This is a genomic window from Sphingomonas sp. Sph1(2015) (genome assembly GCF_001970915.1).
Taxonomy (GTDB): domain Bacteria; phylum Pseudomonadota; class Alphaproteobacteria; order Sphingomonadales; family Sphingomonadaceae; genus Sphingomonas; species Sphingomonas parapaucimobilis.
Genome location: NZ_MQUI01000018.1, coordinates 1 through 55,772, shown reverse-complemented (window position 1 = coordinate 55,772; position 55,772 = coordinate 1). Strand labels below are relative to the sequence as shown.

51 protein-coding genes and 2 pseudogenes (1 of these 53 running past the window's edge) are annotated in these 55,772 nt (G+C 65.4%); 25 read left to right on the top strand and 28 right to left on the bottom strand.

The window, feature by feature from the left end; all coding sequences use genetic code 11:
- The 3 genes in view from pdxA to BSZ14_RS09500 are tightly spaced (at most 57 nt apart) and all read right to left on the bottom strand, a layout consistent with a single transcriptional unit that may run on beyond the window.
- On the bottom strand, positions 1-98 hold the 5' end (the start) of the coding sequence (pdxA, locus tag BSZ14_RS09510) for a 4-hydroxythreonine-4-phosphate dehydrogenase PdxA (RefSeq protein WP_076710726.1). 898 nt of this gene lie to the left of the window's left edge; the window shows 98 of its 996 coding nt (coding positions 1-98); it begins with the start codon at positions 96-98; its stop codon lies off the left edge, out of view.
- Position 99: 1 nt separating this feature from the next.
- Complete coding sequence (locus BSZ14_RS09505) at positions 100-1,482, bottom strand: peptidylprolyl isomerase (protein WP_198930489.1); 1,383 nt, start codon at positions 1,480-1,482, stop codon at positions 100-102.
- A gap of 57 nt (positions 1,483-1,539) precedes the next feature.
- Positions 1,540-3,768, bottom strand: coding sequence for an LPS-assembly protein LptD (locus tag BSZ14_RS09500; protein ID WP_198930488.1), 2,229 nt, complete (start codon positions 3,766-3,768; stop codon positions 1,540-1,542).
- Between the two features lie 181 nt (positions 3,769-3,949).
- On the opposite strand from BSZ14_RS09500, the gene BSZ14_RS09495 reads away from it, so the two are divergent.
- The 4 genes from BSZ14_RS09495 to BSZ14_RS09480 all read left to right on the top strand — a co-directional run bounded on the left by BSZ14_RS09495 (position 3,950) and on the right by BSZ14_RS09480 (position 7,037).
- Positions 3,950-5,416, top strand: a complete 1,467-nt coding sequence (locus BSZ14_RS09495; RefSeq protein ID WP_042482359.1) for a leucyl aminopeptidase — start codon at positions 3,950-3,952, stop codon at positions 5,414-5,416.
- Positions 5,417-5,436: 20 nt separating this feature from the next.
- Entirely contained in the window at positions 5,437-5,877 is a 441-nt protein-coding gene (locus BSZ14_RS09490) for a DNA polymerase III subunit chi (RefSeq protein ID WP_076710724.1), read from the top strand.
- Positions 5,878-6,096: 219 nt separating this feature from the next.
- A complete protein-coding gene (ndk, locus tag BSZ14_RS09485) occupies positions 6,097-6,519 on the top strand; it encodes a nucleoside-diphosphate kinase (protein ID WP_042482585.1) in 423 nt (140 codons plus the stop codon).
- Positions 6,519-7,037 carry a GNAT family N-acetyltransferase gene (locus tag BSZ14_RS09480; RefSeq protein WP_076710723.1) on the top strand — a complete coding sequence of 173 codons (519 nt, stop codon included), beginning with the start codon at positions 6,519-6,521 and terminating at the stop codon, positions 7,035-7,037. Before ndk ends, BSZ14_RS09480 begins: the two co-directional genes overlap by 1 nt.
- A 53-nt stretch (positions 7,038-7,090) precedes the next feature.
- Here the strand turns inward: BSZ14_RS09480 and BSZ14_RS09475 are convergent, their stop codons facing one another.
- From BSZ14_RS09475 to purM, 4 genes are read right to left on the bottom strand one after another with little or no spacing between them, the layout of a single operon-like run.
- Entirely contained in the window at positions 7,091-7,690 is a 600-nt protein-coding gene (locus BSZ14_RS09475) for a hypothetical protein (protein ID WP_076710722.1), read from the bottom strand.
- Positions 7,687-7,974 (bottom strand): hypothetical protein, encoded by a 288-nt coding sequence (locus tag BSZ14_RS09470; RefSeq protein ID WP_076710721.1) that lies wholly within the window; start codon positions 7,972-7,974, stop codon positions 7,687-7,689. Before BSZ14_RS09470 ends, BSZ14_RS09475 begins: the two co-directional genes overlap by 4 nt.
- On the bottom strand, positions 7,971-8,564 hold the full coding sequence (purN, locus tag BSZ14_RS09465) for a phosphoribosylglycinamide formyltransferase (RefSeq protein WP_076710720.1): 594 nt from the start codon (positions 8,562-8,564) through the stop codon (positions 7,971-7,973). The genes BSZ14_RS09470 and purN overlap by 4 nt, the downstream gene beginning before the upstream one ends.
- On the bottom strand, positions 8,554-9,687 hold the full coding sequence (purM, locus tag BSZ14_RS09460) for a phosphoribosylformylglycinamidine cyclo-ligase (protein ID WP_076710719.1): 1,134 nt from the start codon (positions 9,685-9,687) through the stop codon (positions 8,554-8,556). The genes purN and purM overlap by 11 nt, the downstream gene beginning before the upstream one ends.
- Before the next feature lie 59 nt (positions 9,688-9,746).
- Here purM and BSZ14_RS09455 point away from each other — a divergent pair, with 59 nt between their 5' ends.
- Genes BSZ14_RS09455 through BSZ14_RS09440 form a run of 4 tightly spaced genes read left to right on the top strand, consistent with a single transcriptional unit; the run spans position 9,747 to position 15,284 of the window.
- Positions 9,747-11,006: a hypothetical protein gene (locus tag BSZ14_RS09455; RefSeq protein WP_076710718.1), complete on the top strand. Its 1,260-nt coding sequence runs from the start codon at positions 9,747-9,749 to the stop codon at positions 11,004-11,006.
- Positions 11,003-11,611 carry an HdaA/DnaA family protein gene (locus BSZ14_RS09450; protein ID WP_042482335.1) on the top strand — a complete coding sequence of 203 codons (609 nt, stop codon included), beginning with the start codon at positions 11,003-11,005 and terminating at the stop codon, positions 11,609-11,611. Before BSZ14_RS09455 ends, BSZ14_RS09450 begins: the two co-directional genes overlap by 4 nt.
- A gap of 17 nt (positions 11,612-11,628) precedes the next feature.
- Entirely contained in the window at positions 11,629-13,794 is a 2,166-nt protein-coding gene (locus tag BSZ14_RS09445; protein WP_042482332.1) for an RNA degradosome polyphosphate kinase, read from the top strand.
- A gap of 17 nt (positions 13,795-13,811) precedes the next feature.
- Complete coding sequence (locus BSZ14_RS09440) at positions 13,812-15,284, top strand: Ppx/GppA family phosphatase (RefSeq protein WP_076710717.1); 1,473 nt, start codon at positions 13,812-13,814, stop codon at positions 15,282-15,284.
- Here the strand turns inward: BSZ14_RS09440 and BSZ14_RS09435 are convergent.
- Entirely contained in the window at positions 15,271-15,558 is a 288-nt protein-coding gene (locus BSZ14_RS09435) for an I78 family peptidase inhibitor (RefSeq protein WP_042482326.1), read from the bottom strand. The two genes, BSZ14_RS09440 and BSZ14_RS09435, sit on opposite strands and share 14 nt — an antisense overlap.
- On the bottom strand, positions 15,555-16,733 hold the full coding sequence (gene rnd, locus BSZ14_RS09430) for a ribonuclease D (protein WP_042482323.1): 1,179 nt from the start codon (positions 16,731-16,733) through the stop codon (positions 15,555-15,557). The genes BSZ14_RS09435 and rnd overlap by 4 nt, the downstream gene beginning before the upstream one ends.
- Before the next feature lie 138 nt (positions 16,734-16,871).
- Here rnd and aspS point away from each other — a divergent pair, with 138 nt between their 5' ends.
- Positions 16,872-18,683 (top strand): aspartate--tRNA ligase, encoded by a 1,812-nt coding sequence (aspS, locus tag BSZ14_RS09425; RefSeq protein WP_042482582.1) that lies wholly within the window; start codon positions 16,872-16,874, stop codon positions 18,681-18,683.
- Between the two features lie 90 nt (positions 18,684-18,773).
- Here aspS and BSZ14_RS09420 read toward each other — a convergent pair whose 3' ends face one another.
- Entirely contained in the window at positions 18,774-19,430 is a 657-nt protein-coding gene (locus BSZ14_RS09420; RefSeq protein ID WP_076710716.1) for a carbonic anhydrase, read from the bottom strand.
- A gap of 152 nt (positions 19,431-19,582) precedes the next feature.
- Here BSZ14_RS09420 and lipA point away from each other — a divergent pair, with 152 nt between their 5' ends.
- Both lipA and BSZ14_RS09410 read left to right on the top strand, forming a co-directional pair.
- Positions 19,583-20,506: a lipoyl synthase gene (lipA, locus tag BSZ14_RS09415; RefSeq protein ID WP_076710736.1), complete on the top strand. Its 924-nt coding sequence runs from the start codon at positions 19,583-19,585 to the stop codon at positions 20,504-20,506.
- Positions 20,506-20,964 (top strand): type II toxin-antitoxin system RatA family toxin, encoded by a 459-nt coding sequence (locus BSZ14_RS09410; RefSeq protein ID WP_042482319.1) that lies wholly within the window; start codon positions 20,506-20,508, stop codon positions 20,962-20,964. Before lipA ends, BSZ14_RS09410 begins: the two co-directional genes overlap by 1 nt.
- Here BSZ14_RS09410 and BSZ14_RS09405 read toward each other — a convergent pair.
- Genes BSZ14_RS09405 through BSZ14_RS09395 form a run of 3 tightly spaced genes read right to left on the bottom strand, consistent with a single transcriptional unit; the run spans position 20,925 to position 23,109 of the window.
- A complete protein-coding gene (locus BSZ14_RS09405) occupies positions 20,925-21,425 on the bottom strand; it encodes a CinA family protein (protein WP_076710715.1) in 501 nt (166 codons plus the stop codon). The genes BSZ14_RS09410 and BSZ14_RS09405 overlap by 40 nt on opposite strands.
- A complete protein-coding gene (locus BSZ14_RS09400) occupies positions 21,425-21,952 on the bottom strand; it encodes a hypothetical protein (RefSeq protein ID WP_076710714.1) in 528 nt (175 codons plus the stop codon). Before BSZ14_RS09400 ends, BSZ14_RS09405 begins: the two co-directional genes overlap by 1 nt.
- Complete coding sequence (locus BSZ14_RS09395) at positions 21,949-23,109, bottom strand: bifunctional 2-C-methyl-D-erythritol 4-phosphate cytidylyltransferase/2-C-methyl-D-erythritol 2,4-cyclodiphosphate synthase (protein WP_076710713.1); 1,161 nt, start codon at positions 23,107-23,109, stop codon at positions 21,949-21,951. Before BSZ14_RS09395 ends, BSZ14_RS09400 begins: the two co-directional genes overlap by 4 nt.
- Positions 23,110-23,201: 92 nt before the next feature.
- Between BSZ14_RS09395 and dusB the strand changes: the two genes are divergently transcribed.
- The 7 genes from dusB (at position 23,202) to hflX (ending at position 32,311) form a co-directional block, all read left to right on the top strand.
- Positions 23,202-24,203 (top strand): tRNA dihydrouridine synthase DusB, encoded by a 1,002-nt coding sequence (gene dusB / locus BSZ14_RS09390; protein ID WP_076710735.1) that lies wholly within the window; start codon positions 23,202-23,204, stop codon positions 24,201-24,203.
- Positions 24,187-25,254, top strand: a complete 1,068-nt coding sequence (locus BSZ14_RS09385; RefSeq protein WP_076710712.1) for a two-component system sensor histidine kinase NtrB — start codon at positions 24,187-24,189, stop codon at positions 25,252-25,254. Before dusB ends, BSZ14_RS09385 begins: the two co-directional genes overlap by 17 nt.
- Positions 25,255-25,264: 10 nt before the next feature.
- Positions 25,265-26,719 carry a nitrogen regulation protein NR(I) gene (gene ntrC / locus BSZ14_RS09380; RefSeq protein WP_076710711.1) on the top strand — a complete coding sequence of 485 codons (1,455 nt, stop codon included), beginning with the start codon at positions 25,265-25,267 and terminating at the stop codon, positions 26,717-26,719.
- A gap of 64 nt (positions 26,720-26,783) precedes the next feature.
- Positions 26,784-29,018, top strand: a complete 2,235-nt coding sequence (locus tag BSZ14_RS09375) for a sensor histidine kinase NtrY-like (RefSeq protein WP_241823705.1) — start codon at positions 26,784-26,786, stop codon at positions 29,016-29,018.
- A gap of 7 nt (positions 29,019-29,025) precedes the next feature.
- Positions 29,026-30,402: a nitrogen assimilation response regulator NtrX gene (gene ntrX / locus BSZ14_RS09370; RefSeq protein ID WP_042482302.1), complete on the top strand. Its 1,377-nt coding sequence runs from the start codon at positions 29,026-29,028 to the stop codon at positions 30,400-30,402.
- Between the two features lie 17 nt (positions 30,403-30,419).
- Positions 30,420-31,022 carry an RNA chaperone Hfq gene (gene hfq / locus BSZ14_RS09365; protein ID WP_274533653.1) on the top strand — a complete coding sequence of 201 codons (603 nt, stop codon included), beginning with the start codon at positions 30,420-30,422 and terminating at the stop codon, positions 31,020-31,022.
- A complete protein-coding gene (gene hflX, locus BSZ14_RS09360; RefSeq protein WP_076710708.1) occupies positions 31,019-32,311 on the top strand; it encodes a GTPase HflX in 1,293 nt (430 codons plus the stop codon). The genes hfq and hflX overlap by 4 nt, the downstream gene beginning before the upstream one ends.
- Here the strand turns inward: hflX and mazG are convergent.
- Positions 32,292-33,065 (bottom strand): nucleoside triphosphate pyrophosphohydrolase, encoded by a 774-nt coding sequence (gene mazG, locus BSZ14_RS09355; RefSeq protein ID WP_076710707.1) that lies wholly within the window; start codon positions 33,063-33,065, stop codon positions 32,292-32,294. The genes hflX and mazG overlap by 20 nt on opposite strands.
- A gap of 65 nt (positions 33,066-33,130) precedes the next feature.
- On the opposite strand from mazG, the gene BSZ14_RS20175 reads away from it, so the two are divergent.
- Positions 33,131-33,253, top strand: coding sequence for a hypothetical protein (locus tag BSZ14_RS20175; protein WP_274533656.1), 123 nt, complete (start codon positions 33,131-33,133; stop codon positions 33,251-33,253).
- 59 nt (positions 33,254-33,312) lie between these two features.
- Here BSZ14_RS20175 and BSZ14_RS09350 read toward each other — a convergent pair.
- A pseudogene (locus BSZ14_RS09350) lies at positions 33,313-34,040 on the bottom strand (efflux RND transporter permease subunit); the annotation flags it as partial.
- A gap of 163 nt (positions 34,041-34,203) precedes the next feature.
- Here BSZ14_RS09350 and BSZ14_RS09345 point away from each other — a divergent pair.
- Together BSZ14_RS09345 and BSZ14_RS19925 are read left to right on the top strand one after the other, a co-directional pair.
- Entirely contained in the window at positions 34,204-36,570 is a 2,367-nt protein-coding gene (locus tag BSZ14_RS09345) for a membrane-bound PQQ-dependent dehydrogenase, glucose/quinate/shikimate family (protein ID WP_076710706.1), read from the top strand.
- Between the two features lie 199 nt (positions 36,571-36,769).
- On the top strand, positions 36,770-36,979 hold the full coding sequence (locus tag BSZ14_RS19925; protein ID WP_139330399.1) for a hypothetical protein: 210 nt from the start codon (positions 36,770-36,772) through the stop codon (positions 36,977-36,979).
- A gap of 430 nt (positions 36,980-37,409) precedes the next feature.
- Here the strand turns inward: BSZ14_RS19925 and BSZ14_RS09335 are convergent.
- The 4 genes and pseudogenes from BSZ14_RS09335 to BSZ14_RS09320 form a co-directional block, all read right to left on the bottom strand.
- A pseudogene (locus BSZ14_RS09335) lies at positions 37,410-37,652 on the bottom strand (arsenical resistance protein ArsH); the annotation flags it as partial.
- Complete coding sequence (locus BSZ14_RS09330) at positions 37,652-38,938, bottom strand: arsenic transporter (protein ID WP_076710705.1); 1,287 nt, start codon at positions 38,936-38,938, stop codon at positions 37,652-37,654. The gene BSZ14_RS09330 and the pseudogene BSZ14_RS09335, both read right to left, overlap by 1 nt.
- Positions 38,938-39,366 carry an arsenate reductase (glutaredoxin) gene (gene arsC / locus BSZ14_RS09325; protein WP_076710704.1) on the bottom strand — a complete coding sequence of 143 codons (429 nt, stop codon included), beginning with the start codon at positions 39,364-39,366 and terminating at the stop codon, positions 38,938-38,940. Before arsC ends, BSZ14_RS09330 begins: the two co-directional genes overlap by 1 nt.
- 11 nt (positions 39,367-39,377) lie before the next feature.
- Positions 39,378-39,710, bottom strand: a complete 333-nt coding sequence (locus tag BSZ14_RS09320) for an ArsR/SmtB family transcription factor (protein ID WP_076710703.1) — start codon at positions 39,708-39,710, stop codon at positions 39,378-39,380.
- Between the two features lie 155 nt (positions 39,711-39,865).
- Here BSZ14_RS09320 and BSZ14_RS09315 point away from each other — a divergent pair, with 155 nt between their 5' ends.
- Together BSZ14_RS09315 and BSZ14_RS09310 are read left to right on the top strand one after the other, a co-directional pair.
- Positions 39,866-40,162, top strand: a complete 297-nt coding sequence (locus BSZ14_RS09315) for a hypothetical protein (RefSeq protein WP_139330397.1) — start codon at positions 39,866-39,868, stop codon at positions 40,160-40,162.
- A 166-nt stretch (positions 40,163-40,328) separates the two neighbouring features.
- A complete protein-coding gene (locus BSZ14_RS09310) occupies positions 40,329-41,135 on the top strand; it encodes a hypothetical protein (RefSeq protein ID WP_139330395.1) in 807 nt (268 codons plus the stop codon).
- Positions 41,136-41,186: 51 nt separating this feature from the next.
- Here BSZ14_RS09310 and BSZ14_RS19305 read toward each other — a convergent pair whose 3' ends face one another.
- From BSZ14_RS19305 to BSZ14_RS09270, 8 genes are all read right to left on the bottom strand, one after another.
- Positions 41,187-41,654, bottom strand: a complete 468-nt coding sequence (locus tag BSZ14_RS19305; protein WP_139330393.1) for a hypothetical protein — start codon at positions 41,652-41,654, stop codon at positions 41,187-41,189.
- A gap of 129 nt (positions 41,655-41,783) precedes the next feature.
- Positions 41,784-42,404: a hypothetical protein gene (locus tag BSZ14_RS09300; RefSeq protein WP_076710699.1), complete on the bottom strand. Its 621-nt coding sequence runs from the start codon at positions 42,402-42,404 to the stop codon at positions 41,784-41,786.
- 142 nt (positions 42,405-42,546) lie between these two features.
- The gene (locus BSZ14_RS09295) at positions 42,547-43,425 is read right to left on the bottom strand and encodes a hypothetical protein (protein WP_076710698.1); all 879 of its coding nucleotides are present in this window, start codon (positions 43,423-43,425) and stop codon (positions 42,547-42,549) included.
- Between the two features lie 58 nt (positions 43,426-43,483).
- The gene (locus BSZ14_RS09290) at positions 43,484-44,020 is read right to left on the bottom strand and encodes a hypothetical protein (RefSeq protein ID WP_076710697.1); all 537 of its coding nucleotides are present in this window, start codon (positions 44,018-44,020) and stop codon (positions 43,484-43,486) included.
- 90 nt (positions 44,021-44,110) lie between these two features.
- Positions 44,111-45,046 (bottom strand): AAA family ATPase, encoded by a 936-nt coding sequence (locus tag BSZ14_RS09285; RefSeq protein ID WP_076710696.1) that lies wholly within the window; start codon positions 45,044-45,046, stop codon positions 44,111-44,113.
- Entirely contained in the window at positions 45,046-45,660 is a 615-nt protein-coding gene (locus BSZ14_RS09280) for a hypothetical protein (protein ID WP_076710695.1), read from the bottom strand. The genes BSZ14_RS09285 and BSZ14_RS09280 overlap by 1 nt, the downstream gene beginning before the upstream one ends.
- An 84-nt stretch (positions 45,661-45,744) precedes the next feature.
- Positions 45,745-46,560 (bottom strand): hypothetical protein, encoded by an 816-nt coding sequence (locus tag BSZ14_RS09275; RefSeq protein ID WP_076710694.1) that lies wholly within the window; start codon positions 46,558-46,560, stop codon positions 45,745-45,747.
- Between the two features lie 47 nt (positions 46,561-46,607).
- Positions 46,608-47,243, bottom strand: a complete 636-nt coding sequence (locus BSZ14_RS09270; protein WP_076710693.1) for a hypothetical protein — start codon at positions 47,241-47,243, stop codon at positions 46,608-46,610.
- Positions 47,244-48,653: 1,410 nt separating this feature from the next.
- On the opposite strand from BSZ14_RS09270, the gene BSZ14_RS09260 reads away from it, so the two are divergent.
- Both BSZ14_RS09260 and BSZ14_RS09255 read left to right on the top strand, forming a co-directional pair.
- Positions 48,654-50,726 carry a S8 family serine peptidase gene (locus tag BSZ14_RS09260; RefSeq protein WP_241823704.1) on the top strand — a complete coding sequence of 691 codons (2,073 nt, stop codon included), beginning with the start codon at positions 48,654-48,656 and terminating at the stop codon, positions 50,724-50,726.
- A 23-nt stretch (positions 50,727-50,749) separates the two neighbouring features.
- Positions 50,750-51,328 carry a hypothetical protein gene (locus BSZ14_RS09255; RefSeq protein WP_076710691.1) on the top strand — a complete coding sequence of 193 codons (579 nt, stop codon included), beginning with the start codon at positions 50,750-50,752 and terminating at the stop codon, positions 51,326-51,328.
- 204 nt (positions 51,329-51,532) lie between these two features.
- Here the strand turns inward: BSZ14_RS09255 and BSZ14_RS09250 are convergent, their stop codons facing one another.
- On the bottom strand, positions 51,533-55,438 hold the full coding sequence (locus tag BSZ14_RS09250) for an ATP-binding protein (protein WP_076710690.1): 3,906 nt from the start codon (positions 55,436-55,438) through the stop codon (positions 51,533-51,535).
- Positions 55,439-55,772 lie beyond the last annotated feature (334 nt).

The following is a 55,772-nucleotide window of genomic DNA, read 5'->3' as shown; positions in this document are numbered from 1 at the left end:
GGCAGCCCCGCCTCCCGGCGCGCGGCCCAGGCCTTGGCGATGATCTCCGGCCCGATCCCGGCCGGGTCGCCCATAGAGATCGCGAGCGGCCGGATCATCTTAGCGATATTCGATCACCGCGTCGCGACGAAGGTCGCGCATCTTCTGGTTCGCGCGCAGGTTCACCCGCTGCTGCTCGACCTGATTCTGGATCTGGTCGTTGGTCGGCAGGTTGCCCGAACGCGGCTCCTCGCGGCCGCACAGGACCAGCGAGCGGACGCCCTGTTCCGGCGACCCGAAGGGCGGCGTCGCCTCACCGACCTGCAGCTTCAACAGGATTTCCTGGAGCGGGGCGGGCAACTGGCGGATCGTCACCTGATCGTTATCGACCACCTCGGCCTTCAGCGCGGTCGCGACACGCTGCACGTCGCCGCAGCCGCGGATCGCCTGCGTCGCCTTGGCGAACTCGGCCGCGCGGGCGCTGGCCTGCGCCTGGGTGGTGCCCGCCGGGAACTTGACCGTCAGCTGCTTGAGCGACAGGCGCGAATCGCGCGGGTCGGCGGTCAGGACCTGGCGCTTGTCGGTCAGGTACAGGATCGAGAAGCCGCCCGGGATCTGGATCGGCCCGGCAACCTGGCCGACCTGCATCTGCCCCACGGCGGCCTGAAGCTCGGGCGGCAGCTGCGCCGCGCGGACCCAGCCCAGATCGCCGTTCACCGCCCGGGTCGATGCCTCGGAGAAGCTGCGCGCGAAATATTCGAAAGGCTGCTGGCCCTTCTGGATTTCGCCGATGATCTGGCGGGCATTGTTGAACACCTGCTGCCCGGTCGCCTCGTTGGCGGAGAGGAAGATCTCCTTGAGATTATATTCCTCGGTGCCCTTGGCCGCTTCCAGGCGGGTGCGGATCGCGTTCACCTCCTCGTCGCCCACATTGACGAACGGCTCGACCCGTTTGCGCAGATAGCGGCTCCAGGCCAGCTCGCCCTCGATCTGGCGGCGCATCGATTTCTCGGACGAGCCGACCTGCCGCAGGAAGGTGTTCATTTCGGCTGGCGTCTTGCCGAACTGCTTGGAGAAACGGGCATAGGCCTGGTTGATCTCGTCGGCGGTGACGGTGACCTCGGCGGTCTTGGCCTCCTGGATCTGCAACGTCTCGTCGATCAACTGACGCAGGATCTGCATGCGCAGACGGTCACGATCCTCGGCCGACAGGTTGGTCACGTTGTTCAGCGCCATGGCCAGTGCCATGCGCTGGTCGATGTCGGTCTGGGTCAGCACCGTGTCGTTGACGATCGCGGTCGGCTTGCGGACATTGGGGTCCAGCTTGCCGAAAAGCTGCAGGTTCGAGGGGATGTTTAGCCCGCCGGTGTCCGGTACGGCCTGATCCGGAACGGTCTGCGCCAGCGCGCCGGTCGCCAGTGCGACCAGCATCAGCGTTGCGCCCGCGCGGATGCCGCGGCCCTTGGTACGAATGTCGTGCTTCACCGTGTCTGTGATCCTCATCGCGCCTGATGGGGCGCGTAACCGTCGCGATATGGGTCGACCATGCTGAATACCGGCTTAGCGGCCGAGATTGGTGAAGGCCAGAGTCAACAGAAAGCTGTTGCCCGCCCGCGCGTCACCCGTCTGCACATAGTCGCGCCGCCAGGTGAAGCCGAGCCGCAGGCAGTCATCCTCATATTGTACGCCAATCCGGTGCCGAATCGGATCGAACCCGTTCGACAGCGACAGCGCATCCTCCGACCGGTCGGTCAGGTCGATGACCGTGGAGCCAAAAGCCGACCAGAAACGGGCGAACTGCACCCGGCCCGCCAGCCGGACTTCCTCGCGATCCTGCAAATCCTCGATCGAGGTGAAGATGTTCCGCTTCAGCCGCAGATAACCGACCTGCCCGTAGGTGGTGCGTGATCCGACCGTCGCGTCGATCTCGTTCCGGCGCACCGCGAAGCTGTCCTTGTCGAGCCGGAAACGGTGGGTCAGCGAGACGAAGTCCCGGAAGCGCATTTCCGTCCGCCCGACGATATCCGACCACCGGTCCGACAGGCCGGTGCCCGGATAGAGGATCGTCGGCCGGTCGTTCAGGCGGAAGCTCTGCCCGACGAGCGTGTCGAAGGTGAAGCCCGGCAGGGTCAGCGCCCATTGCGCGCCGTAGGTGATGCGCGTCGAATCCTCGAACCGGTCGTAACCGGGGAAGCGGTTCAGCGCGAAGAGGTTGGAATCCTCCAGATCGACCGAGCGGGCGTCCTCGTTGGGGATCTCGATATTCTTGATCTTGGGGCTGGCGACGATCTGGACACGCGGGGTGAAGCGCTGGCTGCCGCCCCAGAGTTCGCCGACAAACGGCCATTTGACGTCCACCGCCAGCGCGCCGATGCCGCGCCCCTGGAACCCGGCCAGCCCCTGATAGACCAGGGGCGTGGAGGCGATGTTGTTGGCATTATAGGCGTCGGCCCGGCCATAGGCGGTGAAGGTCACTTCCTGACCCCAGTTGGTCAGGCGGCGAAGGTCCCAGCGCATGCTGGCAAAGGCGCGCTGCGTATCCTGACCCGCCGTCCGGCTGATGGCCAGGGTGTTGAGCTGCACCTCGAACTTGCCGCCGAGCAGCCCGTCGTCGAACCGGCGACGATAGTCCAGCTCGGGCAGCGCGATAGGCTGCTGACCCTGCGGATCGTTGACCCGAAGCGTTTCGACATACCATCCGGTCAGCGAGAAATAGCTGTTGGCGTCGATATGCTCCAGGCTGGCGGTGGTGCGCAGCCGGTCGTCGCGGGAAATGTCATAGCGACGCAGAAAGGTGCGATCGGTGGTGATCCGCATCGAGCCCGACAGGCTCCATTCCGGCGAGAACTGGTAGCGGCCGACCGCATCCAGATAGCCACGGAACGCCTGGCTGGTATCGGTGGGGTTCAGCGTGTTCAGGTCGTCGCTGCGACGGCTGGCCGTGCCATAGCCGGTGATACGGAACGCACCCTTGGTGGTCAGCGCCTCATATTGCGCTTCCAGCATCGGCAGCACCGCGGTGAAGACGTGCGGTGTGACGGTCAGGCCCTTGTTGGGGGCGAGGCGCCAGTAATAGGGCACCGCGATCTCGACCCCGTTCACCCGGTCCAGCCGGATGTCGGGTGTCAGGAACCCGCTGTCGCCGCCCGAGCCGACGGGGGCGGACAGGCGCGGCAGCGGAATGGTCGGCAGGCCGAACAGGTTGAGCTTGGCCCCGTTGAAATAGACACGCTCGCGATCGGGGCGATAGGTGACGCGGATGGCGGTGATCTTCCAGGACGGCTCCTTGGGGCAGCCCTCCGACGTCTCGACCGCGCACGGCGTATAGGCGGCGCGTTCCAGATTGACCGTGCCGTCCTGCTGGCGGGTGCCGCGAACGGCGGCCAAGCGGCCACCCTGTTCGAGGACGACCAGCATATTGTCGACCACGCCGTCCTTCAGCGAATCGGTCAGCTCGATCTGGTCGCCATAAGCGATATCGCCCTGCGGATTGGTGACGGCGATATTGCCGGTCGCCAGCACCTTTCCGGTCTTGCGGTTCCACGTCACCTTGTCGGCGCGCAGCCGCTCGCCCTCGCGAAGCATCCGGACTTCGCCGGTCGCCGTCACGATATCGGCGTTGATATCATATTCCAGCTGGTCGGCGCTGAAGCGGACCTGATCGGGATTGGCCGGGGCCGGGCCTTCGCTGGGCGGCGGCGAGACGGGGCGATCCTGAAGATCCTGCGCGACGGCAGGCATGGCCACACACAGGGCGAAGGGCAGGGCGCTGCCGGTCAGAAGCGTCATTCTGCGCACGATGATAGCTGTTCCGTCCTTGCCGACACGATGATGAAGCCTCCCCCGGCAGGGCGACGCCTTGAAAGGCCTGCCTATCGCATCACCGGCGGCTTGCTGCAATCGCGCGCTTGCCACGACGGTCCAAGAGCCTAGATGATAGCAACTGTTACCAGTTCAGCAGAGGGTTTCCATGCAGATCGCCTTTACCTCCACCGTCGAAGCCGGTGACGTGCTCGTCCTTCCCTTTCCGAAGGATGCGGTCGATACCGGCCGGATCGAAGGGGAGGGTGCGGCCGCGCTCGCCAAGGCGGCCGTCGACGCCGCGCGCTTCAAGGGAGAGGCCGGTTCGATCGTCGAGCTGTTCGCCACCATCGGTGGCGCAGCCCGCCGTGTCCTGCTGCTCGGTGTGGGCGAAGGCAAGGAAGCCGATTGGCGCAAGGCTGGCGGCGCGGTGACCGCCAGGTTGTTGACCAATGCCTCCTCGGTCTCGGTCGATCTGAATGGGCTTCCGACCAAGCCTGCCGCCGATGCGGTGGCGAGCTTTGCCGGTGCCGCTGTACAGCGCGGCTGGCGGCATGACGTGTACCGCACCAAGCTGCCCGAAACCTCGAAGCCGATGCTGACCCGTATCGCCATCGTCGGCGCGGGTGACGAGGCCGAGGCGGCCTATGCGCGTATCCACGCGGTCAATGGCGGGCTGGAGCTGACCCGCACGCTGGTGTCCGAGCCGCCGAACAAGCTCTACCCGGAAAGCTTTGTCGAGCGCGTCCTGAACGATGTCGAGGGGCTGGGCCTGGAAGTCACCGTACTGGACGAGGCGCAGATGCGCGACTTGGGCATGGGCGCGCTGCTGGGCGTCAGCCAGGGTTCGGTGCGCGAAGGGCGGCTGCTGGTCCTGAAGTGGAATGGCGGCGCGGCCGATGCCGAAACGCTGGCGCTGGTCGGCAAGGGCGTGACCTTCGACACCGGCGGCATCTCGATCAAGCCCGCCGCGGGCATGGAAGACATGAAGTGGGACATGGGCGGCGCTGGCGCGGTTGCGGGTGCGATGAAGGCGATCGCGGCGCGCAAGGCGAAGGCCAATGTCGTCGGCGTCATGGGCCTGGTCGAGAACATGCCCGACGGCAATGCGCAGCGGCCTGGTGACGTCGTCACGTCCATGTCGGGCCAGACGATCGAGGTCATCAATACCGACGCGGAAGGCCGCCTGGTCCTGTGCGATGCACTGACCTGGGTCCAGAAGACGCATTCGCCCTCGACCATCGTCGACCTCGCCACCCTGACCGGCGCGATGATCATCAGCCTCGGCAGCGAGCATGGCGGCCTGTTCGCCAATGACGACACGCTGGCCGAATCGCTGCTGGCGGCGGGCACCGCGACCGGCGAGAAGCTGTGGCGCTTCCCCCTGGCCGATGCGTATGACAAGCTGATCGACAGCCAGATTGCGGACATGAAGAATGTCGGCCCGCGCGGCGCGGGTTCGATCACCGCGGCTCAGTTCCTAAAGCGCTACATCAACGAGGGCGTCGCCTGGGCGCATCTGGATATCGCGGGCATGGTCTGGTCCGACAAGCCGGGCGTCAACCACGACAAGGGCGCGACCGGTTACGGCGTTCGCCTGCTCGACCAGTTCGTCGCGGACCGGTTCGAGGCGTAAGGCAGATAAGGGGCGGCGCGATGCAGGTCGATTTCTATCATCTGACGATCGCGCCGCTCGACCGTCTGCTTCCCGTCATCGCCGAGCGCGTGACGGCAGGGGGCGGACGGTTGCTGATCGTCAGCGGTGACGCGGACCAGCGCGCCGCACTCGACCGGCAGCTCTGGATGATACCGGCGGACGGCTTCCTTCCTCACGCCCAGGCGGGCGAGGGCGACGATGCCGCCCAGCCGGTGCTGATCGCGGGCGAAGTCCAGCCGACGAACGGCGCACGTCATATCGCGTTGGCGGATGGCGTATGGCGTGACGAAGCGCTGAGTTTCGACCGGGCATTTCACTTCTTCGACGGCGACCGTATCGGCGAGGCTCGTGCCGCGTGGCGGGCGCTGGCCGACCGCGAAGGGGTTGAGCGGCGCTACTGGAAGCAGAACGACCAGGGCCGCTGGGAACAGGCGGCCTGAATCCTCCCCGGTACGGGGAGGGGGACCAGCAAAGCTGGTGGAGGGGGTTAGCCGTTAAGGATGTTCTGTACGGAAGCCCCCCTCCGTCAGACCTTCGGTCTGCCACCTCCCCGTGCCGGGGAGGATCGGATCACCATCAGACATTGCAATACTGGCCGCCCCCGACTAGGGCGGCGCCACTTCCAGCCAACTCATTTATTCAGGAGCTGCGTGACCATCATGGCCGCGAACCGTACCTTTTCGATCATCAAGCCCGACGCGACCCGCCGCAACCTGACCGGCGCCGTCACCAAGATGCTGGAGGAAGCCGGCCTGCGCGTCGTCGCCTCGAAGCGCATCCAGATGACCCGCGAGCAGGCCGAGGGCTTCTACGCGGTCCACAAGGAGCGCCCCTTCTTCAACGATCTGGTCGAGTTCATGATCTCGGGTCCGGTCGTCGTGCAGGTGCTCGAGGGTGAGAACGCGATGCAGCGCAACCGCGACATCATGGGCGCGACCAACCCGGCGAACGCCGAACCGGGCACGATCCGCAAGGAACTGGCCGAGTCGATCGAAGCCAACACCGTCCACGGTTCGGACTCGGACGAGAATGCCGCGATCGAGATCGCGTACTTCTTCAAGCCGGAAGAAATCGTCGGCTGATGGAATGGCGGCTGCGACGGGCAGGGCCGGGCGATGCGCCTGCGCTGTCGCTCGTCGCGGCCGCCACCTTCCTCGAGACGTTTGCCGGGACCATCGCCGGTCCCGACATGGTGCGCCACTGCACCCTCAACAGCTCGCCCGCCAAGTTCGACGCCTGGATCGCCGATCCGGCCTGCGTGGCGACACTGGCAGAGCATCCCGACGGCGCGGCGCCGGTCGGCTATACGTTGCTCACCCCGCCCGATCTGCCGGTCGAGACCGATGCGCGGGATATCGAGCTTCGCCGTATCTACACCCTGTCCCTGACGAACAGCTCCGGCCTGGGCCACAGGCTGATGGCCCGGGCGATTGACGATGCGCGCGCTTTGGGCCGCCGCCGTATGCTGCTCGGGGTACTTGGCATCAACGAGCGCGCCCGTGCGTTTTATGAGCGCGAAGGCTTCGCCCTTGCAGGGACGCGGCAATTCCGGGTCGGCGACACCGTCTTCGACGACGTCGTCTATGCGCGGGATATCTGAAAGCCGACGGGCTTTGCATTCCCCCCCCTTAAAGGGGGGGGATTGGGATGCTTCTATCCGCGCCGTGCTGTCCAGGCGGCGTCGAGTTTGGCGGTGGTGCCGTTCCGGTCACGCAGCCGCAATCCCTCCAGTCGCAGCGTCCGGCCGCGCAGCAGGCGGCCATGGGTGCTCCAGATGATGTCGTAGAGCCCGGTGACGGTCCGTGCGGTATCGCCATCCCAATAGCGGACGGTGATCAGCGCTGGCAGCCGTCCCTCGCGCGTATCCGCCTTGCCGTCCGTCAGTGCGAGCAACGGTCCGGCGATCGGCTCGGCCTCGATGGCGGGATCACCGACCGGGGCCTGACGGCCGATACCCGACGCCTTGGGAAAGTCGATCGCGACATCCTGAAGATCGTGATTCGGATCGCGCAGCAGCAGGCGGCGTCCGTCCCCCTCGACCGTGGCGGTCAGGTCGAGCCGGGCGCGTTCCTGCCGCTGGGCAGTGGCGGAGGCCGCCTTGTCCTCGGCGTCGCTGCGCCGCTGCGACCAGTTGAGGTACAGCGTCAGCGCGGCCACCATCAGCCCGGCAACCGCCACGAACTCGGCCAGCGTCAACAGGCGCCGCCGCGACTTGGCGCGCTCGGCGGCCTCTTCGCTCGCCGGTCCGCTCATCGCCCGCCCGCCTCCAGCAACTCGGTCGGCGCGACCAGTTCCCAGCTGCGCGCGATCCGGTCCTCGACCAGCGTCCAGTCGCTATCGGTGTCGAGCGTCACCTCGGTCCAATGCGGTTCCTGTCCTTCATCCGCGATGCAAAGATGGATGGCCGACGACGTGCGGCTCACCCGGAGGAAGGGCGCACCCTCGACCAGAAAGCGGGTTTCGCCATCGCCAGCCTGTTCGGTCGTGCCGGGCAGCAGCAGGGCGATGTCGCGGATGCGGGACGGGAAATCGGTCATCGACGCACGAACTCCGTGAGTATTTGCGGGTACAATCGATGCTCCTCAACGAGCACGCGCGCCGCAAGTGCCGCTGCGTCGTCGCCGGGCAGGATCGGAACCTCCGCCTGGCCGAGCACTTCGCCGTCATCCAGCGCCTCGGTCACGACATGCACCGAGCAGCCCGCCTTGGCATCGCCCGCCGCAATGGCGCGCTCATGCGTGTCGAGGCCCTTGTAGAGCGGCAGCAGCGAGGGATGGATGTTGAGGATGCGTCCCTGCCAGCGCGATACGAAATCGCCCGACAGCAGCCGCATATAGCCTGCCAGTGCGATAACCTCGACATCCGCATCGCGCAGCGCCTGGTCGATCGCGGCTTCGTAGGCGGGCTTGCCGATCCCCTTGGGCGACAGGGCGAAGGTGGCGATCCCCTGGTCCTGCGCCCAGGCCAGCCCGGCTGCCTCCGGCTTGTCGGAGGCGACCAGGGCAACGGCATAGGCGGCGTCCGCCATTTTGGACGCCGCCACCAGCGACTGCATGTTGGAGCCGCGGCCGGAAATCAGGATGCCGACCTTGACCAGCCCATCCTTAACCCGCCCGTCAGCCGACATGGGTCGCGGTCCAGTCCGCCTTGGCGCTCCAGGTCCCGGCCGAACCCTTGACGGTGCAGCCTCGCTCACCCGCTTCGACCCGGCCGATGGTGACGACCGTCTCGCCTTCGGCGCGCAGCGTTTCGGCCAGTGCTTCGGCTTGGTCGGCCGCGACGATCACCGCCATGCCGACCCCGCAGTTGAAGGTGCGCGCCATTTCCTCCGGCTCGATGCCGCCCTGCGCCTGGAGGAAAGCCATCAGGCGCGGCTGCTCCCAGCCATCCGCATCGACCACGGCATGGGCACCCTTGGGCAGCACGCGCGGGATGTTTTCGAGCAGGCCGCCGCCGGTGATATGGGCGAGGCCTTTGATCGTACCCGCCTTGATCGAGGGGAGCAGCGAGCGGACATAGATTCGAGTCGGAGCCATCAGCGCCTCGACCAGCAGCACGTCCTGATCGAACAGCGCCGGGCGATCGAGCTTCCAGCCCTTGTCGGCGGCCAGGCGACGGACCAGCGAAAAGCCGTTGGAATGGACGCCGGAGGAGGCAAGGCCCAGGATCACGTCGCCGTCACCGATGGTCGCGCCGGTCAGCACCTGGTCGCGCTCGACCGCGCCGACACAGAAGCCCGCAAGGTCGTAATCGCCCGGCGCATACATGCCCGGCATCTCGGCCGTCTCACCACCGATCAGCGCGCATCCGGCGATTCGGCACCCTTCGGCGATCGAGGCGATCACACGTTCCGGCACATCGCCTTCCAGCTTGGCGGTGGCGTAATAATCGAGGAAAAACAGCGGCTCGGCGCCCTGCACTACGAGGTCGTTGGCGCACATGGCGACCAGGTCGATGCCCACGCCGTCATGGCGGTCATGCTCGATCGCGAGCTTTAGCTTGGTGCCGACGCCGTCATTGGCCGCGACCAGCAGCGGATCGGTGAAACCGGCGGCCTTCAAGTCGAAGAAACCGCCAAAGCCGCCCAGGTCGGCATCCGCGCCCGGCCGCCGCGTCGCCTTGGCGAGCGGGCCGATCGCGCGGACCAGCGCGTTACCGGCGGCGATCGAAACGCCAGCATCGGCATAGGTGTAGGACGCGCCCTTTTCGGAGGGCGAAGGGCTGGTGGACGGCGTGCTGTTGTCGGTCATGTTTGCCCGTTAGCTATATCGCGCTTGGATTTCCACGCCTGCTTCGCCAAAAGGCCGCGATGCGTTTGCGATTGCCCTCCATCATGGCCGGTCTGGCCGCCCTTGCCGGGCTTGGCATAGGGGGCGGCGCGGTCCTCGCCCAGATCGAGGGACAGACGCGCGGCGTCGCGCCGGTCGACAATGGCGGCTCCTATGAGGTCACCGGCGTCGCGGTCGACGTATCGGGCAAGACGCCCGAAGCCGCGCGGCTCGGCGGCTGGCGGATCGCGCAGCGGAAAGCCTGGGCGATATTGGCCCAGCGCCTGGGCCGCGGCGGCACCGCGGCGTCGGACGGTCTGCTCGATTCGCTGGTCAGCGGCATCGTGGTCGAGAATGAACAGATCGGCCCGACCCGCTATGTCGCCAAGCTGGGCGTGTTGTTCGACCGTGTTCGCGCTGCATCGGTGCTGGGCGTGTCGGCCTATGCCGATCGCTCGCCGCCGATGCTGGTCATGCCGCTGCAAGTTTCGGGCGGCGTGTCTCAGATGTTCGAGGCGCGCACGCCCTGGCAACAGGCATGGGCTCGGTTCCGGACCGGGAACAGCACGATCGACTATATACGCCCATCGGGCACCGGCGCCGAGCCGCTGCTGATGAATGCCGGGCAGGTCGGGCGGCGTTCGCGTGGCTGGTGGCGGTTGATCCTGGACCAATATGGCGCGTCGGATATCCTGATCCCCGTCGTGCATCTCTATCGCCAATGGCCCGGTGGCCCGGTGATCGGCGTGTTCGAGGCGCGGCATGGGCCGGACAACACCCTTCTTGGCACGATCACCTTGCGTGTCGGCAGCGCCGACGGGTTGTCGCAGCTGCTGGATACCGGCGTCGCGCGCCTCGATGGGCTGTATCAGAGGGCGCTGGCCAGCGGTTCGCTAAACCCCGATACGACGCTCGCCCCGCCGCCTAGGTCGCAGGCCGTGGTCATCGACGATGCGACGCCGGGCGAGGAACCGATTGCCGGGCTGGATGCGACCATCGCCTCGTCGGGAGCGGGAATCGCCGTAACGCTGCAATATGATGCGCCGACCGCCAGCGCGGTCGCCAATGCCGAAAGCCTCGTCCGGGGCATCCCGGGCGTGGTGCGCGCCGGTACGACCAGCCTGGCATTGGGTGGCGTGTCGATCATGGCCGTCACCTATGACGGCGACCCCGATCAGCTTCGCCGTGCGCTTGAACAGCGTGGTCTTCAGGTGTCCGGATCGGGCACCACCCTTCGCATTCGGCGCGCTCCACAAGTGCCCGCGCCGGTGCCTCCAGCGGATACTGTGATTACCGGATGAACCAGATGGCGCTGCCGCTGCAATGGCCGGCGGACCCCCGATCCGATGCGTTCCTGCTGACCGATTCCAACCGAATGGCGGCACGGATGCTGGAACAATGGGAAGCGTGGCCGACCATGGCCGCGATCCTCACCGGCCCGCGCAAGTCGGGCCGGTCGCTGCTGGCGCGCATCTTCGCGGCCAAGAGCGGGGGCACGATCATCGACGATGCCGAGCGCGTTCCCGAGGTGCAGATCTTCCACGCCTGGAACCGGGCACAGGCCGATCGGCTGCCACTGCTGATCGTCGCCGATTCGCCGCCGCCGCGCTGGCAGGTGAAGCTGCCCGACCTTCGCTCGCGCCTGGCGAACAGCAGCCTGGCCGAGATCGGCGCGCCCGACGACGAACTGGTCGCCGGGCTGTTCGAGCATCTGTTCGAGCGGCGGGGCCTGGATGCGCGGCCCGATCTGATCGAGTGGCTGACGCTTCGGATCGAGCGTAGTCACCTTTCTGTCATCCGCGCGGTGGATATGCTCGACCAGGGGGCGATGGAACGGCGCGCGCGCTTGTCCATTCCCCTTGCACGCTCCACTCTGATCGCGGCCGGTCTGATCGCCGAGCCGTAAGCCCTAAGCGAGACACGATGACCCGTCCTGCCCATATCGCGCAAATGTCAGAACCCGACGACGATCATTTCGCGACGGAGCCGAATGGGCGGTACTTCAACCGCGAACTTTCATGGCTGGCCTTCAACCGCCGCGTGCTGGAGGAGGCCTGCAACACGGCGCACCCGCTGCTTGAGCGGTTGCGCTTTCTGTCGATCTCGGGATCGAATCTCGACGAGTTCTTCATGGTCCGGGTGGCGGGCCTCAAGGGACAGCAAGCGCAGGATGTCGAGCAGCGGTCGGTCGACGGCCTGACGCCGGGCCAGCAGCTGAGCGGCATCGTTGCCGAGGCGGACCGCCTGATGGCGAGCCAGCAGGAGGTCTGGGGCGACCTGCGCAATTTGCTGGACGAGGCAGGCATCTTCGTTCTCCGGCGCGATGCGATCGACCCGGAGGCCAGCACCTGGCTGGAGACGCATGTCCGCGAGCAGATCTTTCCGATCCTGACCCCGCAGGCGCTCGACCCGGCGCATCCCTTTCCGTTCATCCCGAACAAGGGCCTGTCGATGATCTTCGACCTGACCCGCGTGTCGGACAAGGCACCGATTCGCGAGCTGGTGATGATCCCGCCGACCATGCCGCGTTTCGTTCGCCTGCCGGGTGAGGGCGCGCGCTATGTCTCGATCGAGACGATCCTGCGTCGTTTCTCGGGGCTGTTGTTTCCGGGGTATGTGGTCAATGGCGCCGCGACCTTCCGCGTGCTGCGCGACAGCGATATCGAGATCGAGGAAGAGGCGGAGGATCTGGTCCGCTATTTCGCCAACGCCATCAAGCGGCGGCGGCGCGGGCGGGTGATCCGGCTGGAGCTGGAGACGGGCATGCCCGACGAGCTGGCCGATGTGCTGCGCGGCGAGTTGGGTGGCGTGGATGCGATCATCACCGAGAGCGGCAATATGCTGGGGATCGGCGATCTCGACACGCTGGTCGACTCGGATCGCCCCGACCTGAAATTTCCGCCTTATGCACCCCGATTTCCCGAGCGGATCCGGGAATTTGCGGGCGACTGCTTTGCCGCGATCAAGGCCAAGGACATCGTCGTCCACCATCCCTATGAAACGTTCGAGGTGGTGATCGCCTTCCTGAAGCAGGCGGCGGCGGACCCGGATGTCGTGGCAATCAAGCAGACGCTCTACCGTGCGGGCAAGCAATCGGCGATCATCAACGCGCTGATCGCGGCGGCCGAGGCGGGCAAGTCGGTGACGGCGATCGTCGAACTGAAGGCGCGCTTCGACGAAGAGCAGAACCTGTATTGGGCCTCCGCCTTGGAGAGGGCGGGCGTGCAGGTCGTCTATGGCTTCATCGACTGGAAGACGCATGCCAAGGTGTCGATGGTCGTGCGGCGCGAGGGCAGCGATTTTCGCACCTACTGCCATTTCGGCACGGGCAATTACCATCCGATCACCGCGCGTATCTATACCGATCTGAGCTTCTTCACCGCCGATCCGCTGCTGGGCCGCGATGCGGCGCAGATGTTCAACTACATCACGGGCTATGTCGAACCCGTGGCCATGAACCGGGTGAGCCTCTCGCCGCGCGACCTGCGCCATAACCTGATGGCGCTGATCGACGCCGAGATCGCGCATGCCCGTGCGGGACGGACCGGCAGCCTGTGGGCGAAGGTCAATTCGCTGGTCGATCCGCAGGTGATCGAGAAGCTGTACGAGGCGAGCGGCGCGGGGGTCGAGATCGACCTGATCGTACGCGGCATCTGCTGCCTGCGCCCTGGCGTGCCGGGCATGTCGGAGAATATCCGGGTCAAGTCGGTCATCGGCCGCTTCCTGGAACATAGCCGCATCTGGGCGTTCGGCGACGGCAAGGCTCTGCCCCATGACGCGGCGAAGGTCTTCATTTCCTCGGCCGACTGGATGCCGCGCAACTTCGACCGGCGTGTCGAATATATGCTGCCGATCCTGAACCCGACCGTCCACGACCAGATCCTGGACCAGGTGATGGTCGCCAATCTGCTCGACAATGAACAGAGTTGGGAACTGGAGCCGGACGGCAGCTATGTCCGCGACCAGCCCGGCGATCGCCCCTTCAACCTGCATCGGTATTTCATGACCAATCCCTCGCTTTCCGGGCGCGGCGCCGCGCTCGACACCAGCAAGGCCGTGCCGACCCTGTCGCTCCGGCGGCAGCGTTGACGAGCGACCGCTGAGACATGGCAGGCACTCGCGCGCCGCGCACGGCGATCATCGATATCGGCTCGAACTCGGTTCGGCTGGTCGTCTATCAGGGACCGCCGCGCCTCCCCGCGATCCTGTTCAACGAAAAGGTGATGGCCGGGCTTGGGCGAGGGCTGGCGGCGACCGGGGCGATCGATCCGGCCTCGCTGGTCAAGGCCCAGGTCGCGCTGGCCCGTTTCGCCAGCCTGGCGCGCGAAATGGGCGTCACCACGCTCCGCACGGTCGCGACGGCGGCGGTGCGCGATGCGGCCAATGGCGGCGAACTGATCGCCTGTGCCGAGTCGCTGGGGCTGGAGGTCGAACTCCTGTCCGGCGAACAGGAGGCCAAGGCGGCGGGGGAGGGGGTTCTCTCCGCCATTCCCGATGCTGACGGGATCGTCGGTGATCTGGGCGGCGGCAGCCTGGAACTCGTTCGCGTCCGCGAGGGCGGCGTCGAGGATCGGGTGTCCTTTCCGCTGGGCGTGCTGCGCATTCCTGCGCTGCGTGAGAAGGGCAGCAAGGCGTTCGAGCGGCATATCGGTCGCCTGATCGATGACGCGGGCTGGGAAGGGCGTGGGCGTGGCCTGCCTTTCTACCTTGTCGGTGGATCGTGGCGCGCGCTGGCGCGGCTGGACATGACGCTGGCCGATTATCCGTTGCCCATCATCCATCATTACGAACTGACGCCGCTGGACATTTTGCGCCTGTCGCGGACGATCCCGCATCTCAGCAAGGCCCGCCTGCGCGAGGTGAAGGGACTGTCGTCCAGCCGCGCCGCGACGCTGGCCGATGCGACCGCGCTGCTCAGCGTGCTGCTCAAGCATCTGGGTAGCAGCACGACCGTGGTGTCCGCCTTCGGCCTTCGCGAAGGTCTTCTCTATGGCGGGCTGGATGCGAAGACCCGCGCGCTCGATCCGTTGATCGTCGCCGCGCGCGAGGAAGGGCGGTTGCTCGGTCGATTCCCCGAACATGGCGATCTGCTGGAAAGCTGGATCGCGCCGCTGTTCGCCGGGGAAGCGGCAGCGGAAGCACGGCTGCGTCACGCGGCTTGCCTGCTCGCCGATGTCGGCTGGCGGGCGAACCCGGAATTCCGCGCCGAGCGTGGTGTCGAGATCGCGCTGCACGGCAATTGGGTCGGCATCGATGCGGAGGCGCGGGCGATGCTGGCGCAGGCGCTCCATACCAGTCTGGGCGGTGGTCTGGACGTGCCGTCGCCGCTCGCCGAACTGGCCAGCCCCGCGCAGTTGAAGCTCGCGACGAGCTGGGGCCTGGCGATCCGGCTGGGCCAGCGATTGAGCGGCGGACTGGCCGGGCCGCTGGAGCGGACGGGCCTGGTTCTGGACGACAGCCGCCTGGGTCTGGAGATGCTGGAGGCCGACCGGGGCTTTTATGGCGAGGCGGTCGAGCGCCGCCATGCGACGCTGGCGACCGCGCTGGGCAAGACGCCGGTCCGGCTCAGCCGCACTTGAGGCGAGCGACCCGGCCGTCCGCATCCGTTTCGATGTTCAGCCGGTCGGGTCGATAATCCATCGTCACCGCATCGCCCGGCGCGATGACCCGCAGATTTTGCGTGCCGGCGCGCTTCTGGGTCGGCGCGCGGAGCGCCTCGGTCCAGTGCTTGCCGATTAGGTTGGCCACCTTGGTATCGCCGCATCCAGACATATCGGGCAGCCCTGCGACCTCAGGCGTCGTCGTGCAGGCCGCGAGCGGCAGTAAAACGAAGAGAGCCGCCGCGCGTATCATGCTTCGTCCTCGGCGGTGCGAACCATCTTCAACTTGCCGCCCTTCACGATAAAGCCGGTGCGCCCCTCGACCAGATCGAGTGCGTCGCGGCCGAACTGCTCGAACCGCCAGCCGTCGAGCACCGACAGGCCGGAGCGCACACCGGCGGCCAGCATCTCCAGATCGTCGGCACGGGCCAGCAGACGGGGTGCCACGTCGATGTCGCGCGCCCGGATTTTCAGCAGCAGCTTGAGGAGATCGGCGACCAGCGCACCCTCACGACCCATGCCCGGCTTGCGATCGTCGCGCGCGGGCAGTTCGTCGGCGCCCAGCGGTTCGGCACCGTCCAGCGCATCCATCAGGCGCGCACCGATGTCATTGCCCGCCCAGGTCGCCGACAGGCCGCGCACCTTGGCGAGGTCGGCCTGCTTGCGCGGCGGATGCCCGGCGAGGTCGGCCAGCGTCTCGTCCTTGACGATACGGCCGCGCGGCAGGTCCTTGGCTTGCGCCTCCAGCTCGCGCCAGCGGGCCAGCGCCTTCAGGCGGCCGAGCATGTCGGGCTTGCGGCCCGAGACGCGGACACGCTTCCACGCCACGTCAGGGTCGTTGGCATAGTGCGCCGGGTCGGCCAGCCGCTCCATTTCCTGGTCCAGCCACGCGCCGCGCCCGGTCTTGCGCAGACGCTCCAGCATCTTGGGGAAGATCGCCGCCAGATGGGTGACGTCGCCGATGGCGTAATCGACCTGGCGCTGGTCGAGCGGGCGGCGTGACCAGTCCGTGAAGCGCGCACCCTTGTCGACCGAAATGCCCAGCCAGCTATCGACCAGATTGGAATAACCGATCTGTTCGCCCTGACCCAGCGCCATCGCCGCGATCTGGGTATCGAACAGCGGATGCGGGGTCTTGCCGGTCAGGTTGTAGATGATCTCGATATCCTGCCCACCGGCATGGAAGACCTTCAGCACCTGGTCATTGTTGACCAGCAGGTCGAGCAGCGGGGTCATGTCCAGCCCCGGCGCCTTGGGATCGATCGCGGCGGCCTCTTGCGTGTCGGCGATCTGGATCAGGCAGAGTTCTGGCCAATAGGTGCTTTCGCGCATGAACTCGGTATCGACCATCACATAGTCGGCCTGGGAGAGGCGGGCGCAGAGATTGGCGAGCGTGGCGCTGTCGGTAATCAACGGATGAACGTGCATCGCATGCACATAGCCCGGCTCACGCGGGTTGACAAAGAGGAACGCGAGAGAAGCCCGTTCGGGCACATTAGGATTGACAAAAACCAGTAGGGCGGGGAAGCGGCAGCACTTTCCCCAGACGTACAGAGAATGTCCGCCATGCACGCCTATCGTACCCACACCTGCGCCGCGCTGACTGCTGAGGCGGTCGGCGAGACGGTTCGCCTGTCCGGCTGGGTCCATCGCAAGCGCGATCATGGCGGCGTGCTGTTCGTCGATCTGCGCGACCATTACGGCATCACCCAGATCGTCGCCGACAGCGACACCCCCGCGCTTGCCATCCTGGAAAGCGTCCGGGTCGAGTCGGTCGTGACCATCGACGGCGTGGTGAAGGCGCGCTCGGCGGGCACCGTCAACGCCAACCTGGCGACCGGCGAGATCGAGGTGTTCGCACGCGGCGCGACCGTGTTGTCGGCGGCCGAGGAACTGCCGATGCCGGTGGCGGGCGAGCAGGAATATCCTGAGGACATCCGCCTGCGCTACCGCTTCCTCGACCTGCGTCGCGAGACGCTGCACGCCAACATCGTCCGCCGGACCCAGGTGATCTCCGACATGCGTCGCCGCATGGAGGCAGGCGGCTTCACCGAATATTCGACCCCGATCCTGACCGCATCGTCGCCCGAGGGCGCGCGCGACTTCCTGGTGCCCAGCCGTATCCATCCGGGCAAGTTCTACGCACTGCCCCAGGCGCCGCAGCAGTATAAGCAGCTGCTGATGGTCGCGGGTTTCGACCGTTACTTCCAGATCGCGCCCTGCTTTCGCGACGAGGACCCGCGCGCCGACCGTCTGCCGGGCGAGTTCTACCAGCTCGACCTGGAGATGAGCTTCGTCACCCAGGAAGAGGTGTGGGAGACGATGGAGCCGGTGATCGGCGGCATCTTCGAAAAGTTCGCCGATGGCCGCACCGTCACCCCGATCGGCCAGTTCCCGCGCATCCCATATTCGGAGTCGATGCTGAAGTACGGCAACGACAAGCCCGATCTGCGCAACCCGCTGATCATCACCGATGTCTCCGAGCATTTCACGACTTCGGGCTTCGGCCTGTTCGAGAAGATCGTCGGTTCGGGCGGCGTCGTCCGCGCGATCCCCGCGCCCAAGACCGCGGAGAAGAGCCGCAAGTTCTTCGACGAGATGAACGAGTGGGCGCGCGCCGAGGGGCATGCGGGCCTGGGCTATGTCACCCGCAAGGGCGGCGAGTTCGGCGGTCCGATCGCCAAGAACCATGGCACCGAGGGCATGGAGGCGATCTACGCCGCGCTTGGCCTCGGTCCCGATGACGGCCTGTTCTTCGCGGCGGGCAAGGTCGAGGCGGCGGCCAAGCTGGCAGGGCTCGCGCGTACCCGCGTGGCCGAACAGCTCGGCCTGATCGAGGAAGGCGCGTTCCGCCTGTGCTGGATCGTCGACTTCCCCTTCTACGAGTGGGACGAGGACGAGAAGAAGGTCGAATTCGCGCACAACCCCTTCTCGATGCCGCAGGGTGGCATGGAGGCGCTGAACTCCGCCGATCCGTTGTCGCTGAAGGCCTATCAGTATGACCTGGTCTGCAACGGCTTCGAAATTGCGTCGGGTTCGATCCGCAACCAGTCGCCCGAGTTGATGGTCGCGGCGTTCGAGAAGGTCGGCCTGTCCAAGGCGGATGTCGAGGAGCGTTTTGGCGGCCTCTACCGCGCCTTCCAATATGGCGCACCGCCGCATGGTGGCATGGCCGCCGGTGTCGATCGCATCGTCATGCTGATCTGCGGTGCGCAGAACCTGCGCGAAATCTCGCTGTTCCCGATGAACCAGCGTGCCGAAGACCTGTTGATGGGCGCGCCCAGCCTGCCCAGCAACAAGCAGATGCGCGAGCTGTCGCTGCGCTCGACGGCAGAAGCGAAGAAGGATGTCGATCAGGTCGTCGCTTCGGCCGGCTGATCTCAAATGACGGGGTAAGAAAAAGGGCGGGCGCCGGATGCGGCGTCCGCCCTTGTTTTTGTCTCGGGTCCGGGTCCCGGACCGAGTTTCTTAGGCCGCAGTCAGTGCCGGGGCGGCGGGCTTGAACTCGCCGCTTTCGTCCATCAGGTGCAGCACGCCGTCGGCGATCGCGAAATACGCGCCGCGCAGCGTCAGCTTGCCCGCGTCCTCACGCTTGGTGACGAAGGGGAAAGTACGCAGGTTCGCGATGGAGGTACGGACCGATTCCAGCTCCATCTCGCGCATCGCATTGGCATCGGCACCGTCGCCATGCTTGGCGATAACCTTCTCGCGAGCGCCGTCGAGCAGGCTCACCCAGTCGGAGACAAAACCGCCTTCACCCTGGGGAGCATGGGCGAAACCCTGGGTCAGCGCCGCCTTGCAGCCGCCGCAAGCGCCGTGGCCCATGATGACGACATCGGTCACTTCCAGCTGCGTCACCGCGAATTCCAGCGCGGCCGACACGCCGTGATGGCCGCCGCCCGTCTCGAACGGGGGAACGAGGTTGGCGACGTTACGCACGACGAAGATTTCGCCGGGCAGGGTGTCGAAAATCTGCGCCGGATCGACGCGGCTGTCCGAGCAGGCGATGACCATCACCTTGGGGCTCTGGCCTTCCTTCAACTCGGCCCAGCGGTCGCGCTGGCGACGCCAATCGGAGGTCCGAAAGCGCTGATAGCCATCCACGAGGTCGTTAAAGTCGGTCATTGCTCTCTCTTATCCAGATAAGGAAACGATGCTGTAGCAGGCGAACCCGAGCATGGCCGTTTCGGTTCCATATCAAAATGTGTCTGTCCAGAGATATGCTGGCTGTGTTCGTGGGCATTGTGTCGGGCGGGCAGCATCGCTATTTCGCGGGCATGAACGAGTTGACACCGTTGGCCGCGCCGGTGCGCGCGCGCAAGCCGGACTGGATCCGCGTCAAGGCCCCGACGAGCGCCGGTTTCGCCGCGACCCGCGAGCTGATGCGTGCCAAGAGCCTGACGACCGTGTGCGAAGAAGCGGCGTGCCCCAACATCGGGGAATGCTGGTCGAAGAAGCACGCGACCGTCATGATCCTGGGCGATACCTGCACCCGCGCCTGCGCCTTCTGCAACGTGAAGACGGGCATGCCGCGCAAGGTCGATGCGATGGAGCCGCAGAATGTGGCGGACGCCGCCGCGCAGATGGGGCTGAAGCATATCGTCGTCACCTCGGTCGATCGGGACGACCTGCCCGATGGCGGCGCGTCGCAGTTCGTGAAGGTGATCCAGGCGCTGCGCCGCACGACGCCCGATACGACGATCGAGATCCTGACCCCCGATTTCCGGAACAAGGCGCAGGCCGCGATCGAGTCGATCGTCGAGGCACGGCCGGACGTCTACAACCATAATCTGGAAACGGTCCCACGCCTCTATCCGACGATCCGGCCGGGCGCGCGCTATTATGCGTCGCTGCGCCTGCTGGAGAGCGTGAAGCGCCATGATCCGTCGATCTTCACCAAGTCGGGCGTGATGCTTGGCCTGGGCGAGGAGCGGCTGGAGGTCCATCAGGTGATGGACGACATGCGTTCGGCCGATATCGATTTCCTGACCATGGGCCAGTATCTCCAGCCGACGCCGCGCCACGCCAAGGTTGCCGAGTTCGTGACACCCAAGGCGTTCGACGCCTATGCCGCGATCGCGCGGGCCAAGGGCTTCCTGCTGGTCGCCAGTTCGCCGCTGACCCGGTCCAGCTATCACGCGGGCGACGATTTCGAGCGGATGCGCGCCGCGCGCGAGGCGAAGCTCGCAAGCGCGCGCTGATGCCCAAGCATAGCGAGACGCGGCATCTGCCCTATACGCCGGAGCAGATGTTCGACCTGGTCGCCGACGTGGCGCGCTATCCGGAATTCCTGCCCTGGGTTTCGGCAATGCGTGTCCGTTCGGACACGCCGACCGAAACGGTGGCCGACATGATCGTCGGGTTCAAGGGGCTGCGCGAGACCTTCACCAGCCGCGTGACCAAGGATCGGCCCGGTGCGATCGACGTCGAATATCTCGACGGGCCGCTCAAATATCTGCGCAACAACTGGCGTTTCCGGCCCGAGGAACAGGGCTGCGCGGTCGATTTCACCGTCGACTTCGCATTTAAGAACCGCGTGTTCGAAATGCTGGCCGGGCAGGTGTTCGGCACCGCGCTGCGCCGCATGATCGGCGCATTCGAGGACCGCGCCGCGAGGCTTTACGGCAGCAGCAGCTCCAGCGCCAGCAGCGCCGCCTGAAGCCGGATCGCGCCGCGACCGATATCGCCGAATTCGTGACGTTCGGCCTTCATTTCGTCAGGGTCGCCGCCGCGTAGGGCGCGGGCGAACACGACGGTGCCGACCGGCTTCTTGGCCGTGCCGCCGCCGGGGCCTGCGACACCGGTAATGGCGACGGCGACGTCCGCCTCGGTCGCGGCCAGGGCGCCCCGTGCCATGCCCCAGGCGGTCGCCGTCGACACCGCGCCGAACGTCTCGATGACTTCGGGGTTGACGTTCAGCAGCGCGATCTTGGCCTGGTTCGAATAGGTGACGAAGCCCGCCTCGACCACATCCGACGAACCGGGGATTTCGGTCAGGGCCGCCGAAACCAGCCCGCCGGTGCAGCTCTCGGCCACGGTGACACGCCGACCGGCCGCACGATTGGCGATGACCACCCGTTCGGCCAGTTCGACCAGTTCGCGGGGAAGAAGCACGTCCATCAGCGATTTCCGTTGGTGCAGAGTGGAAGGTCGGGCACGGCAACCTGCCGTCCGCGCGCCTTTTCGGTCTTCAGATATTGCAGCGCGGTCACGACGACCGACGCCATGTTGCGCGGCGGCAGGGGAGCCAACTGGGTCACGAGCCTGTCGATCGTCCCGCAATCCTCCAGTCCGATGCGCCCCACGATGAAGGGCACGAGCAGTGACGTCAGCAGCGGTCGGGCATAATCCGACTGAAGCAGCGTATCGATCGCCGGATCGGACAGCTTGACGATGGCGGCGCGAGCCGTCGGCCACGCCTGGTCTGCCGCGCCTTCATATTTCGAGATCAGCGTGCCATTGCCCCGGATCAGGCTGCTCGCGGGTAGTCGTGCGCCGCAGACCCGTCCCGTCTCGTGCAATATGTCGGGCATGGCGACCAGCGTCATCGCTTCCGCCTCGGGCGCGGTGATGCAGGCCCGCTGGGCCGTCGCCATCTCCGGCGCGGCCAGTGCGGCGAGTGCGACGATCAGACCCAGCCGTTTCATGCCTCTGCCCCGCCCGGCAGGCGGACGGTCGCCACTGCCTGGGTCGCGATGCCCTCGCCACGCCCGGTAAAGCCCAGACGCTCGGTCGTCGTGGCCTTCAGGCTGACCCGGCTCTGGGCGATGTTCAGCAGACCCGCGATCCGCTCGACCATGGCGGCGCGGTGCGGGCCGATCTTGGGTGCTTCGCAGATGATGGTCAGGTCGACGAAATCGATCCGGCCGCCCTGGTCGGCGATCAGCTTGGCCGCGTGCTGCAGGAACTGGCCCGACTCGGCACCCTTCCACTGCGGATCGCTGGGGGGGAAGTGGGTGCCGATATCGCCTGCCGCGATCGTGCCCAGCAGTGCATCGGTCAGCGCGTGGAGCGCGACGTCCGCATCGCTATGACCCGACAACCCCTGCTGGTGCGGGATCAGCACGCCGCCGAGCCACAATTCCTCGCCATCCTCCAGCCGGTGGACGTCATAGCCCATCGCGGTCCGGGTTTCCCAGGTCAGGCGCATATCGGCGCCGGTCATGTCGTCGGGATAAGTGATTTTCTCGAGCATGGGATCGCCCTGCACCAAAGCGACGCGCCCGCCAAGCCGTCGCACCATCTGTGCGTCGTCCGTCGCTTCCGCTTCGGCGGGCCAGGCGGCGTGGGCGGCGATCACGGCTTGCAGTTGGAAACCCTGGGGGGTCTGGACGCGGACCAACCCGTCGCGGGGGACGATCTCGCCCAAGGCATCGTCCAGCGATCTGGCGAGCGTGTCGGCAACGGGCAGGACAGGTATCGCGCCATCGGCGGACTCGAGCCCCGCCAGCACGCGGTCGATGACGTCTGCCGACAGGAACGGACGCGCGGCGTCATGGATCAGCACCCGCGTCACGCCGTTCAACGCGAGGTGACGAAGCCCGCGCGCTACCGATTCCCGCCGACTGGCGCCGCCCGCCTCCACCCACGCGCCGGGTAGGATCGACTGGGCACGATCCATCTGCCCCTCCGCGACCACCGTCAGGACGGTGTCGACGGCAGGGTGCGAGGCGAAGGCGGCGTGGCTCCAGGCAAGCATCGGCCGTCCACCGAGTTCGCGAAACTGCTTCGGCATGCCGCCACCCATGCGGGAACCCCCGCCCGCCGCGACGATCAGTGCCGCGATCTTTCCATCCTGGCTCATGTCGTCCGCCTAGCGGCTTTTGACGGCGCTCGCCAATCTTGCCATGTTGGCCCCATTCCCGTATGGGGGCTGCTTAATTTTCAGGCAGTATGATGCGTAACCTCGCTCCCATCCAGGTCGGTCCGGTGACGATCGACAGCCCCGTCGTGCTGGCACCGATGACCGGCGTCACCGACATGCCCTTCCGCACGCTCGTCCGCCGCTATGGCTCGGGTCTCAACGTCACCGAGATGATCGCCAGCCAGGCCGCGATCCGCGAAACGCGCCAGTCGATCCAGAAGGCCGCATGGCATCCGCTGGAAGAGCCGGTGTCGATGCAGCTGGTCGGCTGCACCCCGTATGAGATGGGCGAGGCTGCCAAGTTGAACGCCGATCGCGGCGCCGCGATCATCGACATCAATATGGGCTGCCCGGTACGCAAGGTCGTCAACGGCGACGCAGGTTCGGCGCTGATGCGCGACCTGAAGCTGGCTTCGGCGATCATCGAGGCGACCGTCAAGGCGGTCGATGTCCCCGTCACGCTGAAGATGCGGATGGGCTGGTGCCATGACAGCCTGAACGCGCCCGAGCTGTCTCGCATCGCCGAGGATATCGGGGTCAAGATGATCACCGTCCATGGCCGCACCCGCAACCAGATGTACAAGGGCAGCGCCGACTGGGCGTTCATCCGCAACGTCAAGGATGCGGTGTCGATCCCCGTCATCGCCAATGGCGATATCTGCTCGATCGACGATGCCGACAAGGCGCTCGACCAGTCGGGGGCGGACGGCATCATGATCGGGCGCGGCGCCTATGGCCGTCCTTGGCTGCTGGGTCAGGTGATGCACTGGTTCGCCACCGGCGAACGCCAGGACGACCCGAGGCTCGACGAACAATATCGTGCCGTTACCGAGCATTATGACGCGATGCTCGACCATTATGGCACCGAGACGGGCGTCAACATGGCCCGCAAGCATATCGGCTGGTACACGCGTGGCCTGCACGGGTCGGCCGAGTTCCGCAACACGGTGAACCACGAGGCCAGCGCCGAGCGGGTCAAGGCGATGCTGTACGATTTCTACATGCCGCAGATCGAGCTTGCAGCGGCTGCCTGACACGGCGGGCCACGGTCGGCCCGGCTTCGGCGCGTTGTTCGCCGCGCTGCCGGTCGCTGTGGTCGTGGTCGATCCCGACGATCGCATCGCCCATGCCAATGGACTGGCCGAGCAACTGCTCAACCTGTCCGAGCGGTTGATGATCGGGCAGCCGCTCGCCGCGATCCTGCCGCCGCCCGATGCGCCACGCAGCCGCGACGGGCATGGCTTTGCCGTCTATGACACTGTGATCGCCATACCGCACGGGCCGAAAATCCGCGTCGATTTCGTCGAGGCGCAAATCCCGGATTATCCCGGCTGGCGTGCCATCACCTTGCATAGTGCCGCCCCTTCACGGCGACTGGCCCATGCGTCCGATCGCAGCGCAGGCGCGCGGGCGGCGGTCGGTGCTGCCGCGATGCTGGCCCATGAGATCAAGAACCCGCTGTCGGGCATCCGGGGTGCGGCGCAGTTGCTGAATGGCGGCGAGCTGACCACGCTCATCACGACCGAGGTGGACCGCATCGCCGCGCTGATCGACCGGATGCAGGATTTCAGCGATACCCGGCCGCTGCCGCTGGCGTCGGAGAATATCTATCCGCTGCTCGGCCACGCCCGCGGCGTTGCGCTGGCGGGCTTTGCGCGGGGCATTCCCATCGAGGAGCGGTTCGACCCCTCGCTGCCTCCGGCCCGGATCAATCGCGACGCGCTGCTCCAGATCGTCATCAACTTGCTGAAAAATGCTCGCGAGGCCGTTCGTGCGGTTCGCAACCCGCACATCGTCCTGACCACCGCTTATCGCCATGGCATGTCGGTCAGCACAGGGGAGGGGCGGCCCCGTCTGCCGCTGCCGATCGAGATCTGCGTGATCGACAATGGCCCCGGCGCGCCCGCCGATATCGTAGACCATCTGTTCGACCCGTTCGTGTCGGGGCGGCGCGAAGGGCAGGGGCTGGGCCTCGCGCTCGTCGACAAGCTCGTCCGCGACATGAGCGGGATCATCCAATATGCGAGGGAGGGTACGCCGGAAATGACGGTCCTCCGCCTGCTTCTGCCGAGAGCCCATCCATGAGCCGCCCATCATGAGCCACGTCCTCGTCGTCGATGACGACGCCGCCATCCGTACCGTCGTCGGTCAGGCCCTGCGGCGGGCCGGGCATGAGGTGACGGCGGTCGAGACGCTGGCGCGGCTGGACCGGATCCTTGCGGGTGGCGCGCCGGACGTGCTGGTCACGGACGTGATCCTGCCGGACGGCGACGGGATCGATCATATCCGGGGCGTCGCCGAGCGGTTTCCCGCCCTGCCGATCATCATTCTATCGGCGCAGAACACCCTGACCACCGCAGTCCGCGCAGCCGAAGTGGGCGCATATGAGTATCTGCCCAAACCCTTCGATCTCGACGCGTTGACCCATGCTGTCGCGGGCGCGCTTGCCCGACGCGGTGTGCTGGTCGAGGACGGGCTGGGTGAGGATGACCGCGCGCTGCCGCTGATCGGCCGGTCACAGGCCATGCAGGGCGTGTACCGTGTGATCGCCCGCGTCGTGTCGACCGATCTGACCGTCCTCGTCTCGGGCGAATCGGGGACCGGCAAGGAACTGGTCGCCCGGGCGATCCACGACCTTGGTCCCCGCCGCGCCGCGCCCTTCGTCGCGCTCAACATGGCCGCGATCCCGCGCGAGCTTATCGAGGCCGAGCTGTTCGGTCACGAACGCGGTGCCTTTACCGGCGCGGCCCAGCGCAACGCGGGCCGGTTCGAGCAGGCGGCGGGCGGTACGCTGTTCCTCGACGAGATCGGCGACATGCCGATGGAGGCGCAGACCCGCCTGCTGCGCGTCCTGCAATCGGGGGAGTTCACGACGGTCGGCGGCGCACGGACGATCCGCACCGATGTCCGCATCGTGGCGGCGACCAACCGTGACCTCAGCCAGCAGGTCGCCTCGGGCCAGTTCCGCGAGGATCTGTTCTACCGCCTGAACGTCGTGCCGATCGCCTTGCCGGCGCTTCGCGAACGGCGGCAGGATATTCCGCTGCTCGCCCGGCACTTCCTGGAGAATGCCGCGCTCCAGGGCCTGCCCAAGCGCCGGATCGATACCCATGCGCTCGACGTGCTGGTCACCCATGACTGGCCGGGCAATGTCCGAGAGCTGGAGAATATGATGCGTCGTCTCGCCGTGCTCGCGCGCGACGAGGTGATCGATGCTGAGGCGGTGCGGACCATATTGGGCGAGGCGCGGTCGGCCTCTGGATCGGTCGGAGCCGGGGCCGCCGATGGCGACCTGTCGGCGGCGGTGCGCGCCTATATCGCGCGGCTTGCCATGGCGCATCCGACTTCGCTGGATGACGGCACGCTTTATGACCGGATCATCGGCGAGGTCGAACGCCCCTTGATCGAGGCGATGCTGGCACGCCATGGCGGCAACCAGCTTCGCGCCGCCCGCGCCATGGGGATCAATCGCAATACCCTGCGCAAGCGGCTTGATACGCTCAACATCCCGGTCAACGGCGATGACGAAGGCGGCGAGGCCTTGACATAATTTTCACGAATTGTGGCTTGCAGGACACGCTTCACGTTGTACGGTTGCAACGATGTTGGCGTCCGTGAAGACCGCTGAACCTGCCGAAGGGCCGCGCTCTCGCTTCGCGGTCACTCCGGTCATGGAGGTCGCGGTCATTCTGGGGGCGGTCGCGGTGGCGGTCGGCACCTATGTCTATATCGACAGTCGCCATGATGCGCAGGGCCTGATCGCCCCGCCGGTGATGGCGGGCTTGCTGGCGCTCAATCTGGTGCCCGGTGTGCTGCTGCTGATGCTGCTCGGTCGGCGGGTGGCGATGCGGCGGGCGGCCCAGTCGCCGGTCGGCGGTGGTGGACGGCTTCATGTCCGATTGGTGGCACTGTTCTCGCTGACGGCGAGCATTCCGATCCTGTTGACCGTCGTCACCGCTTCCGTCCTGTTCCAGTCCTCGGCCGAATTCTGGATTTCCGACCGCGCGCGCCAGGCCTTCGGCGACGCGATGGATATCGCCCGCCAGTCCCAGCAGCAGATCATCAAGCGCTGGGTCGATACCGGGCGGGCCATGTCGCAGGATCTCGGCCGCAACCTGCCCGCGCTGCGCGAGAACCGGCGCGATTTCCATGACTATCTCGTCCAGCAGACGGTCGTGCGCGACACGGTGGAGTCGGTCCTCTTCTCCTACGACCCCAAGCAGGGCTTCAAATTCTACGACTTCTTCAACCAGCCTTCGGACACGACCTTTCGCGAGCTGGTGACGCCGGAAATGATCCAGCAGGCGAGCAAGCTGAGCCGTCCCGAGGTCGGCATCAATGAGCAGCGCGTCTGGGTGGTCACCCCTCTTCCCGAGGGCAATGGCCTGATGCTTTATATCGGCACGCCGGTGAATGCCGAATTCCTGAGCAAGCAGCATTTCGCCGCCGAGGATGTCTTCGACGATTATCGCGCGCTCCAGGGGCGTGCCCGGTCGCTCCAGCTGAAGTTCAACCTCGTCCTGTTCGCGATCGCCTTGCTGATCGTGGGCATCGCAGTCTGGATCGCCCTGGCGGTGGCGGATCGCCTCGTCCGTCCCGTGGGCGAGCTGGTCGACGCCGCGCGGCGGATCGCGGGCGGTGACCTGACCGCACGCGTGCCCGATCCCAGGACCCGTGACGAGGTCGGGACGCTCGCCAACGCCTTCAACCAGATGACCGGCCAGCTGGAGCGCCAGAATACCGAGCTGGTGACGGCCAACGCCCAGCTCAACAACCGGCGCGCGCTGATCGAGGCGGTGATGGCGGGCGTTTCCGCGGGCGTCGTGGCGATCGGGCGCGATCGGCAGGTGCGGATCGCGAACAATTCGGCCGACATCCTGCTGGGCGCGGACCAGGGTGGATTGGTCGGGCGGAAGTTGGGCGAGGTCGCACCCGAGCTGGACGAGCTGCTCGACCAGGGGCGACGCGAAGCCACGGTGCAGGTGGAGCTGAATGGCGATATGCGCACGCTTGCGGTGCGGATAGCCCAGACCGGCGACGGCCCCATTCTGACCTTTGACGACATAACCCAGCAATTGCTCGACCAGCGCCGCGCCGCCTGGTCGGACGTGGCGCGCCGCATCGCGCATGAGATCAAGAACCCCCTGACCCCGATCCAGCTTGCCGCCGAACGGCTCCAGCGCCGCTATGGCAAGGTCATCGGGCCGGAAGATCCCACCTTCGGCCGCCTGACCGAGACGATCGTCCGCCAGGTCGGCGATCTGCGCCGGATGGTCGACGAGTTTTCATCCTTCGCACGGATGCCCAAGCCCGTGTTCCGCGAAGAGGCGATCGCCGATATCTGTGCCCAGGCGATGTTCCTGCACGAGGTGGCACATCCCGAGGTGCGGTTCCAGCTCGATCAGGAAGAACCCGCTCCCACGCTGGTCTGCGACCGTCGCCAGATGAGCCAGGCGCTGACCAACATCGTCAAGAACGCGGTGGAAGCCATTGAATCCCGGCCCGAAGGCATGGCGGGCGGCGAAGTCGTGATGACGGTTGGCCAGCAGGGTGGCATGGTCACCATCACGGTGACCGACAATGGCATCGGCCTGCCGCCCGAACGCGACCGGATCATCGAGCCCTATATGACGACGCGCGCGCGCGGCACCGGACTGGGCCTCGCCATCGTCAACAAGATCATTGCGGAACATGCCGGCACGATCGGCTTTTCCGACAATCCCGCTGGTGGGACCATCGTTTCGATGATGTTCGACGCCGGTGCTCTGGCGGCGCTGGATCAGGGAGGCGCCGAACCCGAACTGGCTGGGGAGGGCCAGCTCACCGCTTTGACTCGTACCCGGACGTAAAAAGATCATGGCTTTGGACATCCTCGTCGTCGACGACGAACTCGATATCCGCGAACTCGTCGCGGGCGTGCTGGAGGACGAGGGCTATGACGCCCGCGTCGCGGCCGATAGCGACTCCGCGTTGGAGGCGGTGGCGGTGCGACGTCCGTCGCTTGTGCTGCTTGACGTCTGGCTACAGGGCTCCAAGCTCGACGGGCTGGAATTGCTCGACGAGATCAAGCGGCGCGATCCATCGATCCCGGTGCTGGTCATCTCCGGCCATGGCAATCTCGACACGGCCGTCGCCGCGATCCGCAAGGGGGCGGCCGATTTCATCGAAAAGCCGTTCGAGGCCGAACGCCTGCTCCTAATGGTGGCACGCGCGACCGAAACCGAACGGCTGCGCCGGGAAAACGCCTCGCTGCGTGCTTCGGCCGGGCGTGAGACCGATCTGACCGGATCGTCGAGTGCGATAAACGGCATCCGCGCGACCCTGAAGCGCGTGGCCGCGACGGGCAGTCGGGTGCTCATCATGGGGTCCGCGGGTGTCGGCAAGGAAGTCGCCGCGCGCCTGCTCCACGGCTGGAGCAATCGGGCCGAAGCCCCGTTCGTCGTCGTCAGCGCGGCGCGCATGACGCCCGAACGGGTCGAGGAGGAGCTGTTCGGTGTGGAGGAGGGCGGCGATCTGGTCCGCACCGGCCTGCTCGAACAGGCGCATGGCGGCACGCTGTTTCTCGACGAGATCGCCGACATGCCGATCGCGACCCAGGCCCGCATCCTGCGGGTGCTGACCGACCAGAGCTTCACGCGTGTCGGCGGCACCCGCGTCGTCAAGGTCGATGTCCGCGTCGTGTCCGCGACCGCACGCGACCTGACCCAGGAAATCGCCGAAGGACGGTTCCGGGAGGACCTGTATTACCGCCTCAACGTCGTGCCCGTGACCATCCCGTCACTCGCCGAACGGCGTGAGGACATCCCGCCACTGGTCGAGCATTTCATGGCGCATTATGCGACCGAGCGGCGCGTCCGCACCCCGGAGATCGCGCCCGACGCCATGGTGGCGATGCAATCCTATGACTGGCCGGGCAATGTCCGCCAGCTCCGCAATGTCGTCGAACGGACGATCATCCTGGCGCCGGGCGATCGGGTGGGGCGGATCGACCTGGACCTGCTGCCCGCCGAGGTACTGGGTGAGGGGGCCGATATGGGCGGCGGTGGCGCGACCGCGATCATGGGCGCGCCGTTGCGCGAAGCCCGCGAAAGCTGGGAGCGCGAATATCTGCGCGTCCAGATCCGGCGTTTTTCCGGAAATATCTCGCGTACGGCCAGCTTCATCGGGATGGAACGCTCGGCGCTGCACCGGAAGCTGAAGCTGCTGGGCATCAGCGAGACACGCGAGGATTGATCGCCGCCTCTGGACGAATGCCTGCCGAGACCATAAATACCGGATGCGCCCGGCACACGGGCGCAATTCCGACGCCGGGAAACGGCGCTACTCGCGGGCACGGACCCGCCAAGAACAAGGGCTTTCCCATGGCCGACAAATCGGGTTCGCTACAGGACCTGTTTCTGAACGCACTGCGCCGTTCCAAGGCGCCTGTGACCATGTTCCTCGTCAAAGGTGTCAAGCTCCAGGGCATCGTTACCTGGTTCGACAATTTCTCGGTGCTGCTGCGCCGCGATGGCCAGTCGCAGCTGATCTACAAGCACGCCATCTCCACCATCATGCCATCCGGCCCGCTGGACGTCGCGGCGATCGTTGACGGCGTGAACGAACAGCAGCGCAAGAACCCGCTTTTGCAGGAAATCTTCCTGAACGCGGTGCGCAAGTCCGAAGACCCCGTCACCATGTTCCTGATCAACGGCGTTATGCTGCAGGGCCAGATTGCGGGCTTCGACCTGTTCTGCATGTTGCTTCAGCGTGAAGGCATGGCCCAGCTCGTCTACAAGCACGCCGTTTCGACCATTCAGCCGGCCCGGCCGCTGAACCTGGCCGAAGAGCAGGCGGGATCGGTCGAGGATTGAGCACGGGTTTCGATCGCGATCGCGGTGAATTCACGCGCGGCGCCCGCACGGTCATCGTCCTGCCCGACCAGGGCGATGCCGTGCGTGACGCCGAAGCGCGTCTGGATGAAACCGCCGGACTCGCCATGGCGATCGGCCTGGATGTGGTCGAACGCGTGGCGGTCCGCGTCCGCGCCCCCAAGCCCGCCACGCTGATCGGCAGCGGCCAGGTCGGGCAGGTCGCGCAGCAGGTCCGGATGGAAGAAGCCCAGCTGGTCGTCTTTGATGCCTCGCTGACCCCGGTGCAGCAGCGCAACCTTGAAACTGCGCTGGAGGCCAAGGTCATAGACCGGACCGGCCTGATCCTCGAAATCTTCGGCGAGCGCGCCGCTACCGCCGAAGGGCGGTTGCAGGTCGAACTCGCGCATCTCGACTATCAAGCGGGCCGGCTGGTGCGCAGCTGGACCCATCTGGAGCGGCAGCGCGGCGGCTTCGGCTTCCTGGGCGGTCCGGGTGAAACGCAGATCGAGGCCGATCGGCGGATGATCCGCGATCGCATGGCGCGGCTCCGGCGCGAACTGGATCAGGTCAGCCGGACGCGCGGCCTGCATCGCGAACGCCGTCAGCGGGCGCCATGGCCGGTGATCGCGTTGGTCGGCTATACGAACGCCGGAAAGTCAACGCTTTTCAATCGCTTGACTGGCGCTCATGTCATGGCGAAGGATCTTCTCTTCGCCACGCTCGATCCGACCTTGCGCCAGATTTCCTTGCCCGGCATCGACAAGGCGATCCTGTCCGACACGGTGGGCTTCGTTTCCGATCTGCCGACGCAGCTGGTCGCCGCATTCAAGGCGACGCTGGAAGAGGTGGTTTCGGCGGATCTGCTGATTCATGTCCGCGACATTGCGCACCCCGACACCGAGGCGCAGCGCGCGGATGTCGAGGCCGTGCTGACCGAGATCGGTGTCGATCCCGAAACGCCGCGGTTCGAGGCGTGGAACAAGATCGACCTGATCGAGGGGGACACCCGCGAGGATGTGCTGGTCGACGCCGAACGCCGCCCCCATATCGTCGCGGTGTCGGCGATGACGGGGGAGGGCATTGACGACCTGATCGAACAGGTCGCGGCGACGCTGACCGCCGGGCATCGGCGGTACCGCGTCACGCTAGACGCGGGCGACGGGGCGGGTGCCGCCTGGTTGCACGCCCATGGCGAGGTGCTGGATCAGGTGATCGAGGACGACCGGGCGGTCTACGATGTCCGCCTTGCCGAGTCCGACTATGAACGGTTCACCCGTCGCGACGCTTGACGGTCTGCCATAGGGCTTCCTTGGCTTCCAGATCGAGCGCGGGGAATGCGTCGCCCGCCTGTGCTTCCATCGCCCGAAAGCGGCGCTCGAACTTGCCATTGGCATAACGGAGCGCCGCTTCGGCATCCACGCCGCAATGGCGCGCCCAGTTGACGACCGAGAACAGCAAGTCGCCGAATTCCTCCGCCAGCATCTCGGGCGGGGCTTCGGTGATTTCCTGAATCTCTTCGTCGACCTTCGCGCGCGAGCCTTGGGCATCGGGCCAGTCGAAACCGACTCTGGCGGCACGCTTCTGAAGTTTTTCCGCTCGCATCAACGCCGGGAGGCCCAGTGCCACACCGTCCAGCGCACCACCCGCCGCTTTGGCCTTGCGTTCCTCGGCCTTGATCTGTTCCCACAGATGATGGCCACCTTCGGCTTGATCGCCGAAGATATGAGGGTGGCGCCGTTCCATCTTGTCGCTGATCGCCGCGACGACATCGGGAAAGGCGAACTGCCCGTGATCCTCGGCAATCTGTGCATGGAAGACCACTTGCAGGAGGAGATCGCCGAGTTCGTCCTGCAAGTCCGCCATGTCTCCGCGCGCGATGGCATCGGCGACTTCATGCGCTTCCTCGATGGTGTAAGGCGCGATGCTCTCGAAGCTTTGCGCTATATCCCATTCGCAACCGCTCTGCGGATCGCGGAGGCGTTTCATGATGGTCAGCAGACGGTCCAAATCGGCGCTCCTTGTTCCTGCGAATAGGGAAGACATATTTTTGGCCAGATAGAAATGACACCTTCTGGTAGCAGCGGGAGCCGTGCGGAGCCATCCAAGGCATGGACGATGCTCAGCCGCTGCCTGTCTTCCTGTTCCACGGCTCGGCAAGCGAGCGGTCGTTCCGTCGTCTCGCGGTCAAGGGAGTGGCGCGTCTTCCGGTCCTGTCTGGCGCCGAGGTGTGACTATTCGACCCCAGTGGCCTGCTGTCCGGGCAAGCGGGGCATTCCGTTGTGCGATAAGGTCAGCAACGGGAGAAGATGACGTAGATGGCTGGAATGAGTAGTACCGTCAGCAGCGTTGAGGAGGCGAGGCCGAATAGCAGCCAGATCGCAAGTCCCTGGAAGATCGGGTCGGTCAGGATCACGGCGGCACCGATCATGGCCGCCAATGCGATCAGCAGGATCGGCTTGAAGCGGATTGCCCCGGCCTCGATCAAAACCTCGCGCAGCGCTCTGTCGGGGATTCGGCCGTGGCGAATGAAATCGACCAGCAGGATCGAGTTGCGCACGATGATGCCCGCCAGCGCGATGAAGCCGATCATAGAGGTGGCGGTGAACGATGCGCCGAAGATCAGGTGACCGATAACGATACCGATGAGTGTCAGCGGGATCTGCGGAATTGCGCGACGACAAGGACGTAGATGCCGAGCAACGCCGCACCGAACGCGGCCCCCATGTCGCGGAAGGTGACCCAGGTGATCTCCCATTCGCCGTCCCACAGGATCGTCGGTCGCGGTTCATCCTCCGGTCGACCGTGCAGGCGGGTCACCGGCCGGACCAGTCCCTGCGCCGCCCAGTCACGCGCCGCGATCGCGCGATTGATCGCGATGATGCCACAGACCGGAGCCTCGAACGTCCCCGCCAATTCCGCGGTCACCATGTCCGCCGCGCGGCCGTCGCGCCGGAACAGGATCGGACTGCCACGCTCGGGACGCGCATCGATCACCTCGCCCAGTTCGACCAGTCGCCCGACCCCGAATGGGCTGTGTCCGATGGATTTCACCTAAGTCCATAGCTTTACGGCTTTCGTCGATCCGGCCGTGCAGCGGCTTCGTGCGCTGGGTTTATTGGCGCGGCGGCGACTTTTCTTCGTGACAGGCGTTGAGCGGCTGTAAAAGCCGGGAGATTGGGTGATGAGGGGGGTGTTGGTCCGGGGCCTGGGTTGGTTCGTCGCGATTCTCGGCGGCTTCTTCGCGGTGGCGGGCGGTGTGCTCGCATCGATTGGCGGATCGACCTATTATGTCATTGCCGGGATCGCGATGATCGCCAGCGGGGCGTTGATCGGCCGTGACAAACCCCTCGGCCGCTGGCTGTTTGTAGGGATCTGGGTCGGAACGCTCCTGTGGTCGCTTTGGGAGGTCGGCCTTGACGCCCTGCAACTGGTTCCCCGTCTCGTCGCTCCCACCGTATTGCTGGTGCTCGTCCTGCTGACGGGTTGGCGATCCCGATCCTGGCGATCGCGTGCCCATGCCGCGCCCGCAGTCGCCGCGGCGATGCTTGCCCTCGGGGTCGGCGGCGTCATCCTCCACGGCGATCCGATCACCGCACAGGAGGCGCCCCAAGGCGCTGTGCTTCCAGCCGCACCCACGGGCGAGGCCGACGCGGACTGGCGCGATTATGGCGGCACGCTGTCGGGACGGCGCTATTCCGCGCTGGCCGACATCACGCCGGGGAATGTCGCACGGCTGGAGCTTGCCTGGACCCAGCGCACCGGCGACCTGCCGATGGAAGCCGAATCCAAGGAGCATAAGCGCGAATATCACTCCGAAGCGACGCCGATCCACATCGGCGACACGCTTTTCACCTGTACGCCCCATTCCTTCGTGCAGGCGATCGATGCGACCACTGGCAAGACCAAGTGGAGCTGGCACGAGAATGCGAAGATCGAGGGCAATAACTATCTCGTCTGCCGTGGCGTCACCTATTTCGAGGCACCGGCGGGGACTCCATGCCCTCGTCGCATCTTCGCGCCGACGTTCAACGCCCGGTTGGTCGCGCTGGACGCGGACACGGGACGCCTGTGCCCGAGCTTCGCCAGCGGCGGCGCGATCGACCTGCGCGCCAATATGGGCACGTCCAAGCCATCCGACCAAATTGGCACGACGCCACCGGTGGTCGTCAACGGTCGGCTCATCATTGGCGAGCGGATCATCGACAACGTCAACCGCGACATCCCGTCCGGCGTCGTGCGGGCCTATGATCCGGTGTCGGGCGCGCCGGTCTGGGCGTGGGACGTGGGCCGTTCGCCGGACGCGATCGCGCCGCTGCCGGCGGGGCAGACCTACACGCGTGGTACGCCCAACGTCTGGGGCGCGATCACGGCTGATGCGGCCAACGGTCTCGTCTATCTCGGCACGGGCAATGCCTCGCCGGATTATTGGATCGGTTACCGCCGACCGTTCGACGACCGCTTCGGTTCGTCTATCGTCGCGCTGGAGGTGGCAACGGGGAAGTTGCGCTGGACGCGTCAGCTGGTCCACCGCGACATGTGGGACATGGACCTGCCGATCGGTCCGTCGCTGTTCGACTATCGCGCGCCCGATGGCCAAGTGATCCCCGCACTGATCCAGACGACGAAGATGGGGCAGGTCTTCTTTCTCAACCGCCTGACCGGCGCGCCGATCGCCGCGATCACCGAGCGGCCGGTGCGCACCGATGGCGCGACGCCGGGCGTCCGCGTCTCGCCGACGCAGCCCTTCTCGACCGGCATGCCCAGCTTTACGCCGCCTGCGCCAACCGAAGTTGCGACCTGGGGGGCAACGCCGATCGACCAATTGTTTTGCCGCATCGACATACGCCGCGCACAGGGGACAGGTATCTACCAGCCGATGGGGCTGAAGCCGATCATCGGTCATCCGGCGTTCGACGGAGTCACCGACTGGGGCGGCGCGGCTGTCGATCCCGTGCGCGGGATCATGACCGTCAACACGATGGAGATGCCGTTCAAGCTATGGCTGATGCGGCGCGACGATCCACGGGTCGCGCCGATGATGAAGCAGAAGCAGGGCGGCGAGAACGCCATGCAGGCGCAGCTCCAAACCCAGTACAACACGCCCTATGTCGCGGTGGTGAAGGCATGGGTCGGCATCTTCGGCGCTCCGTGCGTCGCGCCGCCCTGGGGGCATTTGACCGCAGTCGACCTCTGCACCCGGCGCGTGCTGTGGAGGAAAGTGCTGGGCACCGCGCGCGACACCGGACTGTTCGGGTCGCACCTGGGCGTGCCGATCAAAACCGGCGTCCCGAATCTGGGTGGATCCATCATCACTGCGGGCGGGCTCGCCTTTATCGGGGCGACGACGGACCAGTATCTGCGCGCTTACGACCTCAATACGGGCAAAGTGGTTTGGAAGGCACGGCTGCCCGCCGGGGCGCAGGCGACGCCGATGACCTATCGCGGTCGGGACGGGCGGCAATATGTCGTCATCACCGCAGGCGGTCATGGCGCGCTGGGCACGCGATACGGGGATTACACGCTCGCCTATGCGTTGCCGAGACGCTGACGAAAGATCGATGCCTTTCGTCGCAATGGGCATTCCTTGTACGATCCCGTCCGCGAGCGATCGTCCCGCGACAGCGGGGCAAATGTGCGATGCGCCGTCAGGTTCGGCGTCGCGTCGCACAGCAGGCCAAGCCGCGTCCGAATGATTGCCGCACCGGCCTTAGCGAACCCTGGCTTGCGGGATTTGTAGCCGCCCGGATATGGCCGATGATGTCATTGATGATGACCTGCTTGGCGCCTTGATCCCCGCGAGAAATTTTGCCGCATATATTGATCACCATATTTTCGAAGATATCGACCAGCGCTTGCATAAAAACGGGGCCAACCACGGCTGTACGGATCGCTGCGCCTCGTCTCGGTTTCCATCGTTTGGATTTCCCCAAGGGCCTGTTTCAACAGGGAATTCATAGTGCCCGCCGCGGGCGTTGCCCATGCGAGTTCCGGTGCAAGGCCATCATCTCCCATCGGGCCGACAGCCGGGGGACGAGGCGTCCGGCCTCGACCGGGTCGGCCGTCTTGCTTACGGGATGGTTGGCGGCGCTTCGCTGGTAGAGATAGGTGGGCGAGGTCACATCCACGTCTTATCCGATCACCGGCGCGGACTTCGACTGCGGGTGGACGACGGCGGTGTGCGCGCAGCCTGATGTTGCAGCCCGGTGTCCCGCCAAGCGCGGCCGGACGCCGGAATAGCGGAAATCTGTGGGTTCAGCGCGGATGTGGAGCGGGTGAAGGGATTCCGTTCCATGATTTTGCCACACTGAAACCCGCAGAAAACTGCGGTTTCTAGATCGTCCGAAAGGCTATGTGCTACAGTTTGGTGCCCAGATCAATGCGCCTTCCCTGCCACGGAGTCAGCAGCCTCAATGGATTGAAGATGCGCGTTTCGCAGCTGAAGAAGCGGAGCAGTCGCGCCGCCTCCTCGATGCACAGGCGCGAATAAGACCGCTCACGCAGCGACCCGTAGAGCAGCAGGTTGCGGGGCGGCGGACCGCCAGCGCCCAGCCCGAGAGCGGGCTGATCGAGCGCATAGCGCCGGCCGAGCGCAGGCAGATGGTCGGGATCGGCAAGGTCGCGGAGAGGCATCAGGCAATCCCAATTCGCAGCGCGAGCGCCGCCAGCGTGATGAGCAGGACAGGCACGGTCAGCGTGACCCCGACCCGGAAATAGTAGCCCCATCCGATGCGCACGCCCTTCTGCCCCAGAACGTGCAGCCACAGCAGCGTCGCGAGCGAGCCGATCGGCGTTAGCTTGGGGCCGAGGTCGCAGCCGATCACGTTGGCGTAGATCATCGCTTCCCTGACGGCCCCGGTCGCGTGCGTTGCGTCGATCGACAGCGCGCCCACCAGAACGGTCGGCATGTTGTTCATCACCGACGACAGGACCGCTGCGATGACGCCCGTGCCCAGCGCAGCGCCCCACACGCCGCCTTGCGCGCTGCTATCGAGCAGCGCCGCCAAATGATTGGTCAACCCCGCGTTCCGTAGGCCATAGACGACCAAGTACATGCCGAGCGAGAAGATGACGACCTGCCACGGGGCGCCGCTCAGCACCTTGGCCGTGGGGATCACGTGGCCCCTCCCTGCGATCACCAGCAGCAGGATCGCGCCGGCAGCGGCCACGGCGCTGACCGGCACGCCGAGCGGTTCGAGCAGGAAGAACCCCGCGAGCAGCAGGGCGAGCACGATCCATCCGGCGCGGAACGTTGCGGCATCGCGGATCGCCTCGCGCGGCGCGCGCAGCGCCCGCACGTCATAGTCTGTCGGTATGTCGCGCCAGAAGAACAGCAGCAGCGCCGCCAGCGTCGCAGCGATCGACACGAGGTCGACCGGCACCATAACGGACGCATAGTCACCGAACCCGACTTGGAAAAAGTCGGCCGACACGATGTTGACGAGGTTCGACACGACCAGCGGCAGGCTGGCGGTGTCGGCAATGAACCCGGCCGCCATGACGAACGCCAGCGTCGCCTTGTCCTCGAACCCCAGCGCCCGCAGCATGGCGATGACAATCGGCGTCAGGATCAGCGCCGCACCGTCATTGGCGAACAGCGCGGACACGCCTGCGCCGAGCAGCACGATCAGGACGAACAGCCGACAACCATGCCCCCCGCCCCAACGGGCGACGTGCAGCGCCGCCCACTCGAAGAACCCGGCTTCATCGAGCAGCAGGCTGATGACGATGATCGCGACGAACGCGGCGGTCGCGTTCCAGACTATGCCCCATACCACCGGCACGTCGGACAGGGTGACGACGCCCGCGAGCAGTGCCACGACCGCCCCGCCCATCGCGCTCCACCCGATCCCGAGGCCCTTGGGTTGCCAGATGACGAGCGCGATCGTCGCGACGAAGATCAGGATGGCAAGAAGCATCAGGTGACGCGCTGGCCCGACGCATCGACCACCTCTTCGCCGTCCTCCTTTGCGAACGCGGCAAGCTGGTCGCTCGGCAGCAGATCGAGGACGGTTTCAGACGGGCGGCACAACTTCACGCCGAGCGGCGAGGCGACCAGCGGCCGGTTGATGAGGATCGGGTGTGCCATCATCGCATCGACCAGCGCATCGTCGGACAGCGACGTGTCGGCCAGGCCCAACTCCGCATAGGGCGTCCCCTTCTCGCGCAGCAGACCGCGGGGCGTCATGCCGGCGCGGTCGATCAGCTCGACCAGCAGCGCACGCGCGGGTGGGGTCTTCAGATACTCGACCACATGCGGCTCGATGCCGGCATTGCGGATCAGCCCAAGGGCGTTGCGCGACGTGCCGCATTCCGGATTGTGATAGATGACGATATCGACAGCCACGGGGCGTTCTTTCAGCAGCAGGGGGCGAGTTCGGCGATGAGCGGCGCACACAGTTCCGCGTTGCCCGCACAGCAATCCTTGACGAGGAACAGCGTCAGCGCCCGCAGGCCGTCGAGGTCGGCGCGGTAGATGATCGACCGGCTATGGCGTTCGGAGCGGACCAGTCCCGCGCGGGCGAGAATACCAAGGTGCGCGGACATGGTGTTCTGCGGGACGTTGAGTTGGCGGGCGATTTCGCCAGCCGCCATCCCGGCGGGTTCGTGGCGCACCAGCAGCCGGAACACATCTAGGCGCGTTGCCTGTGCGAGAGCGCCGAATGCAGCGATTGCCGAATCAGTTTCCATATATCCAGCATAGTGGATTCGTTGCTATTGTCATACTGATGGATCGCTTCGGCCTACCCGATCTTACCCAAGTCAGATTCTGCTAGGAGCAGACTTTCTTCATGCGATTGCCATCGAGTTGGCGGCGTGGACGCGCCAGCCTATAAAGACAGACGATGAGCAGTTCGGCCCCTTCTCAGACCCTGTCTGCGCCCTTGAGCGCCCAGCGGTGTGACGCGATCGGAACACTGCTTGCCGCCGTGTCGCGCATCGTCGGTGCAAGGGCTGACCGCCGTCGCGGCGGCGCCGGTGTATATCGTTGCCTGCAGTCGATCATCGTGACGCTATTTTCGATCGGCATGCTGGTTTGGCTGCGTCTGCAATCGGGCATCCGTCGTATCAGCGCTGCGTTCGACCCACTTGCGCTGCAACGGTCGTTGAATCGTCCGCCCCAACATTGGGCCGCACCATAACCGCCGTCGTCATAAAATCCCGCGCCTGACCGACACGGTCACGGCGCAAGATGACAATGTGCCAGTCGGATTGACCTGTCGAATGCCTTCTCCTGCGAGACCTGCGATATCGCAGGTTTCGCAGGTCTCGCAGGATCAGTCTGGCTCGCAGATGGCGAGTGATATCATGAAGAAGAGCAAGGATTGGCTCCGCCCCAATGTCGTGGCGGGGATGATGGAAGGCTTGGTAAAATCCGGACGGTGGAAGCCGGGTGACAGTATCTTCGAGGCAGCGGTATTGTTGGGCGTCGAGCCCAACGGTGGCTTTTACCGGAATGTGAAGCTCTGGCTAGCGGCCGGTGCCGAGAGGGCCGCTCCGCCGGCTCTCGAAGTCCCGCCTGAAGTCCGCGCGGCGTTTCAGGGGCTGTTCGATCGCTTTACAACGGACGGGACGAAAACCCTGCTCGGCGCCTTCAGCGATACGGTCAACACGATACATCGCGACGCTTCGCTCCGCATCGCGACGGCCGAGGAGCGTCTGAACAGGAGCGAAGCCGAGGTAAAGATGCTGATGGATCGCTGGATCGAAGCTGAGCAGGAACGTGATGCCGCACAATCCCAAAGTGACCAGCTCAAGGCTCAGCTCGATGATGCCCGTCGTCGTGAAGATCGACTGACCGGACGGCTGGAGCAACTTTCTTTCCAATCGGATAAGCCTGCGATCACCAAGAGCGGCGAGGTTGACCTCGGCGCGGGCGACCAGCCTCCAGCTGCGATCGAGAGGAATGACGGGTCGGATGAGGAGCATAATAATCGCGAACCCGTGGCTGACACCGACGCCGCACGTCGAATCTTCAGCGAGCAGCTCGAGACGATCGAAGGGTCGCAGAGTAGCAGGGCCGTATCGACAGACGATGCTGAACCCGATGCGATGCCGATGAGTGAAATCTGGAGCGGCGGCTCCGCTGACGAGCAGGGTAATATGGAAAGCTGACCCAACAGCGCCCGTGCTGCCGCTGGCGGCGTCAGCACGGGTTCCATATGCTCACATCCGCTCGAGATTATAAGCCTGCGTGGTCGTCATCCAATCCACTCGCAACAGGAAATCCACCGCGTTCTTCTTCAAATTCTTTGCTCGGATTATCTTGGCATTGGCGAAGTTGACGATGCAATGTTCAGGCAATTTCACGACGTCTCCGAGGGGTGTCGCCGATTGATAGAGTTTGTTGATAGCGGCTTCGGGCAGGGTATTCCCTTGGATAACTAATTGAGCTCGCCGATTACGCATCTCGTCATACGAAATGCCACCACTCCTCTGATACGTCAGCCAAAATCCACCATGATAGATGATGCTGCCATCAGGAAAATCTCCATCTTCCCAATCTGTATTTTGGCCGGATGATGTGCGGCGAGGCGTGACGCCACGGCCATTTTTCCATCGATCCATCATCATATCGATAGTTAAGCCGTACCGCGCCAGCCACGCGAGGCCCGCTAGCGAAATATATTCCATTCACCTCTCCTTGCTGATTTTTTACGTGCAGCCATTTTGACGGCAGATCTTGCCATCTCGTCCGCGGCCAGTGCCGCGGCACCCCGGATGGCGCGAAAGGTGGATAGAAGCCCGCGCGGCTCCATCGTTTTACTGTGCGCCGGCTGACGCCTCGGATCGGAAGATCTGCGTGTCGGCGTCGATCCACAGACGTTGTGCGTGACGCTTCAGCGCGCGACGCACGGTGGCGAGATCCTGCATGGACAGGCCAAGGTGATCGGCAAGAGCCTGCCCGCGTAGCCCAAGGCCGATCCCGTCGATCAGCGCGGCCTGACGCGGCGAGGCAGCGCTGAGCTGGTCGAGGATGCCCTCGCACACCAGCCGTACGCGTTCGATCTCGATGACCTCGTCGGTCGCCATGACGGTATAGCCGCCCATCGCCATCTGTTCGACCAGGACCTCGACTGGCAGCGACACGACGTCCTCGCCGCGCCGTTCGCGGGCGCGGCGATAGGTCGAGGCGATGCTGCGCATGATGCCCGCCAGGAACCGCTCGCCCGATACGCCTTCGCGACACGTGCGCGTCGTCAGCGCACCGACGATTGCCGTCTGAAGGAGATCGCGCCCTTCCCCAGGATAATCGGCGGCAAATTGGTCGGCGCAGCGGGTGATCGCGGTGCCGGGCGTCATATCGATCCTGACCAGCTCCGCCTTGACTTCGTCGCGCGTAAGCTGGCGGGCGTCCTCGGTAGGAACGAAGGGCTTGGACATGACGGGTCCTACTCCCTCATGCGCCACGACGAGAATTTGCAGACAGGCTGTCCGCGTTTTTCCAGATCGGCGCATGTGGGGGTAGGACCAGCCTTATCATGACGGCGAGGCTAACGCAGGTTGGTGAAGCAACGGTGAAGGGTCAGGCTGCGTCCTGCTTCAGCCACGGTGCCAGGATGACGGCGTCATTGGCGGCCTTGGCATATTGTGCGGCGAAGCGCCGATCCCGATGTGCCTGCAACGCGGTGATGTACCCCCGATCCGGTCGCTGTTCGATGACGCGGCGAAGGATACGATCCTCGACCGCCTCGGCCTCGGCGCGGGGATCGGTCAGCCGCCGCCAGCGGGCCAGCAGAAGCGCGGTCGAGATGACGTCGACCTCGCAGGCGGATGCCACCTCGTCCCACCGCCCTGTCTCGATCAGCCGGGTGACCGCGAAGGGCGGACAGGTGATCTTGCCCGGAATGTCCATTGCGGCGAGCACCTCGGCCAAATGGATCGGCTTGATCTTCATGCCCGCGGTCAGCGCGCGGGCAAGGTCGAGATGCCGCTCCCGGTGGAAGCCACCATGCGCCAGCCAGCCCCAGTTTCGTGGGAGCGACAGGCCATGCCGCATTGCGGCCGCGATCAGCAGCGGGACATCATGCGCGAGGCCCATCCAGGTGCAGAGCTCCGCGTCCGGCGGTGCGTCAGCCAACACTCGCAGCACGCCAGCCACAACACCGCGTTCGTCCCATTCCGGTGCCGAAAGCGTTACGAAGCTCCGTACATCGACACCGCCCTGCAGGTCCTCGACCAGCACCATGATCGACGCGACGCACAGCGTCTGGAACACCCATCGCGGGCACGTCAACGGGTCTTCGCTACGGGTGTAGCCGCGGCGGATCGGTTTGGCGGGCGACGGCGTCCAACGCTCCATCTGCTGGTAGCGCTGATGGGCAGTGTGATCGAGAACGGCGGACTCGATATCGAGCACGATCCAGCTCCGTCGCGGACGGGGCGTTGTGGTCTTCAGGGACATATAAGGTCTCCGGGTCTGGCAGGAATTGGCGGCCACCGACGGGTGGCCGCCGGGTAAGTCAGGCGAAGCGGACGATCGTCTCGTTCGAGGGCTGTGGGCGGGTAACGGCACCGCCGGGGGCGACGGACTGATTATCCGGCAGCAGGTCGCTGCTCCGGGTGGCGACCACCGCCTTGATCCGCGACATCGCCAGCGCGCGCGCCTTGCGGATGGCCTTCGGTCGACCCGACACGCGGATCAGCGACCCCCGTGCGTCGATCGCGAAGTGCTCGTCCGTGGTGGTGCTGACGAGGATCACGGTCGCGCGGTCGTCGGCGGCGAAGGGTACAAGCCGGTCGATGATGTCGACCGTGACCAGATCGCGAAAGGCGACCGTGAAGCCATCCGGTTCCTTAGTGGTGGTGTTCGACCACCCCGAATAGACGAGGTCCTTGTTCAGCACCTGTGCGATGCGACCAAGCTCGGCGCCTACCGGGATGGACATCGTCTGACCCGAGGTAAACGCGATCGCGTCATTCACCGGCTTGAAGGTGGGCCAACCCATCAGCTGTCGCAGCGCGAGCATGAAGTTCTGGTGGCGGACGATCATTTCCATGGGTGCATTCCTTTTCTGGTGACGGCCGCTTCCTGGCCGGAGCATTTTTCCCGTTCCTGACGGTGCTCACCGCACCGCCTTCGATGACCATCAATGGACGGCGCGGAGCCGGTGGCATGCCGACACGGCGACGAGCGTCTCGATCGCCTGGCGCAGCCGGCGTACAGAGCGCGTCCGCCGGAACAGGCGCAGCAGCGCGGTTTCGGCAGCCTGTTCGACCTGCGGCAGTGCCGATGGCGGCAGGCCGAGCTGATGGGCGACGTCCCGCCAGAGAGCGGACAGCACCAGTTCGGCGTCTTCCGGTCGCGGCCTTGGCACGTGGATGACCTCGACCCGCGACAGAAGAGCCGCGGGCAACCGATCAATGCGATTGGCCGTCATCACCCAGTTGATATGCGACAGGTCGATCTCGGCAGCGAGACAGCCGTCGAAGTAGCGGGCGGCGCCGGCGCCCTCCAGCATGCCAAGCAGCGTCGCGACCGGGTCACCCAGATCGCTCGCCATCGCCTTCTCGACCTCGTCGATGACGATCACGGGATTGGCGGTGTTGGTCCACTGCATGACCATCGCCGGCAGGCAGGGCTGCGGATGCCGAAAGCCCCTCGGATTGCCCGCGAGGACCGCATTGCTGTTGACCCCGGCGAAGGACAGCACCGCGTCGCCGCAACCGGACAAGGCGCCCAACCGCCGCGCCAGATACGTCTTGCCCGCGCCCGGCGGTCCGACCAGCAATATGGGGCGCAGCGCCAGCCATGGCCGCCCCGCCCAGAGGCTGAGCGCGGCGCGCTCGGCGATCCGGTCGGCAAACGCCGCCATCCAAGGTGCCTCGGCGCACAGCGTTGAAGCCAGGCGTGCCTCGCCGCTGCTGCCTGCGCGCTCCAGCATCGCGCCGCCGGCGAGCGGCAGCGGCCGGGTGAGCATCGCATACTGCGTGGGGATCGAGGTGCTCCATTCGTTGTCCGCCAGACCGTCCGACGGGATCGAGCGGCAGGGACGGACATGCGGCATGCAATTGACGACCATCATCACGGGCGCACCTCTGCGGACGGTGTCGCCAGCCAATCTTCGGTGGCGGCACGGACCGGGCCAGTGTCCGGCTGGCCGTCCAGCCACAGACGCCATGTGGCCTTGGCACGGGCGGCAAGATGATCTTCGATATCACCGTGATTGCCGGTCCGGTGCGCGTCCGCGAGCGCAGTGGCCGACATCGGCACGAAAGGCAGACCGGCATGGTGGGCGATGGCGTCGAACGATGTTGCGGCCGAACCGCCAAAGGCGTCGGCGACGTCGACCATTCCGTTCTCCAGCGCCGTATGAAGTCCGCGCAACATCCGGGCGGCGGCAACCGCGTTGCGCGCGGTGCCGGCGCATTCGATCAGGGCGGGAACGACGATGTCCTCGGCGCGCCATAGCAGCAGCCGTCCGGGCGGATGGCGTAGGCCTTCGGCCAGCCAGGCGATGGTCTGGGCCGGATCATCGGTGACAGTGCTGCTGTCGGCAACGAGATCGAAGCCCCAGGTGCCGAAGCTGCGGCGCACCGCCAGTGTCGCAGCGCCGATCAGCCGGGTGCGGGCCGGTCGTTGCGCCAGGGCCGGTTGGCGGATGCAGGCGACGGACAGGACGAGGGTGTCGGTGGTCATGACGGGGGTCCTTAAAATGACGACGGCCCGGCCATCTGCGTTGATGGCCGGGCCGTCCGCGAGGCTTGGTGGTGATGGTCGCGGTCAGGCGGCGACGAAGGCCCGCTCATCGGCTTCACGGCGGAGCGTCGCGGTGACGCAGTCCAGCGCGGCACCCACATCAGCGGCGAGCGCCCGTGGGCGCGACCAGCGCATCAGTGGGCAGTCAACGAAGGCGTGGAGATGATGAAGCTCCGGCGTCGCCTCGATCCGTCTCGCAAGCGCTGCCAGCGGTCGCGTCACCAGCGCTTCATCGGCGTGGCGCGCCGCCGTCCAGGCAAACCACAGGGCGAGCGTGGCGACCGCATCCTCCATGACATAGCGACGGATGCGTTCATGCTCGCCCGCCGCGCACAAGGCGGCGACATTGCCGCCGGCCACATCGGTCTTCACGGGGATGCCGATTTGCTCGCACAACGCGGCCAGCCCGACCTTGCGGCCAAAGCTCGCATAGCGGTCGGCGAGATCGAGATGCTCACCGCCATAGCGATGCGCGGCGGCGTGATCGGCGAGCGCTGGCAGGTTCCACAACCGGCAGCGCTGGGCAGCCAGCCGCAGGACCAGGGCATCGAACTGGGTTGAGTTGTAGCCCGTTACGACTTGCGCCTGGGAGAAGCGGTGGTCGGCCGCGCGGATCAGATCGGCCTCGCCGGTCTTGCCGGTTGCGACCAGCGCCTCGATGTCGAACGTCCATTCGCCATTCCGGCGGGACGCGGCGGCAAAGCCGATCGCCACCGGCCGGTGCAGCGGCCAGGGTGGGAACGCCCCATCCGGCATCGCCGGGGCGATCGTCTCGATGTCATAGGCCAGGATGGAGCCCGGTACGCGGGCGTGGCTGGACGGGCGCTGTGAAGAGCGCATAGGTCACCTCATGCTGTAGGAAGCGGGACGATGTCCCGCGGGAACGATCAGCGCGGCGGCGGGGCCGGTTTGCCTTTCACCTTTTCCTCACCATTCCGCTGATCAAGCGGCATGCGGTAACTGTTCCAGAACGGATGAAGCCGCCCGTCCGGCGTGCGGCATTCCTTGTCGGTACGAATGGGCGGGACGTCGCGCAGCCGGGCCGCGACCTTGCGGCGAACGTATTTGGCGATGACGGCCCATTCCTGCTCGGTAATCACCTCGTGATCGCCGCGCACAATGCCTTGGTTGTGCATCGCTGCGACGAAGGGGCCGTAGACCGTGTCGTTCTTCTCGAAATCCGATGCGGCGTCGACCTCGCGGGCACGCTGGCGTTCGGCATCGTCCAGCGCCTTGAGCATCTCCTCGGCCAGCTCGATCGTGACGATATGTCCGAGCGCCTTGCTCAGCGGTTCGCCCAGCGCCCGCATCGCGTTCAGCCGGTCGGTCTGTAACGTCCCACGAATGCTGTCCGGATAGGTCTGAACCCGGAAGGCGTTCACGAGCATTCGGCGGGTACGTTCGCCTTCGCTGGTCTTTGCGCCGCTGGTGGACCGAATGCGGGTCAGCGCGTCGTCGAGTCTGCTCCAGCGGCCATGGAAACGGCGGGCGAGATGCTTAAAGGCGGCGTAGAGTTCGTTCATGATGATGCCCCGACAGTGTCGGTGGTTCTATGTTGGTCGGGCGTTTGCGACAAACGAACGCCCCAGCCCCGATGCGGTCGAAGCCGCATCGGGGCGCCCGAGGACGCCGCGCGTCCGATCCGAGGTGCCCCGCGCCGAGCCCAAACGAGCGTATGCGAGCCAACCGCCCCCGAACACGGGGGTGGCGCAGCAAACGTGATGGCCCGCCACACGTTTGCGGTATTGCGCCTGACATGGATTTGCCCCTTTATCCGTCCGACCATGGGGGTCGGCGGTTCGGGCTCAAAATTGTACCGATTTGGTTGCCTCGAAAATGCTAGATGGTGTTCGCGGAGGCGGCTTTTCGCCCTATTCTGCAAAAATAGGGGATTTTCGGGACAAGGTTTTCCGGCTTGTCCCAAAAATCGGTATTTTGGTTTGACCCAAAATACCGCATTTTACGGATAGACGCAAAATCAATGGTTTATGGACGATTTGGCCATTGATTGCTGGTAGTCGATCGCCCACCGGAATGACCTGATGTCAGAGCGAGGCCTAGGCGAAGCCGGGTTTGTCCCGAAAATCGGCGTAGCTGCAAAAACAGGACTTTCTGAGCCGTTGCAAGGATCGACAGCGAATGGCCCCAAAAACGCCTTGTCCCAAAAATCAGGTATTTTGCGGAAAAGCGGTTTGTCCACAAAATGGGCTATATCCCGGATAATCTCGATTTTTGGGTCAAGAGCCCAGCTTGATACCAGTTCGAGGGGGCAACAGAGGTGTTTGCAGAATGCGGTCGGTTGTCCCGGAATACCACAACCATCCGCGGCGCTAGGAATTTGTTAACGATCCGGCTATAGCCTGAGGCGGCCTGCGAGACTTTCAGTTCCGCGGGCCGGGGCGTCGAAACCCTGCAGTAAAAGCCGGTCGCAAGACCACCAGCGGTCGAAAGACCAACACACGGTCGCAAAGCTCTTTGTGACCGGGTGGCGGACGCGTATGTCCAGGCCACCCGGCTAAAGGCGCCCGCGCCTGTTTTACTGCAGGTTTCGAACATCCGGTCTCCAGAGGGCCGGCACCCCGTCATGCAACGGGGTGCCGCCGGCTGGCGTGCATCCCTTCGAGGGGGATGACATGACGAGATTACGGGGGATCAAGGCAGCGTCAGCAAGCCTGCTGACGCTGATGATTGCGGCCTGCGGCGGCGGTGGCATATCGAGTCCGGGTGACTTGCCGCTTCCGACGCCCACGCCAAGCCCAACGCCTGCGCCGTCACCGAGCCCATCGCCAACACCCGCTCCGTCGCCGACGCCGACGCCGACGCCGACGCCGACGCCGTCACCGCCCCCCACGCCTACGCCAAGCCCGACGCCGACTCCTACTCCTACTCCTACTCCTACTCCCACCCCAACACCGCCCGTGTACTCTGCGCCGGTGCCACCGCCGGCTGGCTACATCATCACGCCGTCCAACCTGCAGCCGACCAGATCGGCTGCGGACACGGCGGAGTTCCGCCGCAACTACGGCGCGAATGAATTCGTGAACGCACTCTATGCGCTGGACAGCGGGCATGATGGCCATGGCGTCACCGTCGCGGTCATCGACGACGGCGTCGTCAACGTGAACGGCGAACTCGATGGCCGCATCGACGCGTCACTTTCGAAGGACTTCGGCTACGTCACCAAGGGCGGGGTCAAGACCAAGCGTGATGTCCTGGGCGACGAACAGTCGGACCACGGAACCGCAGTCGCCAACATCATCGCGGGCAACGCGAACGGGCAAGGCGCGGTCGGCTATGCACCGGGCGCCAGGCTCGCCGTACTGCGCGTTTCGGACTGGGATGAGGACACGAAGACCGAGGTGATCTTCCGCGCCGTGGAGGCACTCGACTATGCGACGGCGCAGAAGATCAAGGTCGTCAGCAGTTCGCTCAACCAGGGCGGTAACAGCACCTGGGGCCAGGCCGTCACCCGCTTCGGCGCGACCGGCGGCCTGATCGTCAATTCCGCTGGCAATAACGCGGCGGCCAATCCTGCGGATGCCGCCGCCATTGACGCATCCAACGTCAACGCGATCATCTTCGTCGGCGCGCTGAGCCCCAACATCCAAGCCTACACCATCGAGTCCTATTCGAACCGCGCCGGGACCATGAAGGACCGATATGTGGTAGCCGTCGGCACCAACGTGACGACCCTGGTCAACGGCACCGTGGGGCTGTTCAGCGGCACCAGTTCGGCGACGCCGACGGTCGCCGCACTCGCGGCCGACATCCTGTCGAAATGGCCGCAACTGACCGGCCAGCAGGCGGGCCAGGTGATCCTCACGACCGCGAAGGACATTGGCGATCCCGGCGTGGACGACGTGTTCGGCCACGGACTGGTCGACTTCAAGGCCGCGCTGGCACCGGTCAATCCGACACTGTCGACCGGCGCGACGCAGACGGCGGTGCGGTCCTCGGTGATGGCGGTGCCAACGCCGATGGGCGCGGCAGCGATCCAGACGGCGCTGTCCAACGTCACGATCCTCGACCAGTTCGGCCGGGACTATGCCACATCGCTCGCGGGCCTGGTTGTGAAGCCACAGGTGGGCGCCGATCATCGCATCTGGCGCCGTGTCGCCCAGATGGGGCATCAGACGGCATTGTCCTTTGGCGGCTTCACCGGGACGATGGGCTTTGCCAGCGCACGGGTCGGCCCCGGCGGCGATCAGGTCGTCACCCAGGCGACGGCTGGCACTCTCGACTATGTCAGCGATGGTCTCGGCATTCGCGCGGCGTGGAATGCGGCGGACTCGCTTCAGTCGGACGTGATGGGGCTTGCCCCCTTCGCCGACGGGGTCCTAGCCTACGCACCGCAGGCGGGCACAAGCATCGGCGTCGACCGGTATCTTGTCGGCGGGCGACTGGGCATCACCATCGCCAGCGGACGCAGCCGGGAGAGCGCGGCAAGCGCCGTGACGCTGGGTTGGTCCGGCCGGGCAGCGGATATGCGGCTGTCCTTCATCGACGAGACGGGCACTTTGATGGGCATGCCCACCGGCGAAGGCGCGCTGCGTCTCGGTGGCGGCGCCCGCACCGTCATGATCGAAGCGCATCATGGGTTCGGCGTCGCGCCAGGTTGGAGCATCGAGGGCTATGGCTCGCTCGGCCTGACCCGCATGAAGCCGGTCGCCGCGTCCCTCGTCACCGGAACGACACCGCTGGTTGGCAGCCGCCTCGGCTTGCAGATGACCGGCACGGCGCTGGGCGGCCTCGTCAGCTTTGGGGTCGCACAACCGTTGATGATCGAAGTCGGCGCCGCGCGCCTGACCTATGCCAGCGGCTACGATCTCGCGACCCGGTCGCTGATCTATCAATCGGCCAGCGCCAGTCTCGCCGGTCAACGCCGCGTGCAATTGACCGCCGGCTATTCGACCGGAGGCCCCCGCTCCACCGTCCGAATCGGCCTCATGCAGGATCTGACGGATGGCTCGCCCTCCATGCTCGCCCACTGGGCGGCCCGCTTCTGAACCCCTGACACAGGAACACAACGATGAAGACATTCCCGATCACCGCCGCCATCATCGCTGCCACGCTGCCCGCCGTCGCCCCCGCGCAGAATGGCCTCCTCGGCCGCGTGCTGAAGGCGATCACCGTGCCCGCCGCGCAGGGCGCGCCCTCACCGACACCGGTTCGCCCCATCGCCGTGGTCGAGCCGAGTGCCGAGCAGGCCCGCGCCATTCACGACGCCGTCGCAGCCAGGCAGACCAACCCGGACATCGCCAAGGACATGGCAGCGGCAGCCCCGCTGATCGAACGCCTCATCCGGACCAGCGCCTGCGGCGTCAACGACACCGCCTGGAGGGCGCTGAATCGCGACGCGGTGACCCCATCGAGTTACGGACCGTCGCAAGGCTATGTCGCGCGGGGCGAAGACCAATACCATGACCCACGCTACTGCCAGGACGTGCTGCGCCTCAGCGACGTCCGTAAGCCTGCCGCCAACGCGCTGGCTTTCACGGTCTATTACATCTCGCCGCAATCGCAGGCAGCGCATCATCAGACCTTCGAATTGCTGCGGACACCGGAAGGCCTGTGGATGGTGAAAACGATCGGCATGGTTTGGGGCTAATCGCCATCCGGTACGCCTATTTGCCTAACACTCATCGGCAAAACTGGTGGGAGCACGAACCTGCTGCGCGGGAGGTCCGTGCTCCCACCAATCGCGGACATTCCGTGATCGCCATCGAACTACCGCTCACACTGGAAGCGGATATTCGCCGCGCCTCATGACTTGCAGACTAGTCAGGGGCCAACCTTTTGCCGGCCGTAGGCTCTACACGGGGTCATACAGCACCCCCACGACGCGACGGGCGGAAATCATCAGAGGAACGTCACCGATATCGCTTACAGCTTCAGTGGCAACGACCATCGAGGAACCTAGGCCGCCAATAGTCTCGAACTGCCGCAGATGGCCAAGCGCACCAGGCAGTCTGCCCCCCACGCGCTTGAAGATGCTGGCGCCGTCCGCAAGTGTCACGGCCGCCAGCTTGCCCTCCCAGCCGTCGAGCTGAGCCGGCGTAAGTTCGGCGCCACCGAGAATGATCTGACCAGGTAGCGCCAGTGGGATCGCGCTATCCTCCTTCACGCGATACGCGATCTGTACGGTATCAAGTTCCGGCACGGTCTCGATGGGCGTCGCCTCGCCACCACCGGCGGGGGGCGGCATATCGGTGAACACCGCACCGACTATGCGATACAGACGCACCGCGCTATCGTCGTAGGTCATCGTGGCGCGGCTATACCGCGGGTCCGGCATCTGGGCCGAAAGCGAGATTCCGATCGCGTTAGGAGAGCGCGCAACCCGGCGCGCGAACGTCTGCTTTTTGTGGCGCGCGATCACTAGATTATGGTCACGGCCAGCATAGGGCTCGCACTCGACGATCGCGACCGAACCGGATGGAATGGCAAAGCCGAGGCTTTCCCCTCGCACGTAGTAGAGCGACTTCCCTTGAAACCATGTGCCGTCGAGAGTTTCGTCCAACACGTCCTGCGAACCGCCAGATGGCACCGAATCCATGAAAGCGGCGATATCGGGGCATATCGGAACGGCGAGGACCGGGGGGACGAGGGCACGCAACGCTACAACGTTCGCCCCGGTTTCAGACGCTTCGAGCGGCTCGCGCCATCGGTGAAGTCGGAACTGCTCATGTACTTTCTCAACATTCGTTCGCAGCCGAGCGAAGGTCTGCTTCAGGCGGTCGACGTCCATGTAGGTGATGGACACCTTGTCGTGGTGCGACTGGTTCAAGACACGACGGGCGTCGGCTCCCTCTGCGAAGGCTGGATCGTTAGAGAACTGCTTCACCAGCGGATGCTCGAACAGTTCGCCTGAGCCGCCGCCGACCATTCCGCGCAGGCGATCAACGAGCGGCATGAGTGTGACCGCTTTCGTCGTAGTGGTGTATGCAGGATGGGCGATGCTATCGAACAGATCGCCTAGGCGGGCCTCCAAGAAAACTCGAAGATCCGACGCATAGTCCTGCGCGGCAGCGTGGTCATCGGGCGAATTCAAGAACACGCCACGCTTACGATCGACCTCCTCCTGCGCCGGCGCGACAAACACCGTCGGGTGCACCGAGTTTACCGGATGGACAGACAGGTGCTCCGAGCCTTCGCGATGCTCGGCGACGAGGCAACGGGCAAACTGCCGGTCATGCGTAGTGATCAGCAACTGGGCCGTCGATGCCAGCCCGGACAACCCGCGGGCGAGCCGCTCGCGGTTGTCGTTATCGAGCAGCTCTTGAGGATCGTCGAGGACCAGCATCGTCAGGCCGCCGCGCTGCTGGAGGACATGCTCACGGAAGGCGAGGAAAAAGCCGAGCAGCGCACCACGAAGCGCAGAGGCGTTCGAGATGTGCTGGGCGGGGGCGTTCACACCGTCCCGGCCGACCTGCAACCCAAGCACGCCCTTGGCGTCCATGATCGTGCCGGTGAGATCAGGCGCGTATGAGGTGGCGTTCTGATACATCGTGCTACGCCAGTGATCGGACCGCGTCTGCAGATTTGAGCGCAGGCTGTCGACCTGAGCCTGCGCAAGCGCGCCGAGCGGGACCAGCGCCTCGAGCGCTGTAACGGCGCGCCCGCACCGCGCGATTCGATCGACCTTTCCGGACCGCTCAGCGCGGGCCGCCTCCAGCCGAGAGACGCAGATCCCAGCTTGGTTGAGCGGAGCCACGCTCTCGACGATAGATAGCAGAGTCTTCAACCTACGACCGATGGCGCGATCTGCGTTCGGCGAGCCGTCGTCGCCCCGCCTCACCGTCTGGATGAATGCACCAAGTTCCGCAGCATGGTCCTTGCGCCAGTTCGCAAACGCGATCGCGCGGTCGACGCGCTTCATCAGTACAAGCAGTTGATCTGCATGCCCAACGATGCTGGCCGGCAGCATGCGCGCTGCAGGCTCCTCGAACGGGGGAAGACCAGCTGCCGTCTCGTTGACGAGCCGATCACTGTCCTGTGCGAGCGCAGATAGCGTGCCACGAAATCCGTCGGTCGCGTAGAGCTCGGTGGTCATGCCGGCGATCAGCAGATCGGCGGGGAGTGGCGGTAGTTCCTTTCGCCCCTCCCTGCCGATAGCTTCGGGAAGGTTCTCGAGTAGCTGACCATGCCACTTGACGGCCCACTGCCTCGCGGTTTGCGCTACCAGCTCGCGATTGGTTTCCGCCGCAGCGATCTGGCCCGCCACCGGCTCTCCGGTCACAGGATCACGGGCGCCAGTCAGATCGCCGGTGCACACCGGACAGCGACCGTCGACCGGATGCTCGTGACTATGGATCCAACTCGACACCATAGCGTAGAGCTGCGACCGCTTCGCCTGATCGGGATTGTCGGCAAGCTCGGCGAGGATGGCAGCTTCGCGATCGATCTGCGCGAACCACGCGCTGATGTCCACGAGCTGCTGCTCTTCAATCGAGAGGCCCGACAGGCGGCTGATTGACGGCAAATCCTTCACCCGCGCCAGCTGCTCTGTGGCCGGACGGATGCTGCGCTCCAAATCGTCGCGCGCCGCCCTTGTTTGCGGATCAAAACCTTCGCCCAGCACAGTTTTGGCTGTTGCCAAGCCTGTCGCCTTCGCCTCGGCGAAGTGGTTTGCGATACTGGCAAGACGCTGCTCCGAATCGGGGTCGTCGATGCTCGGCACCTCGCCTGCGAAGGCAATGTCGGTGTTCTCGTTTAGCAACCTCGTCAGGTCATCGACTGACTCCCCATATCGTGCAGCGACCTGCGCGATCTCCGCCTCGATCTCCTTCACCCTGCGGGTCGAGATACGGGTGGCAGCGTTACCGGCGTGCTTCGCAAGATCGACAAGGTTCGCCAGCCCGGTGAGTCGCGCCACGGCGTGCCCGAGCTGCGATGCCGAGCCCACCGACAGGAACTGCAGCATCGCTGGCATCGTCGTCGCGATGCGCCAAGCGATTGGATCGAGTCCGAGCGCTTCAAGATCGGGCTCGGCCTCCTGCAGCTTGCCACGCGGGTTGCGGGTCTGATGTCGGCGCACAGGCGGTAGCTCGTTCCCGTCGGCGTCGGCGAAGGTCAACTCCACCCAAGTATCCGCCGGGATCGGCTTGCCGCCCTCGGGCAGTTCGCCGCCCCCGTTCGGCATCGGCGTCACCGACGACATTTGATGTACGGTGACGTCGCCGTTCGGGTTGGTAATCTCGCAGTCGAACTCGATCGTGCCCAGTTCGGGCTCGCGTTGAGACCGAATCAGATACCCAGTGAGGCACCAGATGATCGCATTGAGGATCGAGGTTTTCCCCGAGCCGTTCGCCCCCTCAAACAGCGTAACGTTGGCAGTGGGCGCGAAGACGAACGTTTCCGGCGCGTCGGTCATGCGGCCGTAGACGTGCAGGCCCGCAAAGCGATGCGCGATCATCCGCCTGAGGGTAAGCCTGCGTCCTGCAGCCGCTGGTGCTGGGGCCGAGTCAGCTGCGACGGCAGGCGGAGCCGCGTCGACGGCATCGATGATCGCCTCGATGTCCGCCGCATTCTGGTTCGCGGCCCACTTGCTGCCGTTCGCCCGATACCAGTCGAGCACCGAGCGTGCGCCGGCGCTATCGAGTGAGTATCGATCGCTGCCGCGCACGAGTACCTCACGGCCGCCCACCAAGTCGGCGAGTACAGCGTCGGTCGTAAGCAGATGGATGTCTCGCACAGGCCGCGTGCCGTTTTGTTTCATATGGCCCCCCGTTTATGGACGACAATTCACCGAGTGATTGGAATAGTCTAGCGAAACAACATCCAAAATTCTTACAATCGGGCGGCGGAAGAGCGGGCTGTCGGCTCTTGCCTTAAGTGGTTGTTAGCTGCGGCCGTAGGGGATGGCAGGATAGTTCCAAGGGTTGTCGATCGCGAGGTGTCAACAGTCGACCAAGGCCGGTCGTTCGTAAGCGCTGTTGCGCGGTCACCTTGCTGATGGCGGCATAACCGGGGACGGATTGGCCTTTCTGGATAGCAGCAAGGCCTACAGCCATGACGATGTCATGTGACGATACTGGCACGAGGCCGGTTCG

Excerpts from the sequence above, each read along its gene's own strand:
- BSZ14_RS09505 (WP_198930489.1), bottom strand. The coding sequence starts at position 1,482 with ATGAGGATCACAGACACGGTGAAGCACGACATTCGTACCAAGGGCCGC.
- BSZ14_RS09500 (WP_198930488.1), bottom strand. The coding sequence starts at position 3,768 with ATGACGCTTCTGACCGGCAGCGCCCTGCCCTTCGCCCTGTGTGTGGCC.
- BSZ14_RS09495 (WP_042482359.1), top strand. The coding sequence starts at position 3,950 with ATGCAGATCGCCTTTACCTCCACCGTCGAAGCCGGTGACGTGCTCGTC.
- BSZ14_RS09490 (WP_076710724.1), top strand. The coding sequence starts at position 5,437 with ATGCAGGTCGATTTCTATCATCTGACGATCGCGCCGCTCGACCGTCTG.
- ndk (WP_042482585.1), top strand. The coding sequence starts at position 6,097 with ATGGCCGCGAACCGTACCTTTTCGATCATCAAGCCCGACGCGACCCGC.
- BSZ14_RS09480 (WP_076710723.1), top strand. The coding sequence starts at position 6,519 with ATGGAATGGCGGCTGCGACGGGCAGGGCCGGGCGATGCGCCTGCGCTG.
- BSZ14_RS09475 (WP_076710722.1), bottom strand. The coding sequence starts at position 7,690 with ATGAGCGGACCGGCGAGCGAAGAGGCCGCCGAGCGCGCCAAGTCGCGG.
- BSZ14_RS09470 (WP_076710721.1), bottom strand. The coding sequence starts at position 7,974 with ATGACCGATTTCCCGTCCCGCATCCGCGACATCGCCCTGCTGCTGCCC.
- purN (WP_076710720.1), bottom strand. The coding sequence starts at position 8,564 with ATGTCGGCTGACGGGCGGGTTAAGGATGGGCTGGTCAAGGTCGGCATC.
- purM (WP_076710719.1), bottom strand. The coding sequence starts at position 9,687 with ATGACCGACAACAGCACGCCGTCCACCAGCCCTTCGCCCTCCGAAAAG.
- BSZ14_RS09455 (WP_076710718.1), top strand. The coding sequence starts at position 9,747 with ATGCGTTTGCGATTGCCCTCCATCATGGCCGGTCTGGCCGCCCTTGCC.
- BSZ14_RS09450 (WP_042482335.1), top strand. The coding sequence starts at position 11,003 with ATGAACCAGATGGCGCTGCCGCTGCAATGGCCGGCGGACCCCCGATCC.
- BSZ14_RS09445 (WP_042482332.1), top strand. The coding sequence starts at position 11,629 with ATGACCCGTCCTGCCCATATCGCGCAAATGTCAGAACCCGACGACGAT.
- BSZ14_RS09440 (WP_076710717.1), top strand. The coding sequence starts at position 13,812 with ATGGCAGGCACTCGCGCGCCGCGCACGGCGATCATCGATATCGGCTCG.
- BSZ14_RS09435 (WP_042482326.1), bottom strand. The coding sequence starts at position 15,558 with ATGATACGCGCGGCGGCTCTCTTCGTTTTACTGCCGCTCGCGGCCTGC.
- rnd (WP_042482323.1), bottom strand. The coding sequence starts at position 16,733 with ATGCACGTTCATCCGTTGATTACCGACAGCGCCACGCTCGCCAATCTC.
- aspS (WP_042482582.1), top strand. The coding sequence starts at position 16,872 with ATGCACGCCTATCGTACCCACACCTGCGCCGCGCTGACTGCTGAGGCG.
- BSZ14_RS09420 (WP_076710716.1), bottom strand. The coding sequence starts at position 19,430 with ATGACCGACTTTAACGACCTCGTGGATGGCTATCAGCGCTTTCGGACC.
- lipA (WP_076710736.1), top strand. The coding sequence starts at position 19,583 with ATGAACGAGTTGACACCGTTGGCCGCGCCGGTGCGCGCGCGCAAGCCG.
- BSZ14_RS09410 (WP_042482319.1), top strand. The coding sequence starts at position 20,506 with ATGCCCAAGCATAGCGAGACGCGGCATCTGCCCTATACGCCGGAGCAG.
- BSZ14_RS09405 (WP_076710715.1), bottom strand. The coding sequence starts at position 21,425 with ATGGACGTGCTTCTTCCCCGCGAACTGGTCGAACTGGCCGAACGGGTG.
- BSZ14_RS09400 (WP_076710714.1), bottom strand. The coding sequence starts at position 21,952 with ATGAAACGGCTGGGTCTGATCGTCGCACTCGCCGCACTGGCCGCGCCG.
- BSZ14_RS09395 (WP_076710713.1), bottom strand. The coding sequence starts at position 23,109 with ATGAGCCAGGATGGAAAGATCGCGGCACTGATCGTCGCGGCGGGCGGG.
- dusB (WP_076710735.1), top strand. The coding sequence starts at position 23,202 with ATGCGTAACCTCGCTCCCATCCAGGTCGGTCCGGTGACGATCGACAGC.
- ntrC (WP_076710711.1), top strand. The coding sequence starts at position 25,265 with ATGAGCCACGTCCTCGTCGTCGATGACGACGCCGCCATCCGTACCGTC.
- ntrX (WP_042482302.1), top strand. The coding sequence starts at position 29,026 with ATGGCTTTGGACATCCTCGTCGTCGACGACGAACTCGATATCCGCGAA.
- hfq (WP_274533653.1), top strand. The coding sequence starts at position 30,420 with ATGCCTGCCGAGACCATAAATACCGGATGCGCCCGGCACACGGGCGCA.
- mazG (WP_076710707.1), bottom strand. The coding sequence starts at position 33,065 with ATGTCTTCCCTATTCGCAGGAACAAGGAGCGCCGATTTGGACCGTCTG.
- BSZ14_RS20175 (WP_274533656.1), top strand. The coding sequence starts at position 33,131 with ATGGACGATGCTCAGCCGCTGCCTGTCTTCCTGTTCCACGGCTCGGCA.
- BSZ14_RS09345 (WP_076710706.1), top strand. The coding sequence starts at position 34,204 with ATGAGGGGGGTGTTGGTCCGGGGCCTGGGTTGGTTCGTCGCGATTCTC.
- BSZ14_RS19925 (WP_139330399.1), top strand. The coding sequence starts at position 36,770 with ATGGCCGATGATGTCATTGATGATGACCTGCTTGGCGCCTTGATCCCC.
- BSZ14_RS09330 (WP_076710705.1), bottom strand. The coding sequence starts at position 38,938 with ATGCTTCTTGCCATCCTGATCTTCGTCGCGACGATCGCGCTCGTCATC.
- BSZ14_RS09320 (WP_076710703.1), bottom strand. The coding sequence starts at position 39,710 with ATGGAAACTGATTCGGCAATCGCTGCATTCGGCGCTCTCGCACAGGCA.
- BSZ14_RS09315 (WP_139330397.1), top strand. The coding sequence starts at position 39,866 with ATGAGCAGTTCGGCCCCTTCTCAGACCCTGTCTGCGCCCTTGAGCGCC.
- BSZ14_RS09310 (WP_139330395.1), top strand. The coding sequence starts at position 40,329 with ATGAAGAAGAGCAAGGATTGGCTCCGCCCCAATGTCGTGGCGGGGATG.
- BSZ14_RS19305 (WP_139330393.1), bottom strand. The coding sequence starts at position 41,654 with ATGGAATATATTTCGCTAGCGGGCCTCGCGTGGCTGGCGCGGTACGGC.
- BSZ14_RS09300 (WP_076710699.1), bottom strand. The coding sequence starts at position 42,404 with ATGTCCAAGCCCTTCGTTCCTACCGAGGACGCCCGCCAGCTTACGCGC.
- BSZ14_RS09295 (WP_076710698.1), bottom strand. The coding sequence starts at position 43,425 with ATGTCCCTGAAGACCACAACGCCCCGTCCGCGACGGAGCTGGATCGTG.
- BSZ14_RS09290 (WP_076710697.1), bottom strand. The coding sequence starts at position 44,020 with ATGGAAATGATCGTCCGCCACCAGAACTTCATGCTCGCGCTGCGACAG.
- BSZ14_RS09285 (WP_076710696.1), bottom strand. The coding sequence starts at position 45,046 with ATGATGGTCGTCAATTGCATGCCGCATGTCCGTCCCTGCCGCTCGATC.
- BSZ14_RS09280 (WP_076710695.1), bottom strand. The coding sequence starts at position 45,660 with ATGACCACCGACACCCTCGTCCTGTCCGTCGCCTGCATCCGCCAACCG.
- BSZ14_RS09275 (WP_076710694.1), bottom strand. The coding sequence starts at position 46,560 with ATGCGCTCTTCACAGCGCCCGTCCAGCCACGCCCGCGTACCGGGCTCC.
- BSZ14_RS09270 (WP_076710693.1), bottom strand. The coding sequence starts at position 47,243 with ATGAACGAACTCTACGCCGCCTTTAAGCATCTCGCCCGCCGTTTCCAT.
- BSZ14_RS09255 (WP_076710691.1), top strand. The coding sequence starts at position 50,750 with ATGAAGACATTCCCGATCACCGCCGCCATCATCGCTGCCACGCTGCCC.
- BSZ14_RS09250 (WP_076710690.1), bottom strand. The coding sequence starts at position 55,438 with ATGAAACAAAACGGCACGCGGCCTGTGCGAGACATCCATCTGCTTACG.